Annotated in this window: 37 protein-coding genes; 32 read left to right on the top strand and 5 right to left on the bottom strand. The window is 71.4% G+C overall.

Annotated features, from left to right (window positions below):
- Both VGD70_RS09420 and VGD70_RS09415 read right to left on the bottom strand, forming a co-directional pair.
- Nucleotides 1–1,566 (bottom strand): nitrate- and nitrite sensing domain-containing protein (locus VGD70_RS09420; RefSeq protein WP_331080170.1); only part of this gene is annotated, 1,566 nt, incomplete at its 3' end.
- Nucleotides 1,567–1,873: 307 nt separating this feature from the next.
- Entirely contained in the window at nucleotides 1,874–2,455 is a 582-nt protein-coding gene (locus VGD70_RS09415; RefSeq protein WP_331080168.1) for an HhH-GPD-type base excision DNA repair protein, read from the bottom strand.
- A 367-nt stretch (nucleotides 2,456–2,822) separates the two neighbouring features.
- Here VGD70_RS09415 and VGD70_RS09410 point away from each other — a divergent pair, with 367 nt between their 5' ends.
- From VGD70_RS09410 to VGD70_RS09400, 3 genes are all read left to right on the top strand, one after another.
- Nucleotides 2,823–3,386 carry a GNAT family protein gene (locus tag VGD70_RS09410; protein WP_331080166.1) on the top strand — a complete coding sequence of 188 codons (564 nt, stop codon included), beginning with the start codon at nucleotides 2,823–2,825 and terminating at the stop codon, nucleotides 3,384–3,386.
- A 78-nt stretch (nucleotides 3,387–3,464) separates the two neighbouring features.
- Complete coding sequence (locus VGD70_RS09405; RefSeq protein ID WP_331080164.1) at nucleotides 3,465–4,685, top strand: NADP-dependent isocitrate dehydrogenase; 1,221 nt, start codon at nucleotides 3,465–3,467, stop codon at nucleotides 4,683–4,685.
- Between the two features lie 188 nt (nucleotides 4,686–4,873).
- Nucleotides 4,874–5,224: an SH3 domain-containing protein gene (locus VGD70_RS09400; RefSeq protein ID WP_331080163.1), complete on the top strand. Its 351-nt coding sequence runs from the start codon at nucleotides 4,874–4,876 to the stop codon at nucleotides 5,222–5,224.
- Nucleotides 5,225–5,244: 20 nt separating this feature from the next.
- Here the strand turns inward: VGD70_RS09400 and VGD70_RS09395 are convergent, their stop codons facing one another.
- Nucleotides 5,245–5,976 (bottom strand): MBL fold metallo-hydrolase, encoded by a 732-nt coding sequence (locus tag VGD70_RS09395; protein WP_331080161.1) that lies wholly within the window; start codon nucleotides 5,974–5,976, stop codon nucleotides 5,245–5,247.
- A gap of 54 nt (nucleotides 5,977–6,030) precedes the next feature.
- Here VGD70_RS09395 and VGD70_RS09390 point away from each other — a divergent pair, with 54 nt between their 5' ends.
- The 4 genes from VGD70_RS09390 to yhjD all read left to right on the top strand — a co-directional run bounded on the left by VGD70_RS09390 (nucleotide 6,031) and on the right by yhjD (nucleotide 9,361).
- The gene (locus VGD70_RS09390; RefSeq protein ID WP_331080160.1) at nucleotides 6,031–6,681 is read left to right on the top strand and encodes an HD domain-containing protein; all 651 of its coding nucleotides are present in this window, start codon (nucleotides 6,031–6,033) and stop codon (nucleotides 6,679–6,681) included.
- 249 nt (nucleotides 6,682–6,930) lie between these two features.
- On the top strand, nucleotides 6,931–7,185 hold the full coding sequence (locus tag VGD70_RS09385) for a hypothetical protein (protein ID WP_331080158.1): 255 nt from the start codon (nucleotides 6,931–6,933) through the stop codon (nucleotides 7,183–7,185).
- Nucleotides 7,186–7,228: 43 nt separating this feature from the next.
- A complete protein-coding gene (gene trpS, locus VGD70_RS09380; RefSeq protein ID WP_331080156.1) occupies nucleotides 7,229–8,278 on the top strand; it encodes a tryptophan--tRNA ligase in 1,050 nt (349 codons plus the stop codon).
- A gap of 45 nt (nucleotides 8,279–8,323) precedes the next feature.
- Entirely contained in the window at nucleotides 8,324–9,361 is a 1,038-nt protein-coding gene (gene yhjD / locus VGD70_RS09375; RefSeq protein ID WP_414637923.1) for an inner membrane protein YhjD, read from the top strand.
- Between the two features lie 33 nt (nucleotides 9,362–9,394).
- Here yhjD and VGD70_RS09370 read toward each other — a convergent pair whose 3' ends face one another.
- Nucleotides 9,395–10,708 (bottom strand): D-alanyl-D-alanine carboxypeptidase family protein, encoded by a 1,314-nt coding sequence (locus VGD70_RS09370; protein WP_331080152.1) that lies wholly within the window; start codon nucleotides 10,706–10,708, stop codon nucleotides 9,395–9,397.
- A 130-nt stretch (nucleotides 10,709–10,838) separates the two neighbouring features.
- Nucleotides 10,839–11,036, bottom strand: coding sequence for a YegP family protein (locus VGD70_RS09365; RefSeq protein ID WP_331080149.1), 198 nt, complete (start codon nucleotides 11,034–11,036; stop codon nucleotides 10,839–10,841).
- A 141-nt stretch (nucleotides 11,037–11,177) separates the two neighbouring features.
- Here VGD70_RS09365 and VGD70_RS09360 point away from each other — a divergent pair, with 141 nt between their 5' ends.
- The 25 genes from VGD70_RS09360 to VGD70_RS09240 form a co-directional block, all read left to right on the top strand.
- On the top strand, nucleotides 11,178–12,380 hold the full coding sequence (locus tag VGD70_RS09360; RefSeq protein WP_331080147.1) for an ROK family transcriptional regulator: 1,203 nt from the start codon (nucleotides 11,178–11,180) through the stop codon (nucleotides 12,378–12,380).
- A gap of 247 nt (nucleotides 12,381–12,627) precedes the next feature.
- Nucleotides 12,628–13,884 (top strand): ROK family transcriptional regulator, encoded by a 1,257-nt coding sequence (locus tag VGD70_RS09355; RefSeq protein ID WP_331080145.1) that lies wholly within the window; start codon nucleotides 12,628–12,630, stop codon nucleotides 13,882–13,884.
- 47 nt (nucleotides 13,885–13,931) lie between these two features.
- Entirely contained in the window at nucleotides 13,932–15,425 is a 1,494-nt protein-coding gene (locus VGD70_RS09350; protein ID WP_331080174.1) for a sugar ABC transporter ATP-binding protein, read from the top strand.
- Nucleotides 15,426–15,490: 65 nt separating this feature from the next.
- Nucleotides 15,491–16,468, top strand: a complete 978-nt coding sequence (locus VGD70_RS09345) for an ABC transporter permease (RefSeq protein ID WP_414637925.1) — start codon at nucleotides 15,491–15,493, stop codon at nucleotides 16,466–16,468.
- A 49-nt stretch (nucleotides 16,469–16,517) separates the two neighbouring features.
- Nucleotides 16,518–17,570 (top strand): substrate-binding domain-containing protein, encoded by a 1,053-nt coding sequence (locus VGD70_RS09340; protein ID WP_331080143.1) that lies wholly within the window; start codon nucleotides 16,518–16,520, stop codon nucleotides 17,568–17,570.
- A 50-nt stretch (nucleotides 17,571–17,620) separates the two neighbouring features.
- Nucleotides 17,621–18,790, top strand: a complete 1,170-nt coding sequence (locus VGD70_RS09335; protein ID WP_331080141.1) for a Gfo/Idh/MocA family oxidoreductase — start codon at nucleotides 17,621–17,623, stop codon at nucleotides 18,788–18,790.
- On the top strand, nucleotides 18,787–19,947 hold the full coding sequence (gene xylA / locus VGD70_RS09330) for a xylose isomerase (protein WP_331080139.1): 1,161 nt from the start codon (nucleotides 18,787–18,789) through the stop codon (nucleotides 19,945–19,947). Before VGD70_RS09335 ends, xylA begins: the two co-directional genes overlap by 4 nt.
- 200 nt (nucleotides 19,948–20,147) lie before the next feature.
- Nucleotides 20,148–24,653 (top strand): ThuA domain-containing protein, encoded by a 4,506-nt coding sequence (locus VGD70_RS09325; protein ID WP_331080137.1) that lies wholly within the window; start codon nucleotides 20,148–20,150, stop codon nucleotides 24,651–24,653.
- A 108-nt stretch (nucleotides 24,654–24,761) separates the two neighbouring features.
- Nucleotides 24,762–25,949 carry an inositol-3-phosphate synthase gene (locus tag VGD70_RS09320; protein WP_331080135.1) on the top strand — a complete coding sequence of 396 codons (1,188 nt, stop codon included), beginning with the start codon at nucleotides 24,762–24,764 and terminating at the stop codon, nucleotides 25,947–25,949.
- Complete coding sequence (locus VGD70_RS09315; protein ID WP_331080133.1) at nucleotides 25,946–26,800, top strand: SCO3242 family prenyltransferase; 855 nt, start codon at nucleotides 25,946–25,948, stop codon at nucleotides 26,798–26,800. Before VGD70_RS09320 ends, VGD70_RS09315 begins: the two co-directional genes overlap by 4 nt.
- Complete coding sequence (locus VGD70_RS09310) at nucleotides 26,797–28,281, top strand: EboA domain-containing protein (RefSeq protein WP_331080131.1); 1,485 nt, start codon at nucleotides 26,797–26,799, stop codon at nucleotides 28,279–28,281. The genes VGD70_RS09315 and VGD70_RS09310 overlap by 4 nt, the downstream gene beginning before the upstream one ends.
- Complete coding sequence (locus VGD70_RS09305; protein ID WP_331080129.1) at nucleotides 28,278–29,144, top strand: TatD family hydrolase; 867 nt, start codon at nucleotides 28,278–28,280, stop codon at nucleotides 29,142–29,144. The genes VGD70_RS09310 and VGD70_RS09305 overlap by 4 nt, the downstream gene beginning before the upstream one ends.
- Nucleotides 29,141–30,304 (top strand): metabolite traffic protein EboE, encoded by a 1,164-nt coding sequence (eboE, locus tag VGD70_RS09300; protein ID WP_331080127.1) that lies wholly within the window; start codon nucleotides 29,141–29,143, stop codon nucleotides 30,302–30,304. The genes VGD70_RS09305 and eboE overlap by 4 nt, the downstream gene beginning before the upstream one ends.
- Nucleotides 30,305–30,663: 359 nt before the next feature.
- Nucleotides 30,664–32,091 carry a nucleotide pyrophosphatase/phosphodiesterase family protein gene (locus tag VGD70_RS09295; RefSeq protein WP_331080125.1) on the top strand — a complete coding sequence of 476 codons (1,428 nt, stop codon included), beginning with the start codon at nucleotides 30,664–30,666 and terminating at the stop codon, nucleotides 32,089–32,091.
- Nucleotides 32,088–33,092 (top strand): sugar phosphate isomerase/epimerase family protein, encoded by a 1,005-nt coding sequence (locus VGD70_RS09290; protein ID WP_331080123.1) that lies wholly within the window; start codon nucleotides 32,088–32,090, stop codon nucleotides 33,090–33,092. The genes VGD70_RS09295 and VGD70_RS09290 overlap by 4 nt, the downstream gene beginning before the upstream one ends.
- A 57-nt stretch (nucleotides 33,093–33,149) precedes the next feature.
- Entirely contained in the window at nucleotides 33,150–33,995 is an 846-nt protein-coding gene (locus VGD70_RS09285; protein ID WP_331080121.1) for a sugar phosphate isomerase/epimerase, read from the top strand.
- 69 nt (nucleotides 33,996–34,064) lie between these two features.
- Entirely contained in the window at nucleotides 34,065–35,492 is a 1,428-nt protein-coding gene (gene xylB / locus VGD70_RS09280; RefSeq protein WP_331080119.1) for a xylulokinase, read from the top strand.
- A gap of 100 nt (nucleotides 35,493–35,592) precedes the next feature.
- A complete protein-coding gene (locus VGD70_RS09275) occupies nucleotides 35,593–35,943 on the top strand; it encodes a hypothetical protein (RefSeq protein ID WP_331080118.1) in 351 nt (116 codons plus the stop codon).
- Between the two features lie 58 nt (nucleotides 35,944–36,001).
- Entirely contained in the window at nucleotides 36,002–37,189 is a 1,188-nt protein-coding gene (locus VGD70_RS09270) for a saccharopine dehydrogenase family protein (RefSeq protein WP_331080116.1), read from the top strand.
- A gap of 226 nt (nucleotides 37,190–37,415) precedes the next feature.
- On the top strand, nucleotides 37,416–38,570 hold the full coding sequence (locus VGD70_RS09265; RefSeq protein WP_331080114.1) for a BMP family ABC transporter substrate-binding protein: 1,155 nt from the start codon (nucleotides 37,416–37,418) through the stop codon (nucleotides 38,568–38,570).
- Nucleotides 38,571–38,650: 80 nt separating this feature from the next.
- Nucleotides 38,651–40,267 (top strand): ABC transporter ATP-binding protein, encoded by a 1,617-nt coding sequence (locus tag VGD70_RS09260; RefSeq protein WP_331080112.1) that lies wholly within the window; start codon nucleotides 38,651–38,653, stop codon nucleotides 40,265–40,267.
- A gap of 34 nt (nucleotides 40,268–40,301) precedes the next feature.
- On the top strand, nucleotides 40,302–41,402 hold the full coding sequence (locus VGD70_RS09255) for an ABC transporter permease (protein WP_331080110.1): 1,101 nt from the start codon (nucleotides 40,302–40,304) through the stop codon (nucleotides 41,400–41,402).
- Nucleotides 41,403–41,532: 130 nt separating this feature from the next.
- Nucleotides 41,533–42,825 carry an ABC transporter permease gene (locus VGD70_RS09250; protein ID WP_331080108.1) on the top strand — a complete coding sequence of 431 codons (1,293 nt, stop codon included), beginning with the start codon at nucleotides 41,533–41,535 and terminating at the stop codon, nucleotides 42,823–42,825.
- The gene (locus VGD70_RS09245) at nucleotides 42,809–43,228 is read left to right on the top strand and encodes a cytidine deaminase (protein ID WP_331080107.1); all 420 of its coding nucleotides are present in this window, start codon (nucleotides 42,809–42,811) and stop codon (nucleotides 43,226–43,228) included. The genes VGD70_RS09250 and VGD70_RS09245 overlap by 17 nt, the downstream gene beginning before the upstream one ends.
- A partial coding sequence (locus tag VGD70_RS09240) for a thymidine phosphorylase (protein WP_331080105.1) occupies nucleotides 43,225–44,184 on the top strand: 960 nt, incomplete at its 3' end. The genes VGD70_RS09245 and VGD70_RS09240, both read left to right, overlap by 4 nt.

Below are 44,184 nucleotides of genomic sequence, written 5' to 3'. Positions count from 1 at the left end.
GGCGAAGTCCTCGGTCTCGGCGGACGCGCCGCGGACCAGCTCGGCCAGCCCGACCGGGTTGCGCCACTGCCGGCCCGGCTGCCCGCCGCCGAGGATGATCAGGTTCTCGGCGTTGCGGCGGGCGCGGGTCGAGAGGTGGTCGAGCTGGAACAGCGTGTCCAGCTGGTCCGGGTCCTCCTGCTTGCGCTCGGCCGCGTCGAGCACCTTCAGCTGCCGGTGCACGATGACCTGGCTGCGGTGGGCGATGTTGAGGAACACCGTCTTGGTGCCCTCCCTGGTCTTCGCCTCCTGCACCGCCGCGGCGACCGCGGTCTGCTGGGCCTTGTTGAACGCGTCGGCCACCTCGCCGATCTCGTCCCTGCCGTGGTCGACCAGGCGGACCGAGTCGTCGAGCGTGACGTCCTGGCCGGCGCGGACCTTCTCGACCATCGCGGGCAGCTTGGTCTCGGCGAGGTCGAGGGTCTCGCGCCGCAGCCGGGTGAGGCGGTCGATGAGCCGGCGCGAGGTCCGCAGCGCGAACACGAACACCGCGGCGGTGAGCAGCAGCACCAGCACGCCGGCGATGATCGAGCGGGTCAGCGTGCTGTTGACCTTGTCCAGCGAGATCGCGATCGTGCTGCGCGCCTGGGTGGTGAGCAGGCCCACCAGCTGGTCGCCGATGTCGCGGGCGGCGGCGCGCCAGAGGTCCTCGCTGATCGGGAGCTCGTTGCCGCCGCGCAGCAGGACGTCCTCGACGGACACCAGCCGCTGCCAGGCGGGGCCTTCCTTGATCTTGGCGTACCGGGCCTGCAGAGCCGGGTCCGCCAGCCGGATGCTGTTCTCCAGCTGCAGGTGGTAGGCGCTGACGAGGCCCTGGTAGGTGCGGAAGTCGACGTCGGTGAGCCCGCCGCCGATCAGGTTGGCCGCGGCCAGGGCGTCCGCGCGCTGCATCTGGTCGGCCGCGGTGAGCAGCGGCCCGACGGCGACCTGCAGGAGGTAGGCCGACTCGGCGTCCGGGCCGAACTGGGCGAGGCCCTGGATGCCGTCGATGAACTGGTCGACGATCCGGTTGTAGAAGGCGAACGACTCGCCGATGCCGACCTGGGCGCCGTCGACGCGGACGCGCAGCTCCGGCAGCCGGGTCATCAGCGTGGAGAACTCGGCGACGTCCCGCTTGACCGAATCGGGCGCGACATCGGAGAGCTGGCTGAGGCTCGTGGTGACCTGGCCGGCGACCGCGTCGGTCTTGGCGCGCTGCTTGAGCAGGTCGGACTGGAACGTGCCGTAGCTCGCCAGCCGGCGCAGGGTCAGCCGGCGCTCCTCCTGCAGCGAGACGATCAGCGGCAGGGCGTCGCGCTGCGCCTGGCTCGCGAGGTCGAAGTAGTTCCTGGTCTTGGCGGCGTCGTAGATCAAATAGCCGGCGCCGGCGACGCCCGCGAGGAGAAATACGATGCAGGGGACGAGCGCGATCGTGAGCACGCGTGTCCGAATTGACAGGGCCCGGCCACGCCGGATGGGCGTCTTGTTCACCGCGGTCCGCTTTCCTTCCGGCTGGGTCGCCTCAAACAGCTTGGGTTCCGCACGCACCGAGTCACCCTCCGGACCCGCGAGAACGGTAAACACCCCCGGTCACGTAGTCAAATACCGGTTTCGGTGCTATTTCGCGGTATACAAACGGAGACGGAAAGACACCAACAAGAATCAACGGCGGTTGTCCGGATCGATCCGGATTTACCGCCGCGGTCGGAAAATGTATGCGCTGCTGGCGACGAAAAGTGTTCCGTCGTGCGCGGATGGTAATACTTGCCATTGTTGCCGGACAAATTCTGGCGCGCGCCCGGGTGAGAATGGGGCCGAACGGTCGAACTCGGCCGGGTTCGTTCTGCCGAGTCCGTCAGGCCTGGGCCTTCGCGGCCTTGGCGGCGGCCTTCATCTCCTTCTTGTGGGCGCGCACGTTCTGCAGGCTTGCCTGGTCGGTGATGTCGGCGACGCTGAGGAAGACGCCTTTCTTGGCGTAGTCGCCCGAGGCCTTCTGCCAGCCGGTGGCCTTGAGGCTGCGCTGCTTGCCGAGGAGGGCGAGGAAGATCTTGGCCTTGGCCTCGCCGAAGCCGGGGAGGGCCTTGAGTCGCTTGAGGACCTCGGCGCCATTGGGGCCGCCCTGGGTCCAGACGTTCTCGGCGCTGCCGTCGTACTCCTCGACGAGGGCCTGGCACAGCGCCTGCACGCGCTTGGCCATCGACCCGGGGAACCGGTGGATGGCCGGCGGCGTGGAGCAGAGCGCGACGAACTTCTCCTGGTCGTACTCGGCGATGGTGCGCGCGTCGAAGGAGCCCATGCGGTCGAGGATCTTCTTGGGCCCGGCGAACGCGACCTCGATCTGGATCTGCTGGTCGAGCAGCATGCCGGTGAGAAGGGCCAGCGGCTCCCGCTCGAGCAACTCGTTGGCCTCGGGGTTCTCGGTCAGCCAGATCGCCATGGCGCCATCATGGCATGTGGCCTACCGCGCCCGCCTTGACGGCCGCGAGCCGCTGCCGCCGGCGTGCCCGGCACGAACTGCCACGGCTCGACCGCGTCGAGTGCCTACCGCGGTGAGCGTATGTCGCCGGGTCGGTGTACGTCGGGTGGTGCACGGTGGATGTCTCGCTCATGGTGACGACTTTCGTGCGTTGCGTGGTCATCCTGAGGTGCATGAAACTCCTGGCCTCGGTGCTCCTCGGCTCGCTGTCGATCCGCGTCACCCGCAACGTGCTGGCGCGCAACCGGCGGCAGCGCCGCCTGCTGTACCTGCCGCGCTGAGGGAAACCGGCTACGCCGATCGGGAGAGGGCACCTACCGTTGCCTACGTGCTGGCACCTGACTACCCGATCGAGACCGACCGCCTGACCCTGCGCCCCTTCGCCGAGAACGACCTCGACGCGCTCCACGCCTACCAGCGCCTCCCCGAGGTCACCCGCTACCTGTACTGGGACCCGCGCGACCGCGCGTCGACGGCCGCGTCGCTGCGGAACCGGATCGCGGTGCCCGCGCTGCGCAACGAGGGCGACATCCTCGTGCTGGCGGTCCTGCTCCAGGAGACCGGGGAGCTGATCGGCGAGGTGAACCTGCGCTGGCTCTCGGTGGCCAACCGGCAGGGCGAGTTCGGCTTCGTGTTCAACCCCGCGCACCACGGCCACGGCTACGCCCGCGAGGCCGCGGTCGAGATGCTGCGGCTCGGCTTCGACGGGCTGGGGCTGCACCGGGTCATCGGCCGCTGCGACGGGCGCAACACCGCGTCGGCGAACCTCATGGCCAAGCTCGGGATGCGCCGCGAGGCCCACTTCGTGCGGAACGAGATCGTGAAGGGCGAGTGGACCGACGAGATCGTCTACGCGATGTTGGCCGACGAGTGGGCCGCGGCGCGTCGCTAGCAGTACGCGTGTACCGTTTGGGTGGGCTGAACAGGCGTACGCGCGCGCAATGAGGACGCGAGAGGAGCATCCCGGCATATGGCCAAGATCAAGGTCCAGGGGACGATCGTCGAGCTCGACGGCGACGAGATGACCCGCATCATCTGGCAGTTCATCAAGGACAAGCTGATCCACCCGTACCTGGACGTCAACCTGGAGTACTACGACCTGGGCATCGAGCACCGGGACGCCACCGACGACCAGGTCACCGTGGACGCGGCGAACGCCATCGCCAAGCACGGGGTCGGCGTGAAGTGCGCCACGATCACCCCGGACGAGGCGCGGGTCGAGGAGTTCGGCCTGAAGAAGATGTGGCTCTCGCCCAACGGCACGATCCGCAACATCCTCGGTGGCGTGATCTTCCGCGAGCCGATCGTCATCTCCAACATCCCGCGGCTGGTGCCCGGCTGGACCAAGCCGATCATCATCGGCCGCCACGCGCACGGCGACCAGTACAAGGCGACCAACTTCAAGGTCCCCGGTCCCGGCACGCTGACCATCAGCTACACGCCGGAGGACGGCTCCGAGCCGATCGAGCTCCAGGTCGCGAAGTTCCCCGAGGGCGGCGGCGTCGCCATGGGAATGTTCAACTTCCGCAAGTCCATCGAGGACTTCGCGCGCGCCTCGCTGCGCTACGGCCTCGAGCGCGAGTACCCGGTCTACATGTCGACCAAGAACACGATCCTCAAGGCCTACGACGGCATGTTCAAGGACGTGTTCCAGGAGATCTTCGACGCCGAGTTCAAGGCCGACTTCGACGCCAAGGGCCTCACCTACGAGCACCGGCTCATCGACGACATGGTCGCCGCCGCGCTGAAGTGGGAGGGCGGCTACGTCTGGGCGTGCAAGAACTACGACGGTGACGTCCAGTCCGACACGGTCGCGCAGGGCTTCGGCTCGCTGGGCCTGATGACCTCGGTGCTGATGACGCCGGACGGCAAGGTCGAGGCCGAGGCCGCGCACGGCACGGTCACCCGGCACTACCGCCAGCACCAGGCCGGCAAGCCGACCTCGACCAACCCGATCGCGTCGATCTTCGCGTGGACCCGGGGCCTCGAGGCACGCGGCAAGCAGGACGGGACGCCCGAGGTCATCGCCTTCGCCGAGACGCTCGAGAAGGTCGTCATCGAGACCGTCGAGAGCGGCAAGATGACCAAGGACCTGGCCCTGCTGATCGGCAAGGACCAGGAGTTCCAGACCACCGAAGGGTTCCTCGCGACGCTGGACGAGAACCTGCAGAAGCGGATGGCTTCCGCCTGATCACTCTCCGGATGCCCCGGCGGCCGCGTGACCTGCGGCTTCCGGGGCATCTGCACGTGCGGTGACGGAACGTGGTTCCCTCGCACGAGCGTTGGGCTCAGCGAGTGGTTTGTCGCCGCGTTCGTTCCCAACTCGAGCGGGCTGAGCTATATCTGGTGCACAGGTCGGTCTTGTAGGGAGCGGTTCCGGTGAAGCTGAAGCTGAAGTGGAGCGGCAAGCGCACCCTGATCGCGGTGGCCTTGCTGGCAGGAGTGCTCGCGTTGTACGCCATGGGCGCGCAGAAGCGGCAGGAGGAGAGCCGCAACGGCACGGACCCGACGGCGGGCACGGGCACCGCGCAGTGCCGCGTCGCGTCCACCGTCGACGGGCTCAACGTCCGGTCCGCGCCCGCGCTGGACCCGAAGAACGTCGTCGACCAGCTCGGCCTCGGCGAGGAGGCCGACGCGGCCAAGGTCGTGCAGAACGGCTTCCGCAAGCTGGTCGACGGCCGGTGGGTGTCGGTCCGGTACGTGCACACCGTCCAGGGCAGGCAGTGTTAGTCGAGCCGTCAGTCGAGCCGTCAGTCGAGTTCGACGACGAGGCCCTCGTCGGCCGCGATGAGCTCGCCCTGGTAGGTCTCGGCGGCCTGGCGCAGTGAGACGCCCCGGTCGCTGCCGGGCCAGAAGTGGGTGAGCAGCAGGCGTTTCGCGTTGGCCCGCGCCGCCCAGTGGCCGGCCTCGCGGGCGGTGAGCAGGTACCTGGGCTCCGGTGGTTCCTCCTGCAGGGTCGCCTCCATGATGAAGAGGTCCGCGCCGGCGCCGAGCTCGGCCAGCTTCGGGCTCGGGCCGGTGTCGCCGGTGTAGGCCAGCGACCGGGTCGGCGTGCTGAGCCGGACCCCCAGGTTGGGCACGTGATGCGGCAGCTCGGTCGTGTCCACACGGAACGGGCCGAGGCGGTGGTGGCCGGCGAGGTCGTCGACGTCGAAGAGCTCGGTGAGGCGCGGCGCGGGCTCGAGGGAGTCGACGAGGGCCGCGACGTCCGGGCCGCACAGGAGCGGGATGCTGGGGAGCCGGCGCTCGCCGTGGTGGCGGACGCGGAGCAGGCCGTTGAGGTCGACGCAGTGGTCGGTGTGCCGGTGGGTGATGACGACGGCGTCGACCGTCCCGTTAGGACAGAGCTGGAGGAGCCGGGGCAGGGTGGCGAACCCGAGGTCGAGGACGAGCCGGAAGCCCTCGTGCTCGACGAGGTAGCCGCTGCAGGCGCGGCCGGGCTCGGGCCAGGCGGCGCAGGAGCCGAGGATCGTGACCTTCACCGGCCCAGTTAACCCGGTTGCCCCGCGGTGTGGGCGGTTGAGAGGGTCGGTGGCGTGGATGTCGACTCCTTGCTCTCCGAGCGCAACCCCCTGCCGGCCGGGCTCGATGCCCGGATCGCCACGCAGCTCACGTTTCTCATCGAGGTGGACCGGCTCAAGACCGTGCTGCGGCAGTCGCCGCTCGTGGCCGCCGAGCGGCGGGAGAACGACGCCGAGCACTCGTGGCACCTCGCGCTCATGGTGATCCTGCTCGCCGAGCACGCCGACGAGCCGATCGACGTCGGGCACACGATCAAGCTCGTCGTCGTGCACGACCTCGTGGAGATCTACGCCGGGGACACGCCGCTCTACGACACCGTCGGCGCGCAGACCCAGGTCGCGCGGGAGCAGGCGGCCGCCGACCGGCTCTTCGGCCTGCTGCCGAGGGACCAGGAACGTGAGATCAGGGCGCTCTGGGACGAGTTCGAGGCACGCGAGACCCCCGAGGCGCGCTTCGCCAAGGCCATGGACCGGCTCGAGCCGCTGCTGCTGAACTGGATGGCGAAGGGCGGCACGTGGCGGACGCCGGGCGTCACCGCGGACGTCGTCCGGGCCCGCAAGTCCACCGTGCGGGAGGCGTCCGGCCCGCTCGGCGAGGCCGCGCGGACGATCATCGACGAGGGCGAGCGGCGCGGTTGGGTGCGGCCCGCGGCGCCCACCAGCTAGATCGACACCGTGGGCACCCCCCGGGTGACCGTGGGCACAGACGGGGCTACGCTCCTGCGCGGTGACCGATCGGACTAACGGCGCCCTCACGGGTCGCACAGTCGGTAGGTTTTCCCGGTCATGACCCCCTATCGGGGTACTACGACGGTGACGAGCGCAGGAGGCGCACCAGTGCGCAACCGAGTTGCCCTGAAGGCCGCCCGTACGCGAGCGGCGATGACGAGCAAGCTGGTTCGAGTGAGTGTGGTCATGGTCGGAGCCCTCGTCGCGCTGGTCGCGGCGGGGCAGGCGGCGTCGGCGACGACCCTTGCCGCCAACGAGGCCGCCGCGCAGGCCATGGCCTTCCCCGTGGGTCCGGTGGGCATCACCGCCGTGGCGCTCGGGTTCGGCGGGCTGATCGTCGGCCTGCTGCGGCACCGTCGCCGCGAGGCCGGTGGCGCCGCGCTGCCCGCGGCCAACCCGTCGACCACGCCCGAGCCGGCCGCGCCCGAGCGCGCGGCCTGACTCGCCCGTCGCCCGGCCGGACGCTTCTGGGAGAATTCGGCTCGTGTCGACGCAAACTGAGGCGCAAGCAGGGACGCAGCCGGCGGCCCGCCCGCGGGTCCTGTCCGGAATCCAGCCGACGGCCGACTCGTTCCACCTCGGCAACTACCTCGGCGCGGTGCGCCAGTGGGTCGCGCTGCAGGACAGCTACGACACGTTCTACTGCGTGGTCGACCTGCACGCGATCACCGTCGAGCACGACCCCAAGCTGCTGCGCAAGCGCACCCGGGTCTCGGCCGCGCAGCTGCTCGCGCTGGGCATCGACCCCGACCGCGCCACGCTGTTCGTGCAGAGCCACGTTCCCGAGCACGCGCAGCTCGGCTGGGTGATGCAGTGCCTCACCGGGTTCGGCGAGGCCAGCCGGATGACGCAGTTCAAGGACAAGTCCGCCAAGCAGCAGGCCGAGCGGGTGAGCCTCGGGCTCTTCGGCTACCCGGCGCTGCAGGCCGCGGACATCCTTGCCTACCAGGCGAAGTACGTGCCGGTCGGCGAGGACCAGCGCCAGCACCTCGAGCTCACCCGCGACCTCGCGCAGCGCTTCAACAGCCGCTTCGGCAAGACGTTCGCCGTGCCCGAGCCCTACATCCTCAAGGAAGCCGCCAAGATCTACGACCTGCAGGACCCGACGGCGAAGATGAGCAAGTCCTCCTCGTCGCCCGGCGGCATCGTGGACCTCCTCGACGACCCGAAGGTCTCCGCGAAGAAGATCCGCTCCGCGGTCACCGACACCGGCCGCGAGATCGTCTACGACCCGGAGAACAAGCCCGGCGTGTCCAACCTCCTGGCCATCCACGCCGCGCTGACCGGCCGGCCGCTGGCCGAGCTCACCGACGAGCTCGCCGGCAAGGGCTACGGCGACCTCAAGAAGGCCGTCAGCGAGGCGCTCGTGGAGTTCGTGGTGCCGGTGCAGGAACGGGTGCGGGCCTACCTCGACGACACCGCCGAGCTGGACAAGATCCTTGCCAGGGGCGCCGAGCGGGCCCGCGAGGTCACGTCGGTGACGCTCGCGCGGGCCTACGACCGGCTCGGGTTCGTGCCGGCGTCGGCGGGCTGAACAGGCCCGTTTCGCGCTGCGGCGCGGGATGGTCGAGGCTAGCGTTTGGCTGTGGCGGCGAAGGAATCCTTTCTGAGCAGGCAACGCGAGAAGCGGCCGTGGCTCGATCATCTGGTCCGTGCCAACGAGGCGTTCACCGAGCGGTACGGCAACCACTACGCCGCCGCGATCACCTACTTCAGCGTGCTGTCGCTGTTCCCGCTGATCATGATCGCGTTCGCGGTCGCCGGGTTCGTGCTCGCCGGCAACCCGGACATGCTCAGGGAGCTGAAGAACGGCATCAGCTCCGCCGTCCCGTCCGGCCTCGGCCCGACGATCAACAAGGTCGTCGACCAGGCCATCGAGTCCCGCAGCGCGGTCGGGGTGCTGGGGCTGCTCGCCGCCGCGTACTCCGGCCTCGGCTGGATGAGCAACCTCCGCGACGCGCTCACCGCCCAGTGGGGGCTGGAGAACAAGCCGCGGCCGTTTCTCAAGAAGTCGGCGTCGGACCTGCTCTCCTTGCTGGGCCTGGGTTTGGCGCTGGCCGTCTCGTTCGGACTGACCGCCGCCGGCAGCGGGCTGGGCACGCTGCTGCTGAACTGGATGGGCCTGGACGACGACGCGTGGGCGGTGTTCGTGCTCCGCGTGGCGACGATCGTCCTGTCGCTGGTGGCGAACTGGTTGGTGTTCCTCTGGGTGATCTCCCGGCTGCCACGCGAGAAGGTGGGCGTCCGCTCGGCGATGCGCGGCGCGGCCGCCGCGGCGGTCGGGTTCGAGATCCTCAAGCAGGTCTTCACCATCTACCTGCAGAGCGTGATGGGCACCCCGGCGGGCCAGCTCTTCGGGCCGATCATCGGTCTGCTGGTGTTCGCGAACCTGGTGTCGCGGTTCCTGCTGTTCATCACGGCGTGGACGGCGACGGCGCGGGAGAACCTGCCGCCGGCCGTCCCGCAACCGCCGCCACCCGCGGTCATCCGGCCGGTGATGGAGGTGCGCCGGGCGCCGAGACTCAGAGACGTGGCGGGCTTGGTGGGAGCGGGCGCGGTGCTAGGCCTGTTGTGGCGTAGGCGAACACGAAGTCATGACGCACAAGGCGGCGAGTGAGAGCGGCTCGGCCCTGAAGAGGCCGAGCCGACCTCACATGGTGCGGTTCGCGCGGGCGACGCGGGCTCTGCGGCGGCGCAACCACATCGCCATCGTCACCAGGACCGCTACGCCTGCCAGGACCACCAGCGGCAGGCCCACGTTGCCGAAGGCCGAGCGCGCCGAGTCGGCCGACGCCGTCGCCGCTTCCGTCAGGGGGGCCTTGACGGCGTCGTTCTTGCCGTTGTTCTGGCTCGCGTCCTTCTTCGGCTGGGCTTCGGGGGCCCGGTCGACCAGCTGGCCCACCGGGCGGGCACCGGAGGCCGCCAGGGTGAAGCCGTAGTCGAGGAGCTTGGCGCCCTGCTCGGCCAGCGGGCCCGCGTTGCGCTCGCCGCGCAGCAGAACCACCGCCAGCCGCTTGCCGTCGCGCTCGGCACCGCCGACGTAGGTGTGCCGGGCGTCGTCGGTGAAGCCCGTCTTGCCGCCCAGGAAGCCGTCGTAGCTGTTGAGCAGCCGGTTGTCGTTGTTGACCTGGAAGCCTGGTTTGCCGGCGAAGCCCGGGAAGTCGATCGACCGGGTGGTGGCGGCGTTGGCGTACTCGTCGTACTTCATCGCGGCGCGGAAGATCAGGCTCTGGTCGTAGGCCGACGTCGTCATCCCGGGGCCGTCGAGGCCGGACGGGGTGGCCGCGCGAGTGTCCAGCGCGCCCAGCTCGTTGGCCAGCGCGTTCATCTTCTCCAGCGCCACGTCGACGCCGCCGAGCGTGCGGGCCAGGGCCCACGCCGCGTCGTTGCCCGAGCGCATGATCAGCGCGTGCAGCAGCTTGTCGACCGTGTACTTGCCGCCGGGGCCGATGCCGACCTTCGTGCCCTCCTGGTTCGCGTCCTCCTGCGTGCCGGTGACCTCGGTCTCCGGGCGGAGCTCACGAATGACGACGATGGCCAGCAGGTTCTTGATCAGCGACGCCGGCCGCTCGCGGGCGTGCGGGTCCTTGGCGGCAAGGACGTCGCCGGAGTCGAGGTTGGTGATGGCCCACGTCGCCGCGGAGAGACCGGCGGGCGGGGCCGGTGCGCCCTCGGGGTGGACGATGCCGCAGTCACCCATTCGTGCTCCCCCGACCGGGTCTTCCGGGACGGGAAGTGGTTCGGGGCTGGGCTCGCCGGGGGCCGGCTCCTCCGAGGTGTCGATGGGCGCCGGGGGCAGCTGGCGGGCTTGGCACGCCCCTCGCTGATCCTCGCTCTGCGGCTGGGCCTTGCGGCCGTACCGCGTCCCGGCCGACGCGCCCGGAGCGGCCACCACAGCCGCGATGACCAGGGCACACAGCGACAGGACGAAGGCGGGAACGAACCTGGCGGTTGCGTGACGCACGAGGGCCAGCGTAGGGCCTGAGGCCGGTTCCCCTCGCGCCGACCCTCCGCGCACCACACGGAACCAACACGAAGGGGGCTCTACCTGCACACTGGCGGTAAAGCCCCCGTCGGAGTGAAATTCAGACGAGTCAGGCGTTGGACTTCTCGTCCGTCTTGTCGTCGATCTCGGCCTCCGCGGCGGCGCGCTTGACCGCGTCGACGCCGTTGATGACGCCCGGCTTGGTCTTGTAGCCCTCGCCGGTCGCCACGATCTCGCCGTTGCCGGCCTTGAGGCGGAACCGGAACTCGCCCTTCGCGTCGCTGTAGATCTCGAACCTAGCCGCCATGCTCATCTCCAGATGCCGTGGTTTTGGTCGACTCACACCGCGGCCAGGTGGGGACCGGGGTCGCGGGGCGCCGAAGTCTACGTCGGCCGTACGCGAACGGGGGTTAAATTGACGGAGAAGACGTCGGCGAGGAGACGGCCCATGAGTGCACCGAATGCCGGTCAGCAGCCTGGGGTCGGCTCCCGTCAGCAGTCGAGGCTGCTGGCGCTGCTGCGTGACGAAGGGCCGATGTCCCGGGTGGCGCTCGGGGAGCGGCTCGAGCTGCCCAGGGCCAAGCTCACCGGCGAGCTCACCAGGCTCGTCGACTCAGGCCTGGTCGAGATCGGCGGCCCGGCCGCCAGCCGCGGCGGGCGCCGCTCCACGCTCGTCCACCTCGCCGACGACCTGCGGTTCGTCGCCGCCGACGTGGGGGCCACGTCGGTCAACGTCGCGGTCACCGACGGGCGTTGCGAGGTGCTCGCGAGCCAGAGCGAGGACTGCGAGGTGCGGCTGGGGCCCAGCCCCGTCCTCGGCCTGGTCATGGACCTCGCCGACCGCGTGCTCGACAAGGCACCCGGCCGGCTCATCGGCGCGGGCATCGGCCTGCCCGGCCCGGTGAGCTTCCGTGACGGCATGCCGGTGGCGCCGCCGATCATGCCCGGGTGGGACCGCTACCCCGTGCGCGACGAGCTCGCCGGCAGGTGGGGCTGCGCGGTCACCGTCGACAACGACGTGAACGTGATGGCGCTCGGCGAGCGGCACGCCGGCGTCGCCCGCTCGCTCGACGACCTCATCTTCGTCAAGGTCGGCACGGGTATCGGCTGCGGCATCGTGCTCGGCGGCCGGGTCTACCGCGGGGTGGCCGGCACGGCGGGCGACATCGGGCACATCCGGCTCGACGACTACGGGCCCGCGTGCGCGTGCGGGGAGGTCGGCTGCCTGGAGGCGTACTTCGGTGGCGCCGCGCTCGCCCGCGACGCGCTCACGCTGGCCCGCAGCGGCCGGTCCGCCATGCTCGCCGAGGCGCTCACCGCGCACGGCAAGCTCAGCGCGCAGGACGTCGGCGAGGCCGCCGTCGCCGGGGACTTCGCCGCCGCCAACCTCGTGCGCGAGGGCGGCCGGCGGCTCGGCCACGTCGTCGCGTCGCTGGTCAGCTTCCTCAACCCGGGCATGGTCGTCATCGGCGGTGGCGTGTCCCGGCTCGGGCACCCGCTGCTGGCCGAGGTGCGGAGCTCCGTCTACCGGCGCTCGCTGCCGCTGGCCACCGGGAACCTGCCGATCGTGCTGTCCGAGCTGGGCGAGCTGGCCGGCGTCACCGGCGCCGCGTGGTCGGCCACCGACCGCGCCTTCTCGGCCGTCAACTGATCGCACCCGCCCGCACGCGCCCGGGCCCGCCCGCGCGCGTGGTGAGGTGCTCGCCAAATTAGTGCGGTATCTAGTCAAAGTCCCTCACTTCGTCTGGAACCAGCACTACTTTTGACGAAACAGGCCGAAAGATCGATCCAGATGTTGCGCCAAATGGGGTATTGCGAGCATTAACGGCGCTAGGAGAGGCTTCCTTGTGAGTTAGAGCACCGACTTTAGATCGGGCCCTCAACGAAGTGGAGCACCGGTGGGCCAAAGCCGCCCCGTGGACCAGGCGGGTCTGCGCAGGGGGAACCTCGCGCTGCTCGTCCGGACGCTGCGCGAGCACGGCGCGCTGTCCCGGGCCCAGCTCGCGGTGCGCTCCGGGCTGTCGAAGGCGACCGTCTCCAGCCTGGTCACCGACCTCGAGCTGCGCGGGCTCGTGCACTCCGCCGGCGTCTCCGCGGGCGGGCAGGGGCGGCCGGGCCAGCTCGTGGACCTGCGGCCGACGAGCGTGTGCGGCATCGGGCTCGACGTGCACGTCGGCCACGTCGGCGCGGCGGTCACCGACCTCGCCGGGGAGCTCCTCTTCCAGCGCCGGGTGGCCTGCGACGTGCCGGCCGTGGGGCCCGAGCGCGCGATCGACCAGCTCGCCGACCTCGCCAACACCGCGCTCGCCGAGGTCAAGGGCAGCGTCGGCCCGCCGGTGGGCGTCACGATCTCCATCCCCGGGCTGGTCGACCGGGACGCCGGCGTCGTCACCTTCGCGCCCCGGCTGCGCTGGCGCGACGTCAACGTCGCCGACGGGCTCGCCGCGCGGACCGGGCTGCCGCTGGACCACATCGCCGTCGACAACGACGCGAACCTCGGTGCGGAGGCCGAGCTCGCCGCCATGAGCGGGAGCCAGGACCGCGACGTCACCGACCTCGTCTACCTCACCGGCGACTTCGGCATCGGCGGCGGCGTGATCTCCGGCGGCCGGCTGGTCCGCGGCTCCATCGGGTTCGCCGGCGAGATCGGGCACATGGCCATGGACCCGCTCGGCCCGTACTGCTCCTGCGGGCGGCGCGGCTGCTGGGAGACCCAGGTCGGCCTCGGCGCGCTGCTGCACGCGTGCGCCGACCCCGACGACCCGGTCCGCGACCCCACGCTCGACCTCGACCAGCGGACCCGCATCGTCCGCTCCCGCGCCGAGCAGCGCGACCGGCGCACGCTCGACGCCCTGCACCAGATCGGCACCGCGCTCGGGCTCGGCGTGTCGATCCTGGTCAACCTGCTCAACCCGGGCGTCGTCGTGCTCGGCGGCTACTTCGCGGCGCTGCCCGAGTGGCTCGTCGAGCCGATCCGCAACCAGGTCGTCGCCAACGTGCTGGCCCCGGGCGCGGGTGGCGCCCGGGTGGTCGGCTCGCGGCTCGGCTTCACCGCCGCCACGACCGGCGGGGCGCTCGCCGCGCTGCGCCGGGTGCTCGACGACCCGACCGTCGTACCGACCACCCAGCCCGACGACGAGGAGGCTCCCGCGTGACCGAACTTCGGAGCGGACCCGACGAGAACGCCGAGGTGCTCCTGACGATGTCCGGCATCGTCAAGAGCTTCCCCGGCGTGCGTGCGCTGGACGGGGTGGACCTCGAGGTCCGCGCCGGCGAGGTGCACTGCCTGCTGGGCCAGAACGGCGCCGGCAAGTCGACGCTGATCAAGGTGCTCTCCGGCGCGCACCAGCCGGACGAGGGCGAGATCGTCTGGCGCGGCGCGCCCGCGACGCTGGGCTCGCCGGTGGCGGCGCTGCGGCTGGGCATCGCCACCATGTACCAGGAGCTCGACCTGGTCGAGGGGCTCTCGGTGGCGGAGAACGTCTTCCTCGGCCACGAGCCGCACGCGTTCGGGTTCACCCGGCGCGGGCACATGCGGGGTGAGGCACGCGCGATCATGCGCCGGCTCGGCCACCCGGAGATCCCGCCGGGCCGTGAGGTCGGCCTGCTGTCCGCGGCCGGCCAGCAGCTGGTCTCGATGGCCCGCGCGCTCGCCCACGACGCCCGGCTGATCGTGATGGACGAGCCGACCGCCGCGCTCGCCGCCGACGAGGTCGACAACCTGTTCCGGGTCGTCGCCGACCTCACCGCGGACGGCGTCGCGGTCGTCTACATCTCCCACCGGCTGGACGAGATCCGCCGGATCGGGCACCGGGTCACCGTGCTCAAGGACGGCCGCACGGTCGCCTCCGGGCTGCCCGCGGCCACGACGCCGACCAGCGAGCTCGTGAACCTGATGTCGGGCCGGATGGTGGAGACGGTCTTCCCGAAGCGCGAGGTGTCCACTGTGGACGAGTCGAACGAGGTGCTCCGGGTCGAGGGGCTGAGCAGGGCGAGCGAGTTCGTCGACGTCAGCTTCACCGTGCACGCCGGGGAGATCGTCGGCCTCGCGGGCCTGGTCGGCGCGGGCCGCAGCGAGGTGCTGGAGACCGTGTTCGGCGCGCGCAAGGCCGACGCCGGCACGGTGACGGTGAACGGCAGGCGGTTGCGGCCGGGCAGCGTCACCGCCGCGGTCAACGCCGGGGTCGGGCTCGCGCCGGAGGAGCGCAAGAGCCAGGGCCTGCTGCTGGACCAGTCGGTGGCCGACAACGTGACGCTCGCGAGCCTGCCGGAGTACAGCAGGGCCGGGTTCAGCGAGCGCGGCCGGGAGCTGCGTGACTCGCGGGCCACGCTCGAGCGGCTGGACCTGCGCCCGGCCGACCCGCGGCGGGTCGTGCGGACGCTGTCGGGCGGCAACCAGCAGAAGGCCGTGGTGGCCCGCTGGCTGGTGCGTGACTGCAAGGTGTTGCTGCTGGACGAGCCGACCCGCGGCGTCGACGTCGGCGCGCGGGCCGAGCTGTACCGGCTGATCCACGAGCTGGCGTCGGCCGGTGTCGCGGTGGTGCTGGTGTCCAGCGAGGTTCCGGAGGTGCTCGGTCTGTCCGACCGGGTGCTCGTGATGCGTGAGGGCCGCCTGCTCACCGAGGCGCCGGCGGGCGAACTGACCGAGGCGGCCGTGCTCGACATGGTCATGGAAGGTAGCGAGGTGATGGCGTGAGTGACGTCGACGAGAAGTCCTCATCCTCCACTGTGGACCCCAAGCCGGCGCTCGAGGGGGAGGCGGTGCAGACCGGTCCGACGGGCGGTGTGCGGACGCCGAGCGGGCTGCGGCTGGACATCCGGCTGGCGATCCTGATCGGCGTGCTGATCGCGCTGTGCGTGGTCGGCTACATCACCCAGCCGGACACGTTCCTGTCCGAGAGCAACATCTCCACGATGCTGCGGCTGGCCGCGGCCATCGGCGTGGTGAGCGTCGGCATGACGTTCGTGATCATCTCGGGCGGCATCGACCTGTCCGTCGGCTCGATGGTCGCGCTCGCGTCGGTGTGGATGACGACCCTCGCGACGCAGTCCTACGGGCCGTTCGTGATGGTGCTGTGCGCGCTCGCGGTCGGCCTGGGCGCCGGGCTGATCAACGGCGTGCTGATCGCCTACGGGCGGCTGGTGCCGTTCATCGCCACGCTCGCCATGTACGCCTCGGCCCGCGGCCTGGCCGAGCGCCTGTCCGGGCGGCGCACCCAGGTGGTCACCCAGCAGGGCTACCTCGACTTCTTCCGCGGCGACATCCTCGGCATCCCCGTGCTGATCTGGTTGCTCGCCCTGGTTTTCGCGGTCGGCTGGGTGGTGCTCAACCGCACCACGTTCGGCCGGCGCACGTTCGCGGTCGGCGGCAACGCCGAGGCCGCGCGCCTCGCGGGCATCAACGTCAAGCGGCACACCGCGATGGTGTACGGCATCGCCGGCCTGTGCTGCGGCATCGCCGCGCTCATGGTCGTCGCCCGCACCACCTCGGGCGCCTCGACCAACGGCCTGTTCTACGAGCTGGACGCGATCGCCGCGGTCGTCATCGGCGGCACGCTGCTGACCGGCGGCCGCGGCACGCTCATCGGCACGCTCATCGGCGTGCTGATCTTCACCGTGGTCAACAGCATCTTCACCCAGAACAACCTCGAGACCGACATCCAGAACATCGCCAAGGGCGTGATCATCGTCGCCGCGGTGCTGCTCCAGTACAGCACCACCCGAACCAGGAAAACCTGACCCCGCCCCGCCCCCGACCGTCCATTCCAGACAGTACAAGGGAGTACCCATGTCCGATCCGTCCCTGGCCCGCCGCCGGTTCCTGCTCGGTGCCTCCGCGCTCGGCGCGGGCGCCTTGGTCGTCGGCTGCACCTCCAACGAGCAAGCCAATGCCAACACCAACCAGGTGGCCGGCGGTGGCGGTGACAACGCCAAGGCCGGCAAGGCGGTGACGATCGGCTTCTCCGCGCCGGCCGCCGACCACGGCTGGATCGCGGCGATCACGAAGAACGCGCAGGCGCAGGCCAAGGCGTTCTCCGACGTCACGCTGAACGCGACCGAGGGCACCAACGACGTCAACCAGCAGATCGCCCAGGTCGAGACGCTGCTCAACAGCAAGGTCGACGTGCTGGTGATCCTTCCCTTCGACGGCAAGGCGCTGACCTCGGCCGGCCAGCAGGCGATGGACTCGGGCGTGCCGGTGATCAACCTGGACCGGGTGTTCGACACGCCGCTCGCCTACCGCACCTGGATCGGCGGCGACAACTACCGGATGGGCGTCAACGCCGGTGACTACATCGCCCAGCAGATGAAGTCGAAGAACGTCTCGAACCCCGTCATCGGCGAGGTCGCGGGCATCGACTCGCTGCCGCTGACCCAGGAACGCAGCAAGGGCTTCAAGGACGCCTTGCGGCGTCATGGCTTCAAGGTCGGCCCGCGGGTCGCGGCCGAGTTCACCGCGGAGTCCGGCGAGCGGCAGACGGCGAACCTGCTGCAGGGCGCGTCCAAGCTCGACGCGCTGTGGAACCACGACGACGACCAGGGCATCGGCGTGATTGCCGCGATCGACTTGGCCAACCGCAGCGAGTTCATCATGGTCGGCGGCGCCGGCTCGCGGGACATGATGAACCGCGTCAAGTCCGACAGCACGGTCATCAAGGCGACCGTCCTCTACAGCCCCTCGATGGCGTCCACGGCCATCTCGCTCGCCCGGCTGCTGGGCCAGAACAAGGGTGTCACGGACTTCGCCGAGCACGAGATCCCCGCGTTCATCACGACCTACTCGGCCGTGGTGACCAAGGAGAACGTCGACTCCTACCTGGACATCGGCTTCGACTCCTGATCTCAGGGCTGGGGCTTCGACGAACCTGTGACACCAACGGAGGGTGAGCGATGACAGAGGGCAGCGGGGGCCGGATCGGGGTCGGCATGGTCGGCCACGCGTTCATGGGTGCGGTGCACTCCCACGCGTGGCGGAGCGCGCACCGATTCTTCGACCTGCCGATGGTTCCCCACCTTGCCGTCCTCGGCGGCCGCGACCTGGCCCGGACCAAGGCCGCGGCCGCCAAGTACGGCTGGGCGAGCGTGCAGACCGACTGGCGTGAGCTGGTCGCGTCGGACGACGTGCAGCTGGTGGACATCTGCACGCCGGGCGACACCCACGCGGAGATCGCCATCGCGGCGCTCGCCGCGGGCAAGCACGTGCTGTGCGAGAAGCCGCTCGCCAACACCGTCGCCGAGGCGGAGGAGATGGCGGCGGCCGCGGAACAGGCCGCCGCCCGCGGGGTCCGCTCGATGGTGGCGTTCAACTACCGCCGGGTGCCCGCGATCGCCTACGCGCGCAGGCTGATCGAGGAGGGCAGGCTCGGCACCGTGCGGCACGTCCGCGCGGTGTACCTGCAGGACTGGCTCTCCGACGAGCAGGCGCCGATGGCCTGGCGGCTGCGCAAGGACAAGGCGGGCTCCGGCGCGCTCGGCGACCTCGGCGCGCACATCGTCGACGCCACCCAGTACCTCGTCGGCGACCTGCTCACCGGCGTCTCCGCGGTCACGAACACGTTCGTCCACAAGCGACCGGTCGAGGGTGGCGCGCCGGGTGAGCTCGGCGACGTCACGGTCGACGACGCGGCGCTGTTCCTCGGCCGGTTCGCCTCCGGGGCGGTGGCGAGCTACGAGGCCACCCGGTTCGCGCTCGGCCGCAAGAACGCGATGCGGGTGGAGGTCAACGGCTCGCTCGGCAGCCTGGCCTTCGACTTCGAGTCGATGAACGAGCTGTCGTTCTTCGACTCCTCCGAGGGCGACTCGGCCGGGTTCCGCCGGATCCTCGTCACCGAGCCGACCCACCCCTACGTCGGCGCGTGGTGGCCGCCCGGGCACCTGCTCGGCTACGAGCACACCTTCACCCACGAGGTGGTCGACCTGGTCCGGGCGATCGCCGACGGCACCGACCCGCGGCCCTCGTTCGCGGACGGGCTGCAGGTGCAGCGGGTGCTCGAGGCGGTCGAGCGCAGCGCGGTGCAGGGTTCGGTGTGGACGGACATCCAGACGGGAGCAGCACAGTGACCGACGACTTCACCCCCAGGCCGGAGGACCATTTCAGCTTCGGGCTGTGGACCATCGGCTGGCAGGGCGTCGACCCGTTCGGCGTGGCCACCCGGGAGCCGATGGACCCCGCCTACGCGGTGGAGAAGCTCGCCGAGCTCGGCGCGTGGGGCGTCACGTTCCACGACGACGACCTGGTTCCCTTCGGGGCCGCGGAGACCGAGCGGGCCAACCGGATCGCGAGCTTCCGCAAGGCGCTGGACTCCACCGGGCTCGTGGTGCCGATGGCGACCACGAACCTGTTCACCCACCCGGTGTTCAAGGACGGCGCGCTCACCGCGAACGACCGGGACATCCGGCGCTTCGCGCTGCGCAAGGTGCTGCGCAACATCGACCTCGCGGCCGAGCTGGGCGCGCAGACCTACGTGCTGTGGGGCGGCCGCGAGGGCGCGGAGTCACCGGTGGCCATGGACGTGCGGGCGGCACTCGACCGCTACGCCGAGGCGCTGAACATCCTGTGCGCGTACGTCCGGGAGCAGGGCTACGACATCCGGTTCGCGCTCGAGCCCAAGCCCAACGAGCCGCGCGGGGACATCCTGCTGCCGACGATCGGGCACGCGATCGCGTTCATCGGCGAGCTGGAGGACTCGGACCGGGTCGGCCTCAACCCCGAGGTCGGGCACGAGCAGATGGCCGGAATGTCGGTCGTGCACGGTTATGCCCAGGCGTTGTGGCACGGGAAGCTGTTCCACCTCGACCTGAACGGGCAGAACGGTCCGCGCTACGACCAGGATCTGCGATTCGGTAACGGCGATGTGAAAAGCGCGTTCCTTCTCGTCGATTTGCTGGAGCACGGCGGTTACCACGGGCCGCGGCACTTCGACTTCAAGCCCGCGCGCACCGAGGACGAATCGGGCGTTTGGGCGTCGGCGGCCGCGTGTATGCGCAACTACCTGATCCTGGCGGCGAAGTCGCGGGCGTTCCGGGCCGACGACGAGGTGGCCGCGGCCCTTGCGGACAGCCGGGTTCCCGAGCTGTCGGTGCCCACCCTGGCGGCCGGTGAGTCCATCGCGGACCTGCGCGCGGAGGAGCTGGACATCGCCGAGGCCGCGAGCCGGGGCGCGCACGCGGAGAAGCTGGACCAGCTCGCGCTGGAATACCTGTTCGGCACCCGCTGATTTTCTGGCGGCGCCGCCCGACCCGTCACGTCAGGCGGCGCCGCGTACACGGAAAGGAGTTATTCCTTCTCGCGGTCCCCATTACGGTGAGAACAAGGAGAAAAGTACCAGTGCGAGGGAACCGAAAGAACAACAAGCGATCGAAACCACCAGGGGTCAGGCGGGGACTACGCGGCGCTTCGCGGGTCGCGGTCGGCGTCATGGCTCTCCTGACCGGCCTGGGGGTCGCCTCGGCCGAGCCGGTCGCCGCACACGAGGCCCCCACCGTCCTCGTCTTCTCCAAGACCGCCGGGTTCCGGCACGACTCCATCCCCGCCGGCATCGCGGCCATCCAGTCGCTCGGCGCGGACAACGGCTTCGCCGTCGAGGCGACCGAGGACGCGGGCGCGTTCACCGCCGCGAACCTGGCCCACTACTCCGCCGTGGTGTTCCTGTCCACCACCGGCGACGTGCTCAACGCCGAGCAGCAGACGGCGTTCGAGAACTACATCAACTCGGGCGGCGGCTACGCCGGCGTGCATGCCGCGGCCGACACCGAGTACGACTGGCCCTGGTACGGCCAGCTCGTGGGCGCGTGGTTCAAGTCCCACCCGCAGATCCAGCAGGCCACCGTGAACGTCGAGGCCCACGACCACCCGTCCACCGCCTCGCTTCCGGACGCCTGGACGCGCACCGACGAGTGGTACAACTACCGGACCAACCCGCGGACCGCGGTGAAGGTCCTGGCCTCGCTCAACGAGAGCAGCTACGCCCCGGGCGGGGACGCCATGGGCGACCACCCGATCGCCTGGTGCCACACCCAGGAACAGGGCCGGTCCTGGTACACCGGCGGCGGTCACACGATCGCGTCCTACAGCGAGCCGGCGTTCCTCGCCCACCTCGCGGGCGGCATCAGGTACGCGGCCGGCATCGAGCAGGCCGACTGCACGCCGAACACCGCCGTGCCGGGCGACCCGCCGGTCGACGCGGACTTCGACCAGATCACGCTGGCGAAGGGCGAGGCGAGCACCGGCGAGCCGATCGCGCTGGCCGTGCTGCCCGACCGCGGCGTGCTCCACACCTCGCGCGACGGCCGGGTGTACCTGACCACCGCGGAGGCCAACACCACGCTCGCCGGCCGGATCCCCGTCTACAACCACGACGAGGACGGCTTGCAAGGGGTGGCGATCGACCCGAACTTCGCCACCAACCGCTGGGTCTACTTCTACTACGCGCCACCGCTGAACACCCCCGCCGGTGACGCGCCGGAGAACGGCACCGCGGCGGACTTCGCGCCGTTCAAGGGCCACAACCAGCTCTCCCGGTTCACGCTGACCGCCGAGGGCACGATCGACCTGGCCAGCGAGAAGCAGATCATGCAGGTCGGGACCGATCGCGGCATCTGCTGCCACGCGGGCGGCGAGATCGACTTCGACGGGGCCGGCAACCTGGTGCTGTCCACCGGCGACGACACCAACCCGTTCGCCTCGGACGGCTTCACCCCGATCGACGAGCGGCCCGACCGCAACCCGGCGTTCGACGCGCGGCGCTCCTCGGCCAACACGAACGACCTGCGGGGCAAGGTCCTGCGGATCCACCCGGAGGCCGACGGCAGCTACACGGTCCCGAGCGGGAACATGTTCGCGCCGGGCACCGCGAAGACCCGCCCGGAGATCTACGCGATGGGCTTCCGCAACCCGTTCCGGTTCGCCGTGGACAAGGCGACCGGCTGGATCTACCTCGGCGACTACGGTCCGGACGCGGGTGCCGCGAACCCGGCCCGCGGCCCGGGCGGCTCGGTGGAGTTCAACCTGATCAAGGGGCCGGGCAACTACGGCTGGCCGTTGTGCGTCGGCGACAACGTGCCCTACGTCGACTACGACTTCGCCACCGGCACCTCGGGTGCGGCGTTCGACTGTGCCGCGCCGAAGAACGAGAGCCCGTACAACACCGGCCTGGTCGACCTGCCCCCGGTGCAGCCGGCCTGGATCCCCTACGACGGCGGGTCGGTGCCCGAGTTCGGCACCGGCAGCGAGTCCCCGATGGGGGGCCCGGTCTACCACTTCGACCCGAACCTCGCCTCCCCGACGAAGTTCCCGCAGTTCTTCGACGGCAAGAACTTCGCCTACGAGTGGGGCCGCGGCTGGATCAAGACCATCGACGTCGGGCCCAACGGCGAGCGGGGTGCGATCAACCCGTTCTTCGACTCGATGACGCTGTCCTGGCCGATGAACATCGAGTTCGGCCCGGACGGCTCGCTGTACGTGCTGGACTACGGCGACACGTGGTTCGGCGGCTCGGCCGCCTCGGCGGTCTACCGGATCGACTACACCAAGGGGAACCGCACCCCGCAGGTGTCGCTCAAGGCGGACAAGACGTCGGGCCCGGCGCCGCTGACCGTCCGGTTCGACCCGGCCGGCACGACCGACCCGGACGGCGGTGACCTCACCTACGCGTGGGACTTCAACGGTGACGGCACCACCGACTCCACCGAGGAGAACCCGGTCTCCCACACCTACGACCAGCCCGGCCAGTACACCGCGCACCTGGCGGTCACCGACCCGTCCGGGCTCACCGGCGCGGCGAGCGTGGTGGTCACCGCGGGCAACACGGCGCCGACGGTGACGATGGAGACGCCCGCGAACGGCGGCTTCTTCGCCTTCGGTGACACGGTGCCGTTCAAGGTCACGGTGACCGACCCCGAGGACGGCACGGTCGACTGCTCGAAGGTGACCGTGGAGTACATCCTCGGCCACGACAGCCACGGGCACCCGCTGTCGCGCACGACCGGCTGCGAGGGCGTGATCGCGACGCCGGCGGACGAGGGCCACGGCCTCGACGCCAACGTGTTCGGCATCGTCAACGTCAGCTACACCGACACCGGCGCACCGGGCGCGCCCGCGCTGACCGGCTCGGCGGAGAGCGTGCTGCAGCCCAAGCTGAAGCAGGCCGAGTTCTTCACCCAGAGCAACGGGATCCAGGTCGTCGACGCGGCCGGGGCCAGCGGCGGCAAGCGGGTCGGCTACATCGACAACGGTGACTGGATCAAGTTCGACCCGGTCAACCTGACCGGCGTCGACGCGATCGGCTACCGGATCTCCTCCGGTGCCGGCGGCGGCACGATCACCGTGCACAAGAACGCCGTCGACGGCCCGGTGGTGCAGACCGTGCAGGTGCCGGGCACCGGCGGCTGGGACACCTACGCCGACCTCGCGCCGGCGCCGATCACCGACCCGGGTGGCACCGGTCCGCTGTACCTGGTGTTCTCAGGCGGGTTCGACGTGGACAACGTCCAGGTGCAGGGCGCGGGCGTCGTCGGTGGCGGCGGCCCGGCCCAGTGCCAGCCGTTCACGCCGGACCAGGGCTACCGCGCCCTGTTCGACGGCACGGCGGCGAGCCTGGCGAACTGGCGGCACTCCGGGCCGGGCAGCTTCGAGCTCGGGAGCGACTGCACGATCAAGTCGCTCGGCGGCCTCGGGCTGCTGTCGTACAACGAGGAGTTCAACGCCTACAGCCTGAAGCTGGACTGGAAGGTCGCCGGCGACGACAACTCCGGCGTGTTCGTGGGCTACCCGGACCCGGGCACCGACCCGTGGGTCGGGGTCAACCAGGGCTACGAGGTCCAGATCGACGCCACGGACGCGGCCGACCGGACCACCGGTGCGATCTACTCGTTCCAGTCCGCGGACCTCGCGGCCCGGGACGCGGCGCTCAAGGCGCCGGGCCAGTGGAACGCCTACGAGATCGTGGTGCGGGGGCAGACCATCAAGGTCTACCTCAACGGGACGCTGGTCAACGACTTCACCAGCACCGACCCGGCCCGCGACCTCACCCAGGGGTTCGTCGGCATCCAGAACCACGGCGACGGTGACGACGTCTTCTTCCGCAACATCCAGATCCAGGAGATCGCGGACGAGACGGCACCGGTCACCACCGCCACCTTCGCCCCGCCGGGCGCGGGCGGCTGGCACCCGGGCACGGTCCCGGTCCAGCTGACGGCGACCGACGCCGGCCAGGGTGTCGACCGGATCGAGTACAGCCTGGACGGCGGCGCCTTCACGCCGTACACCACCACGGTGACGGTGACCGGCGACGGCGAGCACACCATGCTGTACCGGGCCAGGGACAAGGCCGGGAACGTGGAGTCCGACAAGGCCGCCACGATCAAGATCGACGGCACCCGGCCCACGCTGATGGTGGCCGGGGTGGCCGACGGGCGGGTCTACGGCGACGCCACCGACCTGGTGCTGTCCTGGCACGCCGAGGACGCCACGTCCGGGCTGGCCACGGTGACCGGCGCGCTGGACGGTGAGACGATCACCTCCGGCCGGCCGTTCGCGCTCTACCAGCTGCCGCTCGGCACGCACGGGTTCGCGGTGTCGGCCACCGACGTGGCCGGGAACACCACCAGCCAGGCGATGACCTTCATGACGACGACGTCCATGCGGGACATCGGCCAGCTGCTGGACCGCTTCCGGGCGACCAACCGGCTGTCCCAGTCGGCGCACAAGCAGCTGTCCTCGCTGCTCACCAAGGCCCGCAAGGCCGAGGCGAACGGCAACGACAAGAAGGCGGTGCGCTACCTGGGCACGTTCGTCCAGCTCGCCACCGACGACACGCTCGTCGGTGACGCGGACGTGCGGACGGTCCTGGAGCGGGACGCCAACGCGGTGATCGATTCCATCCAAGGGGTCGCTGTGTTACCCCAGGCGGTGAACGCTCGGTGAGCCGCCGGCGAGAACTGACCGGGTGAGAACGTCCGGTGGGTTGGCGGCGCAGCGTAGCGTCCGCCAACCCGCCGGAGTCACCCGAACTGCTGGGAAAGGGGTCCGCACATGGCAGCAAACGAGCCGACCGGTTTATGGCTGGTCGGAGCGCGTGGGTCGGTGGCGACCACCGCGGTGACCGGTCTGCTGGCGCTGCGCGCCGGGCTGATCGAGCCGACCGGGTGCGTCACCGAGCGTTCGCCGTTCACCGACCTCGGCCTGGTCTCCTGGGAGAACCTGGTCGTCGGCGGCCACGACGTGGTGTGCACGCCGCTGGACAAACGGGCCGAGCAGCTGGCGGACTCGGGGCTGGTGCCCCACCGCGTGCTCACCGCGACGGCCGCCGGCCTGCGTGCCACGGACGCCGAGATCCGCGACGGCTACCACCCCGGCACGCACTCGGGCTCGCTCGCCGCCGCGGCGGCCCGGCTCGCCGCGGACATCGCCGACTTCCGCGACCGGCACCGCCTCGCGCGGGTCGTGGTCGTCAACGTGTCGTCCACCGAGCCGCCGGTCCCGCACATCCCCGAGCACGACTCGCTGGACCTGCTGCGGTCCGCTGTGGACGATCCCACCCGGACGGTGCTGCCGCCGAGCTCGCTGTCGGCCTACGCGGCGCTGCTGGCCGGGTGCCCGTTCGTGGACTTCACGCCGTCGCCCGGCATCCGGCTGCCGGCCCTGCACGAGCTCGCCCTCGAGCGGGGCCTGCCCTACGCGGGCTCGGACGGCAAGACCGGCGAGACCCTGCTGCGCACGGTGCTGGCGCCGATGTTCACCGCCCGCGCGCTGCGCGTTCGCTCGTGGGCCGGCACGAACCTGCTGGGTGGCGGCGACGGCGCCAACCTCGCCGACCCCACGCAGGCCCGCGGCAAGCTGGAGTCGAAGGCGCGTGGCCTGGCCGCGCTGCTGGGCGACGAGGTCACCGCGCCGCTGCACATCGACAACGTGCCGGACCTGGGCGAGCAGAAGACGGCGTGGGACCACGTGTCGTTCGAGGGCTTCCTCGGCGCGCGGATGAGCCTGCAACTGACGTGGACGGGCCTGGACTCGGCACTGGCGGCGCCGCTGGTGCTGGACCTGGCCCGGCTGACGGCGGCAGCGCACGCGGCGGGAGCGAAGGGCCCGCTGGGTGCGCTGGCGTTCTTCTTCAAGGACCCCGTCGGCAGCGACGAGCACCGCTTCGCCGAGCAGACCGCGATGCTCACCGAGTGGGCCACCGGTCTGGCGGGGGGCGACCGGCCGGGGCAGGGGTCATGAGGTCGCTGGTGCAACTCGTCCGGGCGCCGGCCGCGCTCACGGTCCTGGGCGACACGGTCGCCGGGGCCGCGGCGGCGGGCAAACCCATGCGGGGCAGGCGGTTGCTGCTCCCGCTGTCCTCGGCGGCGTTCTACTGGTCCGGCATGGCGCTCAACGACTGGGCCGACCGCGAGCTCGACGCGGTGGAGCGCCCCGAGCGGCCCATCCCGTCCGGGCGGATCACCCCGGCCGGCGCGCTCGCCGTGGCCGGCGGGCTGACCGCGGCCGGGCTCGGCCTGGCCGCCGCCGGGGGCGGCCGGGACGCGGTGCGGGTCGCCGTCCCGCTCGCGGCCGCGGTGTGGGCCTACGACACCGTCCTCAAGTCCACTGTGGCCGGTCCGCTGGGGATGGCCGCCTGCCGCGCGCTCGACGTCCTGCTGGGGGCCGGCGCGGAGAGCACCCGGCAGGCCCTGCCGGCGGCCGTCGCGGTCGGCGGGCACACGCTCGGCGTCACCGCCCTGTCCCGCGGCGAGGTGCACGGCGCCTCCCCGGCCACCGCCGCGACCGCGCTCGCCGGCACCGCGCTGACCACGATGACCGCGATCGGCGGCCGGTCGAGCTCGACCCGGCACCGGCTCGGCGCGCTCGCCGCCGCCGCCCTCTACTCCGCCACCGTCGGCGGCGCCCAGTACGCCGCGCGGCAGGACCCGTCCGCCGCGACGGTCCGGCGCGCCACGATGGCCGGCATCCACGGCATGGTCCCGCTCCAGGCCGCGCTCGCCGCGCGCCGCGGGTCGCTGCTCGGCGCGCTCGCCGTCGCCGCCGCGCTGCCGGTGGCCAGGGCGCTGTCGAAGAAGGTGAGTCCGACATGACCGCCTTGCAGCCCGGCTACCACCTCGGCTACGGCACCAACGGGTTCGCCAACCACCGGCTCGACGACGCGCTGCGGGTGATCGCCGACCTCGGCTACACCTCCGTCGCGCTCACCCTCGACCACTGCCACCTCGACCCGTTCGCCGCCGACGTGACCCGGCAGACCGAGCAGGTCGCGGGCCTGCTGCACCGGCTCGGGCTGCGTTGCGTGGTCGAGACCGGCGCGCGCTACCTGCTGGACCCGTGCCGCAAGCACCACCCCACGCTGGTGTGCGACGAGCCCGAGCGGCGCATCGACTTCCTCAACCGGGCGGTGCGGATCGCCGCCGACCTGAACGCGGACTGCGTCTCGTTCTGGTCGGGCATCCGACCGTCCACAGTAGACGCCGACACGGCGTGGCGGCGCATGCGCACGGGGGTGTCGAAGGTGCTGGCCGAGGCCGGCGCGCTGGGTGTGCGGCTCGGGCTGGAGCCGGAACCCGGCATGTTCGTCGAGCACCTGTCCGACGCGCTGCGGCTCCGCGAGGAGCTGGGCGCGCCGGAGCTGCTCGGCATCACGTTGGACGTCGGCCACTGCGTCGCGGTGGAGCCGGTGGACGCGGCGACCTGCATTCGCCGCGCCGCCGACCTGCTCGTGAACGTGCAGCTGGACGACATGCGCCCCGGGGTCCACGAGCACCTTGAGTTCGGCGAGGGCGAGCTCAACCTGCCCGCGACCCTGGCGGCGCTGGCGGAGGTGGGCTACGCCGGCGTCGCGGCGGTCGAGCTGCCACGGCACAGCCACGCGGCGCCGGACGTGGCCGCCCGGGCGATCGGCGCGCTGCGTGCCGCACTCGGCCCGGCGGCCCCGAAGCCCGGCAACGACGGCGACCTGGAGTGGGTGAGGAAGGTGGACCATCCCTGGCTGGTGGAGGCCGAAGCACGGGTCCGCACCGACCCCGCGGCGATCCGCACGCTCTTCCCGGCGGTGGGTCGCAAGGTGGGCCGGGGTGCGCTCCGCGCCGAGTCCGACCCGCAGGGCCTGGTCTACGGCACCGTCGACGACCTCGCCCGCACCCGCCTGCTGGCCGTGCTCGCCGAGGTGCTCGACGGCGCCACGCTCGCCGGCGAGGTGGCCGAGCTCTACCGCTACGGCGACGACGCCGAGCGCAGGGGTGTGCTGCGCGGCCTGGTCGCGCTGCCGGACACGGCCGTCCCGACCGGGCTCGACGTCGTGAAGGACGCCTTGCGCGCCAACGACATCCGGCTCGTCGCCGCCGCGATGGGGGAGTTCGCCGCGCGGAACCTGGACGCGCACACCTGGCGCCACGGCGTGCTGAAGTGCCTGTTCGTCGGCGTGCCGCTGGCCGCCGTCGTCGATCTCAACCGGCGCACCGACGCCGAGCTGCTGCGCATGGTCGCCGACTACGCGCAGGAGCGCCGGGCCGCCGGCCGGGACGTGCCCGCGGACGCCGTGACCCTGCTGGAGGCTCAGTCGTGAGGATCTTCGACCCGCACATCCACATGACCTCGCGGACCACCGACGACTACGAGGCGATGTTCGCGGCGGGGGTGCGTGCGCTCGTCGAGCCGGCGTTCTGGCTGGGCCAGCCGCGGACCAGCGTCGCGTCGTTCACCGACTACTTCGACAGCCTCATCGGGTGGGAGCGGTTCCGCGCCGCGCAGTTCGGCATCCGCCACCACTGCACGATCGCGCTCAACCCCAAGGAGGCCAACGACCCGCGCTGCGCCGAGGTGCTCGAGGTCTTACCCCGCTACCTCGCCAAGGACGGCGTGGTCGCGGTCGGCGAGGTGGGCTACGACTCGATGACGCCGGAGGAGGACGAGGTGTTCTCCCGGCAGCTGGCGATGGCGGTCGAGCACGAGCTGCCCGCGCTGGTGCACACCCCGCACCGGGACAAGCTCGCCGGGACCAGGCGCACGATCGACGTCGTGCGCGACTCCGGCATCGACCCGGGCCGGGTCGTCGTCGACCACCTCAACGAGCCGACGGTCGGCGTGGTCGCGGACTCCGGCTGCTGGATGGGCTTCTCCATCTACCCGGACACCAAGATGGACGAGAAGCGGATGGTCGCGATCCTGCAGGAGTACGGCACCGACCGGATGATCGTCAACTCGGCCGCGGACTGGGGCCGCTCGGACCCGCTGAAGACCTACAAGACCGGCCTCGCCATGCTCGACGCCGGCTTCACCGAGTCCGATGTGGACAAGGTGCTGTGGCAGAACCCGGTGGCGTTCTACGGGCAGAGCGACCGGCTGGTGCTCGACGAGCTGCCCGGCTTCGCCTCCTCCGGCGAGACGTTCGCCGGCAACTCGGTGCTGCGTGGCGGCGGCAGCACATGACGCCGCTTTCCTACTGCACCAACGTGCATCCGGCCGAGGACCTGGCCGGGGTGCTCGCGCAGCTCGACCGCTACGCCGAGCCGGTGCGCCGGCTGGTCGGCGTGGACGTGCTCGGCCTCGGCCTGTGGCTCTCCGCCGAGGTCGCCGCGGGCCTGGCCGCCGACCCGGTGTCGCGCCGCGGGCTGCGGGCCGAGCTCGACGCGCGCGGGCTCGAGGTCTACACGCTCAACGCGTTCCCCTACGGCGGCTTCCACGACGACGTCGTCAAGCACGCCGTCTACCGGCCACAGTGGACAGACCCGCGGCGGCTCCGGTACACGCTGGACTGCGCCACCGTGCTCGCCGACCTGCTGCCGGACTCGGCGAGCTACGGCAGCATCTCCACGCTGCCGCTGGCCTGGCGCACGCCCTGGGACGGCGCCGACGACGACGCGGCGGCCGCCGCGCTCACCGAGCTCACCGGCGTGCTCGACGGCATGGCCCGCGGGACCGGCCGGCCCATCCGGCTGGCCGTGGAGCCCGAGCCCGGCTGCGTGCTCGACTCGGTCGCCGACGCGGTGGCCTGGCTCGCGCCCCGGGTCGACCCGCGCTACGTGGGGCTGTGCCTGGACACCTGCCACCTGGCGGTGTCCTTCGCCGACCCGGCGCGGACCGTCGCCGACGTCTACGCCGCGGGCCTGTCCGTGGTGAAGGTGCAGGCCTCGGCCGCGCTGCAGGTCGACGAGCCGGGCACCGAGGCGGCCCGGCTCGCGCTCGCCGACTTCACCGAGCCGCGCTACCTGCACCAGGTGCGCGAGCGGGCCGGCACGGACGTGTTCGCCGACGACGTGCTCGGCGCCGACGACATCCCGCAGGCGCTGGTGGAGCTGCCGGCGCGGCGCGCCTGGCGGGTGCACTTCCACGTGCCGCTGCACGCGCGGCCGGCGGCCCCCCTGTCGGCCACCACCGACGTGCTGCGCGCCGCGATCGCCGCCCTGGAGTCCACAGTGGACGGTCCGCTGCCGCACGTCGAGGTCGAGACGTACACGTGGAGCGTCCTGCCGGAGACCGCCGGCAACGGCGGGGACACCGCGTTGATCAGGGGGATCGCCGCGGAGCTCCGCTGGGCGGCGGCCCAGCTGTTCGTTCCGAAAGAGAGGGCGAACCATTCTGCACTGTGAGCGGGAGCGACGGAGCGTTCGCCGTCTGGACTGACGAGCGCGCGCAGGCGCGTCAGCGCCGAGCACGTGAGGAGGGAAGACGGCGAGTAGCGGAGGAGCGAAGCGAACAGTTCAACACAGGAGCGTTCGCCGTCTGGACGCGTGAGCGGGAGCGCCGGAGCGTTGGCCGCCTGGACCGTGAGCGGGAGTGACGGAGCGTTCGCCGTCTGGACGGAGGAGAAGCGCAGGCGCGCCAGCGCCGAGCATCGCATGGAGGAAGACGGCGAGTAGCGGAGGAGCGGAGCGAACCATTCAACACTGAGTAGCGCAGGAGCGAAGCGAACAATTCAGCACCGAGTAGCGGAGGAGAGGAGCGAACCATGAACACGGCCCCCCAGCTGGTGGTGCTCGACGTCGTCGGGATGACGCCGAAGTTGTTGCGGCACATGCCGAACCTGGCCGCGCTCGCGCGGAGCGGCTGGCAGGCCGAGCTCGGCACCGTGCTGCCCGCGGTGACGTGCAGTGTCCAGTCCACGTTCCTCACCGGCGAGCTGCCGGCCCGGCACGGCATCGTCGGCAACGGCTGGTACTTCCGCGACGTCGGCGAGGTGCACCTGTGGCGCCAGCACAACAAGCTGGTGCTCGGGGACAAGCTGTGGGAGACCGCCCGCGCGGCCAACCCCGACCACACCGCGGCCAACATCTGCTGGTGGTACGCGATGGGCGCGAGCACCGACATCACCGTGACGCCGCGGCCGATCTACCACGCCGACGGCCGCAAGTCGCCGGACGCCTACGTCCGCCCGCCGAGCCTGCACGACGAGCTGACCGGCGCGCTCGGCGAGTTCCCGCTGTTCCAGTACTGGGGCCCGACCGCCACGATCGCCTCCAGCGAGTGGATCATCGGCGCCGCCCGCAAGGTGCTCGTCGAGCATCACCCGAACCTGCTGCTGGTCTACGTCCCGCACCTGGACTACGACCTGCAGCGGTTCGGCCCGGACTCGCCCGAGGCGGTGCGCGCGGCCGGCCAGGTCGACGCCGCGCTCGCCCCGCTGCTCGCCGCCTCGCGGGACGCCGGCGCCACCGTGGTCGCGCTGTCCGAGTACGGCATCACCGACGTGTCCAGGCCGGTCGACATCAACCGGCTGCTGCGGGCCGAGGGGCTGCTGGAGGTCTACACCCAGGCCGGCATGGAGTACCTCGACCCGTGGACGTCGCGGGCGTTCGCGGTGGCCGACCACCAGGTGGCACACGTCTACGTCGCGGACGCGGCGGACCTCCCGCGGGTGCGCGACCTGCTCAGCGGGCTCGCCGGCGTGGACGAGGTGCTCGGCCGGGAGGCGCAGGCCCGCTACGGCATCGACCACGAGCGGGCGGGTGAGCTGGTCGTGGTCGCCGAGCCGGACGCGTGGTTCACCTACTACTACTGGCTCGACGACGCGCGCGCGCCGGACTTCGCGCGGGGCGTGGAGATCCACCGCAAGCCCGGCTACGACCCGGCCGAGCTGTTCTTTAACCCGGCCGACAGGCTCGTGAAGGCCAAGGCGGGGCTCAACCTGGTGCGCAAGAAGGTGGGCCTGCGGTACGCGATGAACGTGGTGCCGCTGGACCCCTCCTACGTGCGCGGCTCGCACGGCCGGCTCCCCGCGAGCGCCGAGGACGGGCCGGTGCTGCTGTGCTCGGTGCCCAATGGATCTGAGATGGCCGAGCCGGCCGGCAAGCTCGCCGCCACCGATGTCCGTGATCTTCTGTTGCGGTTGCAGGGCATTGACCTACCGTCCGTTTCGCAGGAAGGAATCCGACGATGAGTCGACCAGTCACGTTGTTCACCGGCCAGTGGGCCGACCTCCCGTTCGAGGAGGTGTGCAAGCTCGCCGCGCAGTGGGGTTACGACGGGCTGGAGATCGCCTGTTCCGGCGATCACTTCGAGGTGGACCGGGCGGTCAACGAGGACGACTACGTCTCGAAGAAGCTCGAGCAGCTGGCCTCGCACGGCCTGAAGGTGTGGACGATCTCCAACCACCTGGTGGGCCAGGCCGTGTGCGACGACCCGATCGACGAGCGGCACAAGAACATCCTCCCCGCCCGGATCTGGGGCGACGGCGAGCCCGAGGGTGTGCGGCAGCGCGCGGCCGAGGAGATGAAGGACACCGCGCGGGCCGCCGCCAAGCTCGGGGTGTCCACAGTGGTCGGCTTCACCGGGTCGAAGATCTGGAAGTACGTGGCCATGTTCCCGCCGGTGTCCCAGGACGTCATCGACGACGGCTACGCCGACTTCGCCCGCCGGTGGAACCCGATCCTCGACGTGTTCGACGCCGTGGGCGTGCGGTTCGCGCACGAGGTGCACCCGTCGGAGATCGCCTACGACTACTGGACCACCAAGAAGACGCTCGCCGCGGTGGACGACCGGGAGGCGTTCGGCCTCAACTGGGACCCGTCGCACTTCATCTGGCAGGACCTCGACCCGGTCGGCTTCATCCTCGACTTCGCCGACCGGATCTACCACGTCGACTGCAAGGACACGAAGAAGCGGTTCGACGGCCGCAACGGGCGGATGGGCAGCCACCTGGCGTGGGCCGACCCGCGCCGCGGCTGGGACTTCGTCTCCACCGGGCACGGCGACGTGCCGTGGGAGGAGTCGTTCCGCGCGCTCAACGCGATCGGCTACGACGGGCCGATCTCGGTGGAGTGGGAGGACGCCGGCATGGACCGGCTGCGCGGCGCCGAGGAGGCCGTGACCTTCATCCGCAACCACCTCTTCGACAAGCCGGAGGCCGCGTTCGACGCCGCCTTCTCCACAAAGGACTGAGTCGACCCTGCACACGTTCCAACCGACCCTGCACACATTCCAACGGAGGGATCTGTCATGGCCGTTTCCAGAAGGGCGATGCTGCGAGGCGCAGCCGGTGTCGCGTTCGCGGCGGGCGCGATGAGCGCGCTGCCGGGCGTGGCGAGCGCCGGTGGCGACCACCGGGTGCTGCGGGTGCCCAAGGACAAGATCAGCATCCAGCTGTACACCCTGCGCTCGATCCTGGAGACCGACCTGGAGGACACGCTGTCGGCGCTGGCCGACATCGGCTACCGCAAGGTGGAGCTCGCCGGCACCTACGGGCGCGGCGCCGCCGAGTTCCGCGGGCTCCTCGACCGCAACCACCTCAGGGCGAGCTCGTCGCACGTCGGCATCGACGGTGACCTCGACCAGGCCGTCGCGGACGCGAAGACCCTGGGCAACCGGCGGATCGACGTGCCGTGGGCGAAGTTCGACACGATCGCGGAGTGGGAGGCGTTCACCGCCCGCCTCGACGCGGCCGGCCAGGTCTACCGGCGGGCGGGCCTCGGGTTCGGCTACCACAACCACAACCACGAGTTCGCGCCGATCGACGGGGTGCGCCCGTACGATGTGATCACCCGGGGCACCTCGCGCCGCAACGTCAGCCTGGAGATGGACCTGTACTGGGTCGTCACCGGCGGCGAGGACCCGGTCCGGGTCTTCTACGCCAACGCGGGGCGGGTCAAGCAGTTCCACGTGAAGGACCGCGCGCCGGACGGCGGCTTCGCCGACCTGGGCGAGGGCGACATCGACTTCCGGCGGATCTTCCGGGCCACCCGGCCGCTCGAGGTCGAGGAGTACATCGTGGAGAACGACCAACCGGTCGACGCGCTCAAGTGTGCCAAGACCGGATACGACTACTTGGCCAACCTGCGGTTCTAGGCCGGGTTCGGCGGATCACTGGTGATCCGGCGGGCGGGTCCTAGGATCGGGTTGACGGAGGTGCTGACCATGCCGCTGGTTGCCGGTGTCGACTCGTCGACCCAGTCCTGCAAGGTCGTGGTGCGTGACGCGGAGACCGGGGCGCTGGTGCGCAGCGGGTCGGCACCGCATCCCGAGGGGACCGAGGTCGACCCTGCGGCGTGGTGGAACGCGCTGCGGCTGGCGGCCGAGCGGGCGGGTGGCGTCGACGACGTCGCCGCCATCTCGGTCGCCGGCCAGCAGCACGGCATGGTGTGCCTGTCCGAGACCGGCTCGGTGGTCCGGCCTGCGTTGCTGTGGAACGACACCCGCTCGGCGGACGCGGCCGTCGCGCTGATCGACGAGCTGGGCGGGGCGGCGGCGTGGGCGGACGCGGTCGGCGTGGTGCCGGTCGCGTCGGTCACCGTCACCAAGCTGCGCTGGCTCGCCGAGCACGAGCCGGAGTCGGTGGCCCGGACGGCGGCCGTGTGCCTGCCGCACGACTACCTCACCTGGCGCCTGCGCGGCGACGGCGACCTGGCCTCGCTCACCACCGACCGCGGCGACGCGTCCGGCACCGGCTACTACGCGGCGGCCACCGGCGCGTACCGGACGGATCTCCTCACGACGGCGCTCGGCAAGGAGGTCGTGCTGCCGACCGTGCTGGGCCCGTCGGACACGGCGGGCCGGGTCGCGGCCGGCGACGTCCGCCCGGGCTCGGGCCGGCCGGGCGCGGTGATCGGCGCGGGGACCGGGGACAACATGGCCGCCGCGCTCGGCGTCGGCGCCGAGCCGGGTGACGTGGTCGTGTCGATCGGGACGTCCGGCACGGCGTTCGCGGTGGCGGACAAGCCGAGCGCGGATCCGCTGGGCCTCGTCGCCGGGTTCGCCGACGCGACCGGGCGGTTCCTGCCGCTGGTGTGCACGCTGAACGCGGCCAGGGTGCTCGACGCGTCGGCCCGCATGCTCGGCGTGGACCACGAGCGGTTCGCCGAGCTGGCCCTGTCCGCGCCGCCGGGCGCCGACGGCCTCGTGCTCGTCCCGTACCTCGAGGGCGAGCGCACCCCGAACCTGCCGCTGGCCACCGGCGCGCTGCACGGCCTGCGCCTGGCCAACGCCACCCCCGCCCACCAGGCCCGCGCGGCGGTCGAGGGGATGCTCTGCGGCCTGGCCGACGCCCTCGACGCGCTGGTCGCCCAGGACGTGCGCACCGACCGCGTCCTCCTCATCGGCGGCGGCGCCCGCTCGGCCGCGGTACGCCGCATCGCGCCGACCGTGCTCGGCCGCCCGGTCCTGGTCCCGGAACCGGGCGAGTACGTGGCCGACGGCGCGGCCCGCCAGGCGGCCTGGGCGCTGACCGGCACGGACAACCCGCCGCGCTGGCGGCTGGGCTCGGTGGACCGCGTGGAGGGCGACCCGACCCCCGGCCTGCGGGAGCGCTACGCCGAGGCCCGGGACAAGATCCTTTCCCGCCCGTAGCGCGAGATCCTGCGGCGGTGCGTGATCGTCGTGGTGCGCCTGCTAGAACTGCTCCTACCCTCGGGCTGACCCGGCCTGGCCGATCCAAGGAGATCGCTTCGTGGACTTCGTCCGGCTGCTGCTGGTGTTCCTGCACCTGCTCGGTATGGCCATCCTCGTCGGCATGTTCCTCCTCTCCCGGCGCGCGGAGCCCGGCTCGCCGCTGAACGTCGGGTGGCTGCACGGCGCCGCGCTGCAGCTGGTCACCGGGCTCGCGCTGCAGCTGCTGGCCCCGCTCACCCACGCCCACTACATCAACGCCAAGCTGGGCATCAAGCTGCTGGTGCTGCTGGTGATCGCCGGCCTCGCGCTCACCTACGTGATCCGCCGCGTCCCCGCGCCCAAGTGGCTCACCCCGACGCTCGGCGGGCTGGTCGTGCTCAACGTCGGGCTCGCGGTCTTCTGGACCTGACGCTCGGTATCGTCGGGCCTACCCGTGGGTAGGGCTGCCCGCGAGGAGGGAGTGCGGGATGTCAGTGGGCCGCGAGTTCGACGTGGTTCTGTTCGGCGCGACGGGGTTCACGGGCGCGTTGACCGCCGAGTACCTCGCGGCCAACGCGCCCAACGGCTGCCGCTGGGCGGTCGCCGGGCGCAGCACGGCCAAGCTGGAGGCACTGCGCTCCCGGCTCGCCGGGATCAACCCGGCCTGTGCCGGCCTGGAGCTGCTGCGCGCCGACGTCACCGACCCCACCTCGCTGCGTGCGCTCGCGGCCCGCAGCCGCGTGGTCGTCAGCACCGTCGGCCCGTACCTCGCCTTCGGGGAGCCGCTCGTCGCCGCGTGCGCCGAGGAGGGCACCGACTACCTCGACCTCACCGGTGAGCCCGAGTTCGTCGACCGGATGTACCTCGGCTACCACGCCAGGGCGGTCGCCACCGGGGCGCGGCTCGTGCACTGCTGCGGGTTCGACTCCATCCCCGCCGACCTCGGCGTCTACTACACGGTGCAGCAGCTGCCCGAGGACGTGCCGATCACGGTCCAGGGGTACGTGTCCGCCTCCGCCTCCTGGTCCGCGGGCACGATGCACTCGGCGGTCACCGCGTTCTCCCGCGTCCGGAAGATGGCCTCGATCGCCGCCCAGCGCCGCCGGGTCGAGGGCCGGCCCAAGGGCCGGAAGGTGCACGGCGTCAAGGGCCTGCCCCGGCACGAGGAGATCGTCGGCTCGTGGGTGGTGCCGGCGCCGGTCATCGACCCGCAGGTGGTGCTGCGCTCGGCCAGGGCGCTGGACCGCTACGGCCCCGACTTCTCCTACGGGCACAACCTCGCGGTCCGCACGCTCCCGGCCGCGGCCGCCATCGTCGGCGGGGTCGGCGCGGCGGTGCTGGCGGCGCAGCTCCCGCCGGCCCGGCGCTGGCTGCTGGGCCGCATGGAGTCCGGCGACGGGCCCACCGCCGAGCAGCGGGAGAAGTCGTGGTTCCGCGTCCGCTTCGTCGCCGAGGGCGGTGGCCGCCGGGTGCTCACCGAGGTCAGCGGCGGCGACCCCGGCTACGGCGAGACGTCGAAGATGCTGGCCGAGTCGGCGCTGTCGCTGGCCTTCGACGACCTGCCGAAGACCGCCGGCCAGGTCACCACCGCGGTCGCCATGGGCAACCGGCTGATCGACCGGCTCAAGCGGGCCGGCCTCACCTTCCGCGTGGTCGACGAGCGCCCGAAGGTCTGACCCCGCGCCGCCGGCCCGCCTTCCGGGCAAGTAGGACGAATGGCCCTACCGGATCAGCTGACCGCACGTGAACGATCACGTTGCGTGTGCCTCGGGCCGAACGCGAAAACGATTGGGTCACGCGCGTCTACGTGACGGCAGCGCGGGCCGGGCCGCAGAGTACGGTCTCGCGAATAAGTTTGCGTTCGGTGTGTACCGGGCGTGAGAAGCCGGGAGGGAGAAAGCCTTGCGCTTCAAGCGGGGAGTCGCGGTCACCGCGATCGCACTGACCAGCGTGCTGTCCGTGGTCGGGTGTGCGAAGGATTCGGGATCCTCGAACAACTCGGGCGGGAACGGCGCCGCCCAGGGTTGCCAGACTGTGGACAAGCCGGCCGCCGCGACGGGGGGTTCGACCTCCAGTGCCACCGGCGCGACGATCGACGGCAGCAAGCTCAAGGTCGGGCTCGCCTTCGACATCGGCGGTCGCGGCGACGCTTCGTTCAACGACTCGGCTGCGGCCGGCCTCGACAAGGCCATCGCCGACATGGGCGTGAAGAAGGAGAACACCAAGGAGCTCACCGCCACCGACCAGGAGAGCGAGGACTCCAAGCAGACCCGGCTCCGCCAGCTCGCGTCCGAGGGCCGTAACCCGGTCGTCAGCGTCGGCTTCGCGTACTCCGAGGCGACCGCGGCCATCGCGCCGCAGTTCCCGAACACCCAGTTCGCCGTGGTGGACGGCTTCATCCCCGACGCCCCGAAGAACGTCACCTTCCTGGGCTTCGCCGAGCACGAGGGCTCGTTCCTGGTCGGCGTCATCGCCGCGCTCAAGAGCAAGAGCTGCACCATCGGCTTCGTCGGCGGCGTCAACGTGCCGCTGATCCAGAAGTTCCAGGCCGGCTTCGAGCAGGGCGTCAAGACCGTCGCGCCGGACGCCAAGGTGGTCACCAAGTACATCACCGAGGCCGGCGACCTCACCGGCTTCACCGACGCCCCCAAGGGCCAGGTGGCCGCGAAGGGCCTGATCGACCAGGGTGCCGACGTCGTCTACCACGCCGCCGGCGCGTCCGGTAAGGGCGTGTTCGCCGCGGCCAAGGAGGCCAACGTGATGGCCATCGGCGTCGACTCGGACCAGTACAACCAGAAGACCGTCGCCGAGTACAAGGACGTGATCATCTCGTCCATGCTCAAGCGGGTGGACGTCGCGGTGTACGACTACATCGCCGCGGTGGCCGGCAACGATCTCGCCAACCTGCCGAAGGTCTTCGACCTGAAGGTGGACGGCGTCGGCTACTCCACCTCCGGCGGCAAGATCGACGCCACCACCAAGGAGTGGGTCGAGTCGTACAAGCAGCAGATCATCAACGGGGACATCAAGGTCTCGGACACGCCGAACGGCAGCTGACCGGTCAGCGTGACGCCCGTGGGTGTGCGGCGGGACAGCCGCACACCCACGGGTCTTTGACGTGAGAAGGGGTGTCTTCGATGACCGGCAGCGATCCAGGCGCGCCACCCGCGGTCGAGCTGAGCGGCATCACCAAGCGGTTCCCCGGCGTGGTCGCCAACAGCGACGTGCACCTGACCGTGCGCGCCGGCGAGGTGCACGCGCTCTGCGGGGAGAACGGCGCCGGCAAGTCCACCCTGATGAAGATCCTCTACGGGATGCAGGCCCCCGACGAGGGCACCATCGGGGTCAACGGCGAGCTCGTGCGCTTCAAGTCGCCCGCAGACGCGATCAAGGCCGGCATCGGCATGGTGCACCAGCACTTCATGCTCGCCGACAACCTCACCGTGCTGGAGAACGTGGTCCTCGGCGCGGAGGCCATGTACGGCATCGGTCGCAAGGCCAGAGCCCGGGTCCGCGAGCTCGCGGGCGCCACGGGCCTCGACGTCGACCCGGACACGCTGGTCGAGCGGCTCGGCGTCGCCGACCGGCAGCGGGTGGAGATTCTCAAGGTCCTCTACCGCGGCGCGCGCATCGTCATCCTCGACGAGCCCACCGCGGTGCTCGTCCCGCAGGAGGTCGACGAGCTGTTCGACACCCTGCGCACCATGCGCGACGACGGCTACACGTTCCTGTTCATCTCGCACAAGCTCGACGAGGTGCGCGCGATCGCCGACACCGTCACGGTGATGCGCCGCGGCACCACCGTCGGCACCGTCGACCCGGCCACGGTCACCTCCCGCCAGCTCGCCGAGATGATGGTCGGCAGCGAGCTGCCCAGCCCGGAGACCCGCACCTCCACGGTCACCGACAAGGAGGTCCTGCTGATCGAGGGCCTCACCCTGCGTGCGCCGGACGGCCGGGCGCTGCTCGAGTCGCTCGACGTCGTGGTCCGCTCCGGCGAGGTGCTGGGCATCGCGGGGGTCGAGGGCAACGGGCAGACCGAGCTGGTCGAGACGATCATGGGCATGCGCAAGGCGGCCGCCGGCAAGATCTTCCTCGACGGCCGCGACCTGACCAGGTCCGGCACGCTCGCCCGGCGCGAGGCCGGCATCGGCTACATCCCCGAGGACCGCACCCGGCACGGGCTGCTGCTCACCCAGCCGCTGTGGGCCAACCGGATCCTCGGCCACCAGACCAGACCCCCGGTCGCGAACGGCATGCTGCTCGACCTCGCCGGCGCGCGGGCCGACACCCGGCGCATCGTCGAGGCCTTCGACGTGCGCACCCCCGGCATCGAGGTCGCCGCCGCGTCGTTGTCCGGCGGCAACCAGCAGAAGCTCGTGGTCGGCCGGGAGCTCTCCGGCGACCCGGTGCTGCTGATCGCCTCGCACCCGACCCGCGGCGTCGACGTCGGCGCGCAGGCCGCGATCTGGGACCACATCCGCGACGCGCGCGCCAACGGGCTCGCGGTGCTGCTGGTCTCCGCCGACCTCGACGAGCTGATCGGCCTGTCCGACTCCATCAAGGTCATGCTGCGCGGCAGGTTCGTCGCCGACGCCGACCCGGCCACCGTGACACCCGAGGACCTCGGCTCCGCGATGACCGGCGCCGGCGAGGTCGACGCCGAGGGCCAGCTCGTCACCGACCCCACCGCCGACCCGGTCGCACCCGGTGGCGCGGCCGTCGGTTCCTCCACCGAAGGAGAGAAGCTGTGACCGCCGACGTACTCATCTCCGCGGAGGCGGCGTCATGACGGCGAAGCTGCGCTCGTCGCTGCTGGCACCGGCGCTCGCGATCGCGTTCTCGGCGCTGCTGTGCGCGGTCGTGCTGCTGATCTCCGGGGCCAACCCGCTCGAGGCGCTCGGCGTGATGATCGGCCAGGTCGGCGAGGGCCAGGTCGCGGTCGACATCGTCAACAGCACGGCCATCTACATGCTGGCCGCGCTCGCCGCCGCCATCGGCTTCCAGATGAATCTGCTGAACATCGGCATCGAGGGCCAGTACCGGATCGGCGCGCTGGTCGCGGCGATCGTCGGCGGCGCGATCGTGCTGCCGGCGCCGCTGCACTGGATCGTCATCCTGATCGTCGCGATGATCGCCGGGTCGCTGTGGGCGCTGCTGCCGGCGATCCTCAAGGTGACCCGCGGGGTGCACGAGGTGCTCTCCACGATCATGATGAACGCGATCGCGTTCGGGCTCGCCGCCTACCTCATCCGGCGGGACCAGTTCGGCATCCTGATCGGCAACAACGTCTCCACCGAGCCGATCCCCGCGTCCGGCCAGGTGCCCGGCATCTCCTTCGGCGACCGGGGCACGGTGTTCGGCCTGGTCGTGCTGGCCGTCGTGGCCGCGGCCGTGTACGGCGTCGTGATGGACCGGACCCGGTTCGGCTTCGAGCTCAGGGCCTCGGGCCTGTCGCCGACCGCGGCGTCGGCCGGCGGGGTGAACGCCAAGAAGATGATCGTGGTGTCGCTGCTGGCCTCCGGCGCGGTCGCGGGCCTGGTCGGCATGCCGGAGATCCTCGGCCGTGACCACGCGTACACGCTGAACTTCGCCTCGGGCTACGGGTTCGCGGGCCTGGGCATCGCGCTGCTGGGCCGCAACCACCCGGTCGGCATCGCGTTCGGCTCGCTGCTGTGGGCGTTCCTCGAGAAGGCCAAGGTGGCGCTGGACAACGTCGGCGTGCCCCGCGAGATCGCGACGATCATGCAGGGCTCGATCGTGCTGTCGGTCGTGGTCGCCTACGAGATCGTCAAACGCGTCGAGCTCGCCGCCGAGCAGCGCAGAGTGGGCCGGGCCTTGGGCACGGCCGAGCCCGTCGGGCCCGTCGAGGCGGAGGGTGCCAAATGAGCGAGCTTGCGAGTGAATCATTGATACAGGGCGAGCTTGCGAGCGAATCAGTGTCACAGGGCGAGCTTGCGAGTGAATCGTTGATACAGGGCGACCGCGAGCGGCGACACGGAGCCTGCGAGGGGTCGTCATGAGCATGGTCGACGTGCAGCCTGGCTTGCCGGGCGCGCCGGGTGCGGCCGGCATGACGATGCCGGCGGCGCCGCGCCGGCGGGTGCTGCCCGGCTGGGCGATCTTCGCGATCGGCGTCGTGGGTGTGGTCGGCGTGCTCACCACCACGTCCTACCTCACCAACGAGCCCGCGCTGACCTCGTCCTCGACGATGCAGAACACGGTGACCCTCGGGCTGCCGATCCTGCTGTGTGGTCTCGGCGGCATCTGGGCCGAGCGCTCGGGCATGATCAACATCGGGCTCGAGGGCATGATGATCCTCGGCACCTGGGGTGCGGCGTGGGGCGGCCTGCACGGCGGCCCGTGGGTCGCGGTGCTGTGCGGCGCGGTCCTCGGCGCGCTCGGCGGCCTGCTGCACGCGGTCGCCACGGTCACCTTCGGCGTCAACCACATCGTGTCCGGCGTCGCGATCAACCTGCTCGGCGCCGGCGTCACGAAGTACCTGTCGACGCTGATCTTCGAGCCGCTGTCGAGCAACCCGCGGGACTCGCCGCCGATCCAGCGGTTCGACACGTTCTCCGCGCAGCCGCTCGCCGACTGGCTGGGCGACCTGGAGAACCAGCAGCGCGCGGTGATCTCGGACGTGGCCGGGCTGGTGCGCGGCCTGGTGACGCGGGTGTCGCCGGTGCTGATCCTGGCGATCCTGCTGGTGATCGCGACGTACTTCGTGCTCTGGCACACCCGGTTCGGCCTGCGGCTGCGCTCGTGCGGGGAGAACCCGGTGGCCGCGGAGTCGCTGGGCGTCAACGTCTACCTGCACAAGTACGTCGCCGTGGTGGTGTCCGGCGCGCTCGCCGGCATCGGCGGCGCCGCGCTCGTGCTCGGCTCCAGCCCGGCCATCTACTCCGAGGGGCAGACCGCGAACCGCGGGTTCATCGGCCTCGCCGCGATGATCTTCGGCAACTGGCGGCCGGGCGGCACGCTCGCCGGCGCCGGCCTGTTCGGCTACGCGGACGGGCTGCGCCTGTCGTCGGGGCCGCAGACCGTGCACGCGTTGCTGTACGCGGCGGTGATCGCGGCCGGGGTGCTGGTGATCTGGCAGCTGGTCCGGCGGCGCTGGACGGTGGCCGCGCTGGCCGCGGTCGGCGCGGTCGCGGTGTACGCGCTGTACTACGCCACCGACGAGCTGCCGACGGAGTTCCTGCCGTACACGCCGCACATCATCACGCTGGTGGTGCTGGCCCTGGCCGCGCAGCGGCTGCGCCCGCCGGCCGCGGACGGGATGCCCTACCGGCGTGGTGAGGGCGACTAGCCTCTCCACTGTGGACGACACGGTGGACTGGGACAAGCTCCGCGAGGCCGCGATCGGTGCGGCCGCACAGGCCTACTGCCCGTACTCCGGGCTGCGGGTGGGCGCGGCCGCGCTGGTCGACGACGGCCGGCTCGTCGTCGGCTGCAACGTGGAGAACGCGTCGTACGGGCTGGGGCTCTGCGCCGAGTGCACGATGGCGGGTCAGCTGCGGCTCACCGGCGGTGGCCGGCTCACCGCGGTCGCGTGCCGCAGCGGCGCGGGTGAGCTGCTGATGCCGTGCGGGCGGTGCCGGCAGATCCTCTACGAGTTCGGCGGCCCGGAGTGCCTGCTGGACACGCCGGCCGGTCCCATGGTCATGCGGGACCTGCTGCCGCACGCGTTCGGCCCGGAAGACCTGCCGTGACGCCTGTTCCCGCGTTTTCGGCCGTCGACGTCATCCGCACCAAGCGCGACGGCGGCCGGCTGTCCGACGAGCAGATCGACTGGGTGGTCGACGCCTACACCCGCGGCGACGTCGCGGACGAGCAGATGTCGGCGCTCGCGATGGCGATCTTCCTGCGCGGCATGACGTCCGCGGAGACCGCCCGCTGGACCCGCGCGATGATCGACTCGGGCGAGCGGCTCTCCTGGCCGTCGGGCCGCCCCACGGTCGACAAGCATTCGACGGGTGGCGTCGGCGACAAGATCACCCTGCCGCTGGCGCCGCTGGTGGCCGCGTGCGGGGCGGCCGTGCCGCAGCTGTCCGGCCGCGGCCTCGGCCACACCGGCGGCACGCTGGACAAGCTGGAGTCGATCCCCGGGTGGCGTGCTTCGTTGTCGTCCGACGAGATCCGGTCGCAGCTCGCGTCGGTGGGCGCGGTGATCTGCGCGCCGACCGAGGGGCTCGCGCCCGCGGACCGGAAGCTGTACGCGCTCCGCGACGTCACGGCGACGGTGGAGTCCCTGCCCCTGATCGCGTCGTCGATCATGTCGAAGAAGATCGCCGAGGGCGCCGGCGCGCTCGTGCTCGACGTCAAGGTCGGCTCGGGCGCGTTCATGCCGGATCTCGAGTCGGGCCGGGCCCTCGCCGCCGCGATGGTGGCGATCGGCGTCGAGCACGGGCAGCGGGTGTCGGCGCTGATCACGGACATGTCGGCACCGCTGGGCCGGGCGGTCGGGAACGCCGTCGAGGTGGCGGAGTCGGTCGAGGTCCTGCAGGGCGGCGGGCCGGCCGATGTCGTCGCGCTGACTGTCGCGCTGGCGTCGGAGATGCTGTCGCTGGCGGGGGTCTCGGCGGACCCGGCCGCGGTCCTGGCGTCGGGCCAGGCGTACGAGACGTGGTGCGCGATGATCTCGGCGCAGGGCGGGGACCCTTCGGCG

Source organism: Actinophytocola sp. (genome assembly GCF_036402745.1).
Lineage (GTDB): Bacteria > Actinomycetota > Actinomycetes > Mycobacteriales > Pseudonocardiaceae > Actinophytocola.
This window is presented reverse-complemented; position numbering and strand designations above follow the sequence as displayed.

Bases quoted from the DNA above. Each gene is read 5' to 3' on its own strand.
- VGD70_RS09415 (WP_331080168.1), bottom strand. From the start codon at position 2,455: ATGGCGATCTGGCTGACCGAGAACCCCGAGGCCAACGAGTTGCTCGAG.
- VGD70_RS09405 (WP_331080164.1), top strand. From the start codon at position 3,465: ATGGCCAAGATCAAGGTCCAGGGGACGATCGTCGAGCTCGACGGCGAC.
- VGD70_RS09385 (WP_331080158.1), top strand. From the start codon at position 6,931: ATGGTCGGAGCCCTCGTCGCGCTGGTCGCGGCGGGGCAGGCGGCGTCG.
- VGD70_RS09365 (WP_331080149.1), bottom strand. From the start codon at position 11,036: ATGGCGGCTAGGTTCGAGATCTACAGCGACGCGAAGGGCGAGTTCCGG.
- VGD70_RS09360 (WP_331080147.1), top strand. From the start codon at position 11,178: ATGAGTGCACCGAATGCCGGTCAGCAGCCTGGGGTCGGCTCCCGTCAG.
- VGD70_RS09350 (WP_331080174.1), top strand. From the start codon at position 13,932: ATGTCCGGCATCGTCAAGAGCTTCCCCGGCGTGCGTGCGCTGGACGGG.
- VGD70_RS09340 (WP_331080143.1), top strand. From the start codon at position 16,518: ATGTCCGATCCGTCCCTGGCCCGCCGCCGGTTCCTGCTCGGTGCCTCC.
- VGD70_RS09335 (WP_331080141.1), top strand. From the start codon at position 17,621: ATGACAGAGGGCAGCGGGGGCCGGATCGGGGTCGGCATGGTCGGCCAC.
- VGD70_RS09325 (WP_331080137.1), top strand. From the start codon at position 20,148: ATGGCTCTCCTGACCGGCCTGGGGGTCGCCTCGGCCGAGCCGGTCGCC.
- VGD70_RS09320 (WP_331080135.1), top strand. From the start codon at position 24,762: ATGGCAGCAAACGAGCCGACCGGTTTATGGCTGGTCGGAGCGCGTGGG.
- VGD70_RS09315 (WP_331080133.1), top strand. From the start codon at position 25,946: ATGAGGTCGCTGGTGCAACTCGTCCGGGCGCCGGCCGCGCTCACGGTC.
- VGD70_RS09310 (WP_331080131.1), top strand. From the start codon at position 26,797: ATGACCGCCTTGCAGCCCGGCTACCACCTCGGCTACGGCACCAACGGG.
- eboE (WP_331080127.1), top strand. From the start codon at position 29,141: ATGACGCCGCTTTCCTACTGCACCAACGTGCATCCGGCCGAGGACCTG.
- VGD70_RS09295 (WP_331080125.1), top strand. From the start codon at position 30,664: ATGAACACGGCCCCCCAGCTGGTGGTGCTCGACGTCGTCGGGATGACG.
- VGD70_RS09290 (WP_331080123.1), top strand. From the start codon at position 32,088: ATGAGTCGACCAGTCACGTTGTTCACCGGCCAGTGGGCCGACCTCCCG.
- VGD70_RS09285 (WP_331080121.1), top strand. From the start codon at position 33,150: ATGGCCGTTTCCAGAAGGGCGATGCTGCGAGGCGCAGCCGGTGTCGCG.
- xylB (WP_331080119.1), top strand. From the start codon at position 34,065: ATGCCGCTGGTTGCCGGTGTCGACTCGTCGACCCAGTCCTGCAAGGTC.
- VGD70_RS09270 (WP_331080116.1), top strand. From the start codon at position 36,002: ATGTCAGTGGGCCGCGAGTTCGACGTGGTTCTGTTCGGCGCGACGGGG.
- VGD70_RS09260 (WP_331080112.1), top strand. From the start codon at position 38,651: ATGACCGGCAGCGATCCAGGCGCGCCACCCGCGGTCGAGCTGAGCGGC.
- VGD70_RS09255 (WP_331080110.1), top strand. From the start codon at position 40,302: ATGACGGCGAAGCTGCGCTCGTCGCTGCTGGCACCGGCGCTCGCGATC.
- VGD70_RS09250 (WP_331080108.1), top strand. From the start codon at position 41,533: ATGAGCATGGTCGACGTGCAGCCTGGCTTGCCGGGCGCGCCGGGTGCG.